Raw genomic sequence first — 56,529 nt, forward strand, 5'->3', positions numbered from 1 at the left:
TCCGCTTCTGCTGGTGGGCGGCTCGGGATGGGACGATGCGGCCGCCACCGCGATCACCCGCTTTGCCGAGGTGAACAACATCCCCGCCGCCTGCTCGTTCCGGCGGCAGGATATCATCGACAACCGTTCGCCCGCCTATGCGGGCGATTTCGGCACATCGACCGGCCCGACGCTTTATCGCCACCTGGAAGAGGCCGATCTTCTGGTGGTCATCGGCGCGAGACTGGGCGAGATGACGACCCGGACCTATACGACGCTCGATGCGCCCAATCCCGGCATCCGCCTGGTCCATATCCATCCCGATGCGAACGAGATCGGACGTGTCTATTCCCCGGATCTGGGGCTGGCCTGCACGCCTGCCGCGATTGCCGCAGCATTGCAAGGTTGCGATCTGGGCCGCGCGGATGAATGGGGGGAATGGTGCGCGTCGCTGCATGGCGATTACCTTGCCGACAGTGAAGCGCCCAATGGCGGCGAATGGTCGCTGGATATGGGGGTGGCGCTGGCGCAGATCCGTGACGGGCTGCCTGACGATATTGTCGTGACGATGGATGCGGGTAACCATAATGGCTGGGCGCAGCGCTTTCTACGCTTTGGCCGGCCGGGGCGCGTTCTGGGATCGACCTGCGGTGCCATGGGCTATTCCGTGCCCGCCGCGGTCGCGGCATCGATCGCGAATCCTGATCGGCTGGTCCTCTCTTTCGTCGGCGATGGCGGCTTCCTGATGAGTGGCAACGAACTGGCTACTGCCGCGCAATATGGGGGCAAGCCCGTGGTGCTTTTGTTCAATAACGGTATCTACGGCACGATCCGGATGCATCAGGAGCGGGAACATCCCGAGCGCGTATCAGGCACGACACTGAAACATCAGGATTTCTGCCGTATGGCCGAAGGCCTGGGCTGCCACGCCGAACGGGTGACGCGAACCGAGGATTTCGCCGCCGCCTTGACCCGCGCGCGTGAAAGCGGCAGGCCCGCCGTTCTGGAACTGGTGACCGATCCCGAACAGATCTCGACCCGCACGACAATTTCGGCATTGCGGAAAGCGGCAAAGGCAAGGCAAACGAGCTGAGCGTAACTGGCCCTTTGGAGGCCTGTTCCGGGCTCGATTAACTGGATGCGTATACATCCTCCCGTGGCGGCAAAATACACCCATGGGAGGATGAGCGTAAATCCGATTGATAATATCTGCCGTCACGATATTCTGCACCGGCATCTGCAAGAATGAATGCGCATTCATATGCGAGATATGCATATGGCAAAACTGGGAAAGGGAACAGCCTTGGCGGCAGGGGGTGACAGGGGCGGGCGAGTGACCATGGCCGCGATCGGGCGGCTGGCCGGTGTTTCGCAGGTCACGGTTTCCCGTGCGCTCAGTGATCCGTCCAAGGTTTCCACCGACACATTACGCCGTATCCATGAGGCGATCGAACAGACCGGATTTGTGCCGAACGCACTGGCCGGCGCGCTGGTCTCGCGCAAGAGCAGGCTGATTGGTGCGCTGGTGCCGTCGATCACCAGCATTGTCTATTCCGCCATGGTGCAGGCATTTGGCGAGCGGATGCGGGCCAGGGGCTATCAGATTCTGCTGTCGGAAACCGGCACCGCCCTTGAGGACGAGGAACGCGCCATCATGTTGCATCTTTCGCGACGGCCCGACGCGATGATGCTGACAGGCATCCATCATAGCCCCAAGGCCCGAAAGATCCTGCTGGGGGCGGGAATTCCAGTGGTAGAGCTGTGGGACATCACCGAGTCTCCCATCGATCTTTGCGTGGGCTTTTCCCATGGTGCGGCGGGGTTGGCTGCGGCGGATTTCGCGGCGGATACGGGTCATGATCGGGCCGCTCTCGTCCATGCCGGGGACGAGCGGGCGCTGCGCCGGAAGGACGCCTTTGCCGAAAGGTTCCGACAGCGGACTGGGGGCAATGTGGTCGAGATCAACCTGAATGCCCCGGCCAGCCTGGGACAGGGGCGGTTGGCGTTGTCGCGGTTGATCGGGGAGTTCGGCTTCGAGAAGGGCCTGATCTTTTGCAGTTCCGACCTGCTGGCCCATGGTGTCGTGACCGAGGCGCAGACGCGCGGGCTGCGCATCCCGCAACAACTCGCCGTCATGGGCTTTGGCGATCAGGAATTTGCGGCTCATGTCGAGCCGGCCCTTACAACGCTAAGCGTCGATCGCGAAGCCCTGGGCTGGCGGGCCGCCGAGGCGCTTCTGTCCCGGATCGAGGGCGGACAGGCTGACCGCTCGATCATTGATTTGGGCTTCAGTCTTGTGCGCCGTAAATCGGCATGACTTGGCGCTTGTCCGCGTCATGCCGGCCGCGCGGCAGCGGGTCATGGTGAAACCATTATCATTTCAATGCGCTGACCAGTCCGTCCATATGCCGGGCAAGCAGCCAGGCATCGCCCGCGATGGCGACGAATTCGATTCCGTCGGCTTCGAAATAGCCCCGGGCGGTTTCTTCGCCATAACCGAGGATACCGGCCGGAAGTCCCGCATCGTGAATCAGTGACACGGCCTCGACGATTCTGGCGCGAACCTCGGGTGCAGCGATATTGCCCGCATGACCCATGGAGGCGGCAAGATCTCCGGGTCCGATAAAAATCGCATCCACGCCCTCCACCGCAGCGATTTGCGGAATATTGGCAACAGCCTGAGGGGTCTCGACCTGCACGATGATGGTCATGTCCTCGGCATATGTTTGCAGGTAATCCTTTTGCCGCGCGTAGCGATTGGCCCGCACCGTCGCCGAAATCCCGCGAATGCCGTGGGGAGGATAGCGTGTCCAGCTGACCGCCTGCTGCGCGTCCTCGGCGGTCTGGATCATCGGGAACATCAGGTTGCGCACGCCGATATCGAGCAGCCGCTTGATCATCACCGGCTCGGAAAAGGGCGGACGGACGACGACCTCTGCCCCGCCACCGGTTGCGGCCCGCAGATGATCGGTGATCTGAGACAGGTCGCCAGGGGAATGCTCCATGTCCACCAGCAGCCAGTCCGCGCCGGATTGCGAGGCGATCTCGGTCACCGTGGGCGAGCAGAGCGAAAGCCAGAAACCCGGCAGTTTGCGATGTTCCTTCAACGCCGCCTTGAAAGGGTTGCGCGTCATGTCTCGGTTTTCCTTTCGCCTGTGCGGGTCCGCTCAGCGTCCCTTTTCCCGCCGCCATTTCTCGAACGCCACGCGATGTTCGTCCCGCGTGCAGGGATAGAGGCCGATGATGCCTTCGCCTTCGCGCACCCGCTCGATCACGAAATCCTCGTAGGCGCTCATTTCGACGGCTTCCTCTGCAACTTCGCCCGCCAGATGCGCCGGGATCACGATGACGCAATCGGCGTCGCCCACGATGATGTCGCCGGGAAAGACCGGCGCATCGCCGCAGCCGATGGGCACGTTCAGCTCGATGGCTTCGTGCAGCGTCAGGTTGGTCGGGCTTGAGGGCCGCTGGTGATAAACCGGCATGTCCAGCTTGCCAATGGCGTCGGCATCGCGGAACCCGCCATCGGTGACGGCCCCTGCCGCCCCGCGTTTCATCAGCCGGGTCAACAGGATATCCCCTGCCGAGGCAGCGCGGGCATCCTTGCGGCTGTCCATGACCAGCACATGGCCTTCGGGGCAGGTTTCGATGGCGACGCGCTGCGGATGCTCGGGGTTGCGGAACTCGGTCAGCTGGTTGCGGTCCTCGCGCGCGGGCATGTAGCGCAAAGTGAAGGCGGGGCCGACCATGTTGTCGCCCTTATGCGCGATGGGATGCACGCCCTGGATCACCTGCTGACGCAGCCCTCGCTTGAATAACGCGGTGGCCAGTGTCGCTACCGAGACGCTCTTCAGCTTGTCGCGAATTTCCTTGTCCATTCCGGTTTCTCCTGCGTTCAGTCGCGAGTCGTGTAATCGGGCGCGTTCATGCCAGTCCCGCGGAGGCAAGGAACTCGGACATCTTCGCTTGCTGCGCACTGGTCAGAGGCCATGCGGAAGGTGGGCGGGTCGGGCCGCAATCATGACCGGTCGCCTGGAGCGCTGCCTTGACGCCCGTCACATTGGTGCCGTTCAACTCCTCGGCGCGAATATCCTCGAAGGGTTTCATCCCGGCGATCAGGGCGTTCGCACCCGCGTAGTCGCCTGCCTCCAACGCAGCGTGGATAGCCATCGAGCGTTCGGGCCAGATATTGATCAGCCCCGATGTGAAACCCCGTGCCCCAACGGCATAAAAGGCGGGCGCCCAGATCTCGGCCAGTCCCCCGACCCATACGATCGAGGGATCGCAGGCCGCCTTGGCTGCCGCCAGTTTCAGCGGATTCGGCGTTGCCCATTTCACGCCCCTGACGCCGGGCAGGGCGCAAAGATCGGCGATTGCCTGCGTGCCGATGGCGTCGTTGCGCAGATAGAGCATGATCGGCAGCCCGTCGCCCGCATCGCTGACGGCCTTGATGTAATCCACCGTCCCGCGTGGCGAGACGAAGGGATCGGGCGGCTGATGGACCATCAGCGCCGCCGCCCCGGCCTTGCCCGACGCCCTCGCCAATGCGCAGGCGTCGCGGATGCCGCGCCCCACCCCGGCCAGAAGCGGCGCGCGCCCGGCGACCATCGTTGCCACCTCGCGGACCATAGTGATGGCCTCTTCGGTGGTCAGGGCATAGAATTCACCGGTATTGCCGTTGACCACGGGGATATGCATTCCCGCCGCAAGTGCCCGGTCGATGATCGGGGCAAGCTTGTCCGGTGCGATCTCTCCCTCCGTGTCATAGGGCGTCACGAGAATACCCGAAATGCCGGTGAGAGCCTGATCGAGATCCGCTGCTGTTCTGGCGTTCATGGTTCTTGCCTCCGGCGATGTTCAGAAAATGTCAGGCTCTGGTGCACGCTCGCCGAAATCGGCCTGCAGGAAGTCGAAATCGCAGCCCTTGTCCGCCTGCGTGACATGGCGCTGGAACATATAGCCATAGCCACGCTGATAGCGGGGTTCGGGCGGGGTCCATTCGGCGCGGCGACGGGCAAGCTCATCTTCGTCCACCAGCATGTCCAATCGGCGCGCGGGCAGATCCAGCCGCACGGTATCGCCGGTTCTCAGTAATGCCAGTGGCCCGCCGACATGGCTTTCGGGGGCGACATGCAGCACGCAGGCCCCGTAGGAGGTGCCGGACATGCGCGCATCGGAAATCCGCAGCATGTCGCGATGGCCTTGCTTGATCAGCGCCTTGGGGATAGGCAGCATTCCCCATTCCGGAAAGCCCGGTCCGCCCTGCGGTCCTGCGTTGCGCAGCACCAGCACGTGATCTGGCGTCACCTCCAGGTTCTCGTCGTCAATGGCCTTTTTCATTTCGGGGTAGCTGTCGAAAACCAGCGCCGGGCCTTCATGCACATGAAATTTCGGATCGCAGGCGGCAGGCTTGATGATCGCACCGTCGGGGCAGAGATTCCCGCGCAGAACCGCCAGCGAGCCCTCGGCATAGACCGGGTTCGACAACGGGCGGATCACGTCGTCATTATATACCTCGGCACCCCGCAGGTTTTCCGAAAGGCTCTTGCCGGTGACGGTCAGGGCGCTGCCGTCCAGCCGGTCCTCGATTTGCCGCATCAATGCGCAAAGCCCGCCCGCGTAGAAGAAATCCTCCATCAGGTAATCCTTGCCCGAAGGCCGGACATTGGCGATCAGCGGAGTCACCCGGCCCAGGGCATCCAGATCGTCCAGGGTCAGATCGATGCCCGCGCGCCGGGCCATGGCGATCAGATGGACCACGGCATTGGTCGAGCAGCCGGTGGCCATGGCGACGATGGCGGCATTGCGAACCGACGCGTCCGTGACGATCCGGTCGGGGGTCAGATCCTCCCACACCATCTCGACGATGCGCCGCCCGCAGGCCGAGCCCATGCGCTGATGGCCGCTATCCGCCGCCGGGATCGAGGAGGCGCCGGGCAGGGTCAGACCCATGGCGTCGGTGATCGCCGTCATGGTCGAGGCGGTGCCCATGGTCATGCAGGTGCCTGCCGAGCGTGCGATGCCGCCCTGCACGCCCAGCCACTCTTCGTCGCTGATATTCCCGGCGCGGCGCTCGTCCCAGTATTTCCACGCATCCGAACCCGAGCCGAGGATCCTGCCGGCGTAGTGACCGCGCAGCATCGGCCCGGCGGGCAGGTAGATCATCGGCACCCCCGCCGAGATCGCGCCCATCACCAGCCCCGGAGTGGTCTTGTCGCAGCCGCCCATCAGCACCACGCCGTCCAGCGGGTGCGAGCGGATCATTTCCTCGGTCTCCATCGCCAGCATGTTGCGATAGAGCATCGAGGTCGGCTTGGTGAAGCTTTCATCGACCGACAGCGAGGGCAGTTCGACCGCAAAGCCCCCGGCCTGAAAGACGCCGCGCTTCACGTCCTGCGCGCGTTCGCGGAAATGGGCATGGCAGCTGTTGAGTTCAGACCATGTATTAAGAATGCCGATGACGGGTTTGTCGCGGAAATCCTCTTCGGCATAGCCAAGCTGCATCAGTCGCGAGCGATGCCCGAAACTGCGCAGATCGTCGGGCGCGAACCAGCGCGCGGATCGCAGTCCCGCAGCCGATTTGACCTTGTTTCCCATGATGCCGGATCTCCCTCGCCTGTCCTGATACGCATATGTATGCGTTTTCATAAAGCAAGGGTCAAGATCGATCGGCGGAAGGTATCTTCGTTATCAATATTGCCAAACCGTGATATTTTTGTTCGACTTGCATAACTGCATGCAGGATGTATGCGCTATCATTATGCGCTTCCAATACACATCGGCTATACCATTGGCAGGGATCACCGGGTCGTTGCCTGTAGTGGCGGCAAAAAGAACCCTTGCGCCGGACAATTCGATGTCCGGCGCTTCTTTCTGGAGCGGTTGCGGGTTCGCAACTCCTGAACCAGCCCGGTTCAGTCAAGGCAGGGTGTGAAGCTTACAGGGCCCTATTGCGCTGCCGTCCAGCTGACCGACTCGTATTTGCGGGTCGTGAAATTGATCAGCAGTCCAAGCATCAGAAGGCCGATAAACACCCATATCGCATAGTGGTAGTCGGTTTTCTGTGGCGTGTAATTGACGAACAGAAAGCCCCTGGCCTGATCGATCAGGTGAAACAGGGGATTCCACGCGAACCATGGAAGCATGATATTGGGTACGGTATTGGCGACAAACATCTTGCCGGATGCGATCATATTGACGCGCTGATACGCCATGGTCAGAAGCGGCGCGATTTTGGGTATCCACGGTCGGAGTCCCAAGAATACCAGCCCCACGCAGACGCCACCGAACCAGGCCAGCAGGAACATCGCGAGAGCGCCAGGGAAAAAGTATATCGAGATCGGGTTCACTGCGATGTGGTAAACGCCCAAGATCACGATGGCGCTGATTGACTGACCGTATAACGTGGAAAGCGCCGATGCGGCGATCAGGACCGCGGGATTGAGCGGAGCGTGCTTGACCAACCCGCCGCCAGGCGAATGACTGGAGGAAACTGCCCCCACTGTCCGCACATGCGACATGAAGAGAAAGATGCCGGACATCAGGTACAGCATGAAGTCGCCGCGAATAGGAGAGCCCCGGATACCCACCAGCAGATACAGCAACATGAAAATGCTGACGAACAGCAGGGTCTGGGCAATGATCAGCAAAATTCCGATAATCGCGTTCTGGTGCGTACTGCGCAGATTATAGACCGCCTGATGATATATCAGGCTCAGCGTTGTGCCGGTTGCTTCCAGCAGATTGCGGTTTTGGCGTTGAGTAAACAATGTCAGAAATCAGCCGTATGGTGGTTCGGGTGGTCGGGGAAGCGCAAGTTCTTGCCACGTTCCGGCTGGTCCTTGCCCAACCGATGTTGCGTGATCATAAGGGGATATGTAAGTCCGCACAATCGGGACGAGGGCCGGCTGTCAGCGAAGTGAAGGGAAACTGGATGCAATTTGATCGACTTATCACCGAAATGCGCCGCCTTGCGCTGCAGGCCGGACAGAAAATCATGGAGATTTACGAAGCGGATGACTTCGATATTCGCGCGAAATCCGATGATTCGCCGGTGACAGCCGCGGATGAGGCGGCGGATGCGCTGATTTCCGCCGGGCTGCGCGAGGCATTCCCCGATATTCCGCTTGTGACCGAAGAGCAGGCGGCGACTCACGAAACCCATGAACAGACCGGCGGCACCTTCCTGATCGTCGACCCGCTGGATGGCACGAAGGAATTCGTGCAGCGCCGCGGGGATTTCACCGTCAATATCGCTTATGTCGAGAATGGCGTCCCCTTGCGCGGCGTGGTATATGCTCCGGCGAAGAACCGCCTGTTCTACACGACCGCGGATGGCCGTTCCGTCGAGGAACGGGGTCCGTTCGGGGAACAGCCCGGAGAGCAGCATTCGGTCGGCGTTAATCCGACGCCTGATAATCGCGGGCTCATGGTCGTGGCGTCGAAATCGCATCGGGATGCGGCAACCGACGACTATATTGGCCGCTACAGCGTGCGGGACATGACGAGTGCGGGCTCTTCCCTGAAATTCTGCTTGGTCGCGACGGGCGAGGCGGATCTCTATCCCCGGCTCGGACGGACGATGGAGTGGGATACGGCTGCGGGGGATGCGGTGTTGCGCGGTGCTGGCGGGGAGGTGGTGCGCTTTGACGATCACGCTCCGCTTGCCTATGGCAAGCCGGGCTTCGAAAACCCGTTCTTTATCGCCTATGCGCCCGGTGTGCTGTTAGTGAAAGACTGAAAATGTCGGTCCTGATCGTGATTCCGGCACGCTATGCCTCGACAAGATATCCGGGCAAGCCGCTGGTCGAGTTGAAGGGGGCCTCTGGTGATGCCCGCAGCCTGATTCGGCGGAGCTGGGAAGCCGCGTCGGAGGCGTCGGGCGTGGATCGTGTTGTCGTGGCGACCGAAGATGAGCGGATTCGCGATCATGCCCGATCTTTCGGGGCCGAAGTGGTCATGACGTCGGAGAACTGCCGGAACGGCACCGAGCGCTGCGCCGAGGCCGTTTCTGCCCTGGGCGCAACACCCGAGATCGTCGTGAATTTCCAGGGTGATGCTCCGCTTACGCCTGCATGGTTCATCGAGGATCTGGTCGCAGGGTTGCGTACCGATCCGAATGCGGATGTGGCGACTCCTGTTCTGCGTTGCTCCGGGCGGATGCGCGACGATCTTCTGGCGGACCGCAAGGCCGGACGTGTGGGCGGAACCACGGCGGTGTTCGGCCATGACGGGCAGGCACTGTATTTCTCGAAGGAAGTCATCCCTTATGCTGCAGGGCAATACGGACCGGACGATCTTAGTCCCGTCTATCACCATGTCGGGGTTTACGCCTATCGTCCTGATGCCTTGAATGCCTATCCCGGCTGGCCCGAAGGGGTATTGGAAAAGCTGGAAGGGCTGGAGCAGTTGCGGTTCCTGGAGCGCGGCCACAAGGTGCTGTGCGTCAGGGTCGAAGCGCGTGGCCGCCAGTTCTGGGAGTTGAACAATCCCGAGGATGTCCAGCGACTGGAAGCCATGATGAAAGCAATGGGTATCAACTGACAACATAACTTCATTTGTATGTAATATGTGTGCAATCGTTTGATGAGTAAAAACCGGCTCATGCCTGAAAATTAGCGTGAGCGTGACTTTTCTTGGTTAATTGAACGAACTATCGTGCGCGCGACGCGTTATTGCGCGATATAGGGACGATGGTCCTGAACTTTTGCCGCTATCACTTCCGTGATAAGCGACCATCAGATAAAAGGGTACAATGCATGAGCCGTAAAGTAACCAAAGCCATTTTCCCGGTGGCCGGTCTGGGGACGCGCTTTTTGCCTGCGACCAAGAGCATTCCCAAAGAGATCATGACGTTGGTCGACAGACCGCTGATCCAATATGCGATTGACGAGGCGCGGGCGGCCGGGATCAAGGAGTTCATCTTTGTCACCTCGCGGGGCAAGGGCGCGCTCGAGGATTACTTTGATCACGCCCATGAACTGGAATCCAATCTCAAGAAGGCCGGAAAGGATGCGCTGCTGAAAACATTGCGCGCGACCAACATGGAATCGGGTGCTATCGCTTATATCCGCCAGCACAAGGCACTTGGGCTGGGACATGCGGTGTGGTGTGCCCGCCGCTTGCTTGCGGATAAGGAGCCTTTCGCTGTGATCCTGACCGACGACGTCATCATGGGTGAGCCGCCCTGCCTGCAGCAGATGATCGAGGCCCATAACGAAACCGGCGGCAGCATGGTCGCCACGATGGAGGTTCCCGAAGAAAAGGCGTCGGCCTATGGTGTGCTGGACGTTGCCGAGGACATGGGGGCGATCGTGCGCGCGAAAGGCATGGTCGAAAAACCCGCGCAGGGCACTGCACCGTCGAATCTCGCGGTCATCGGGCGCTATATCCTTGCGCCGAGCGTGATGAAGAACCTGAACAGCCTCAAACAGGGCTCGGGCGGAGAGATTCAACTGACCGACGCGATCGCCGAAGAGATCGAGAATGGTCGCGACGTCTATGGCCTGCGCTTCCGGGGGCAGCGTTTCGATTGCGGTTCGAAAGCCGGGTTCCTGCAGGCGACTGTCGCCTTCGGGTTGGAGCGCGATGATCTGAGGGATGAGTTCCTCGATTATCTGAACGGAGTCTCGGCGACGCGTCGCGCGGCGGAGTGATTGCATGCCCGACAATGTATTGGTTACCGGCGGTGCCGGTTACATCGGCTCGCATGCGTGCAAGGCGCTGGCGAGGGCTGGCTATGTGCCGGTGACTCTGGACAACCTGTCGACCGGATGGGCCGATGCGGTCAAGTTTGGGCCGCTGGCCAAGGCCGATCTCATGGACCGCGCGGCGCTTGATGCTGTCTTTGCCGAGTATAAGCCGGTTGCGGTGCTGCATTTCGCGGCACTCAGCCAGGTGGGCGAGGCAATGGCGGAGCCGGGAAAATACTGGCGCAACAATGTCTGCGGCTCGCTGAATCTGATCGAGGCGACGGTGGCGGCAGGCTGCATGGATTTCGTGTTCAGTTCGACCTGCGCGACCTATGGCGATTGCGATGGCGAGGTGCTCGACGAATCTTCGGCGCAGGCACCGCTCAACGCCTATGGTGCCAGCAAGCGCGCGATCGAGGATATGCTGGTCGATTTTGGTGCGGCGCATGGGCTGCGGCATGTGATCTTTCGCTATTTCAACGTCGCGGGGGCTGACCCCGAAACCGAGATCGGCGAGTTTCATCGTCCCGAAACCCATCTGATTCCGCTGATCCTCGATGCCGTGGATGGCCGCCGCGATGCGCTGACCATCCATGGCACCGACTATCCGACTGCCGACGGCACCTGTATCCGTGACTATGTTCATGTGATGGATCTGGTGGATGCCCATGTGAAGGGGCTGGAATGGCTGCGGGCGGGCAAGGAAAGCCGGGTCTTCTGCCTGGGAACCGGCGACGGGTTCTCGGTTCGCGAAGTTGTGGATGCCACCCGTCATGTCACCAATCGCCCCGTGCCAATGGTTGACGGACCACGGCGCGGCGGTGATGCGGTCAAGCTCGTTTGCGGCAGCCAGCGAGCCAGGGAAGAGCTGGGTTGGCGCCCCGACCGCTCGACGATGAAACAGATGATCAGCGACGCCTGGCGCTGGCATCAAACCGGCAATTATCGGGCTTGAGCACGGAATCCGGTCAGACAACCAGCCGGCTGCGCCGGGCCTGGACCGCATATCGGCTGCGCTGGAAACGGCGCGAGCTGTTATGGCGGGCGATCCGGGCCGGGCGCAGGCTGTCGCCACTGTCGGACCGGACCGCCTCGATTGGCAAGGATGATATCCTTCTATTCGCCGCGATTCGCAACGAGGCCGCCCGTTTGCCCGAATTTCTGGCGCATTACCGGCGCTTGGGAGTCCAGCATTTCCTGATCGTGGACAATGACAGCGACGATGGCTCGGCCGAGCTTTTGCAGAAGCAACCCGATCTGTCGTTATGGCGCAGCCGCGACAGCTACCGGTCGACCAGGTTCGGCATGGACTGGGTGGGAGCGCTGCTGCTGCGCCATGGTCACAATCACTGGTGCGTGACTGTCGATGCCGACGAATTGCTGATCTATCCGGAATGGGAGCGTAATGATCTTTCCAGCTTGACGGCGCAACTGGACCGTCAGGGTATAGACGGCATGGGTGCCTTGATGCTGGACCTGTATCCGCGCGGCCCCCTGGGGCAGGCGGATGCTCCGGAGGGTGCAAGTCTGACAGAACGCCTGCCCTGGTTCGATGCGGGACCCTACCGAAGCAGGATCGTCGAGCCGAAAGGCAACCGGATCGTGCAGGGCGGTGTCCGTGAACGGGTCTTTTTTGCGGGGGATCCGGATCGTGCGCCGACTCTGAACAAATTGCCGCTGATCCGGTGGCACTGGCGATATGTATATGTGAACTCAACCCATTCCCTTTTGCCCGGGCGGTTGAATGACCTGTATGACGGTCCCGGCGATTCCCGGCTTTCAGGCGTCCTGATGCACAGCAAGTTCCTGCCCGAGATCGTCGAGAAATCCGCGGAGGAACTTCAGCGCCGTCAGCATTTCGTGGAACCCGAGTTGTTCGTGGACTATCATCATGCAATCACCGACACACCGACATTGTGGCATAGCGGCTCGCAACGCCTCACGGGCTGGCGCCAATTGGTCCAACTGGGGCTAATGGGAACGGGAGAGGTTCCGCTCGAAAAGCCACCTGTGCAGGAAACGGGCTTGCCTCTTGCGGCGGTGAAGTCCATTGCGGAAAATGAATAAATATTAATGCGATCGCAGTGACAGGTGCAGAACGTGCGAAGCCTTCAAAACCTGCCAGTTCCGGGCCGGCTACGTCGCCGTATAGAGCGGCAGTGGCTGATCGGCCGTGCGATCAAGCGGCGTCATGCGTTGTCGCTGATCTCGGATCGCACCGGACAGATCGGGCGGCGCGATATTCTCGCCTTCGTTACTCAACGTAACGAGCGGGTGCGGCTGCCCTATTTCCTGGATTACTACCGCGAGCTTGGCGTGCGGCATTTCCTTTTTGTCGATAACAACAGCACGGACGGCAGCACCGATTACCTGAAGGCGCAGCCGGACGTATCGCTGTGGTGGACGAAAGCCGGCTACAAGCAGTCGCGTTTCGGCATGGACTGGCTGTGCTGGCTGCTGTTTCGCTATGGGCACGGGCATTGGTGTCTGACCGTCGATCCCGACGAGTTCCTGGTTTATCCGCATTGCGACAGCCGCCCCCTGACCGCGCTGACCGACTGGCTGGGCGATTCCGGGCATCGCTCCTTTCCGGCGATGTTGCTGGACATGTATCCCAAGGGTGCGCTGGACGAGAGGATATATCAGGAAGGACAAAACCCCTTCGAGATCGCCTGCTGGTTCGATCCGGCCAATTACACGATACGGAAGAACAGCTATCTGGGGAATCTGTGGATTCAGGGAGGGCCGCGAACGCGAACCTTCTTTCCCTATGACCCGAAATCGGGACCCGCACTCAACAAGATTCCGCTGGTGAAATGGAGCCGGCGATACACCTATTACAGTTCTACCCATATGCTGCTGCCACGATCCCTGAACTGGGTGTACGACGAGGATGGCGGCGAGATGGCCTCCGGTTGCCTGCTGCATGCCAAGTTCCTGTCCACTTTCGCGGAAAAATCGACCGAGGAACTGGATCGCGGCCAGCATTATGCGAACAGCCAGGAATATCGCGCCTACCATGCCGGATTGCAGGACGGCGCACGCCTTTGGTGCAGCGAATCGCGTGAATACCGTGACTGGAGGCAGCTTGAGGATCTTGGCCTGATATCGAGTGGGAACTGGCCATGACTGAAGCGGTTAATCTGGGTGTCATATTATTGTGCCATGCGAATCTTCGCATGGCGGCGAGGATGGCTCGAATCTGGGCCGATGGCGGCGCCAGGGTGGTTATCCATATCGACGCCAAGGCTCCGGCTTCCGATGTCGCCGAGATGAAGCAAAGCCTGTCGGATCTGCCGGACATCGCGTATTCGCGGCGAATCCGTTGCAACTGGGGACGGTTCAGCCTGATCGAGGCGACCCAGCATGCCGCGAGCCAACTGCTCGAGACCTGGCCCGAAACGACGCATGTCTATCTGGCTTCGGGTTCCTGTCTGCCATTGCGGCCGATAGCTGACCTGAGGGCGTTTCTGGCTCTGGATCCCAATCGCGATTATATCGAAAGCGTCGACACCAACGAAGTCGGATGGGTTATCGGGGGCCTGAACGAGGAACGGTTTACCCTGTATTTCCCGGTTGACTGGCGCAAGCATCGAAAACTGTTCGATCGCTGTGTCGAGATACAGCGCAAGCTGGGTATCCGCCGGAAATTGCCCCGGGGGCTGACACCGCATCTTGGCTCGCAATGGTGGTGCCTTACGGCCAATACCCTGCGCGCGATCCTGAACGATCCGCGCCGCAAAGAGTATGATCGGTTTTTTCGTCGAAGCTGGATTCCCGATGAAAGCTATTTCCAGTCATTGGCCCGCCGCCACTCGGGCAGTATCGAAAGCCGTTCGCTGACATTCGCGAGATTCGATCACCGGGGTCGTCCCTATCAGGCTTATGACGATCACTTGCAAGTTCTGGAGGAAGCCAATTGCTTCGTGGCCCGCAAGATCTGGCCCGGCGCGACGCAACTGCTTGGGTATTTCCCAAGGCCGGCCGGCCCCGGGCCCGATCCGACACCACCGCAACCGGCGAATATCGAACGGCTGATCGCGCGCACTGTCAGCCGCCGCATTCTGGGGCGGCCGGGACTGTATATGCAAAGCCGATTTCCCCGCAAGGATTCCGAGAACGGCAAGACCTCCGCCCCCTATGCGGTATTCCAGGGGCTGACCGACATTTTCCCCGGTTTCGAAGACTGGCTTCGCGATTATTTGCCGGGTGATGTCCATGGACATCTGCTGGGACCAGAGATGGTGGAGTTCGCCGGACGCCCGGAGATCGGCCCCGGCGCGCTTTCATCCAGCGCCGTCCTGCGTGACTATGATCCGCAGGGTTTCCTGACCGCGTTGATCCGGATGACTGAACAGATGCAGGTATTTCAGTTCAGCCCGCGCGACAACCAGGACCTGAACTGGTTCATGGCAACCGATCCCAACGCGTATCTGTTTGTCGTTACCGGGGCCTGGAACCTGCCCCTGCTGGACATGGACATGCCCTTTGACGATATACGCCGCATCACGGCCAAGCTGCAACGCACCGAGATGGAACTGCTTGAGGTGCTCAATTCGGTTTGGGTAAAGGCCCGTGTGCAACTGTGGGAGTTCAACGACTTCATTGCCCGGCCGCAGGCGATACTGGACAAGGCACTGGGCCAGATCGACCCGGATGCCAAACCAGTGACGAAGCTGCCGCCGATGCGGGACATAACAGGGCTGCCGGAGCATTTGCAGCGCCTGCGTAACTCCGGACTGCACCCCCGCCTGACCGGCGATCAGCCGATCACGAAAGCGTCCCATATCCTGGCGAGGAACAATATTTGATGACCGAGACTTTCCGCAGCTTTGTGATTTTCGCCGAAATGCGCACCGGTTCGAACCTGCTGGAGGCGACCCTGAACGCGGTCAAGAAAGTCACCTGCTTTGGTGAGGCGTTCAATCCCTATATGATGGGCTGGCCGGACAAGGACGAATTGCAGGGCATCACGCGCAAGGAACGCGAGGCCGATCCGATGTTGCTGCTGAACGCGCTGTTCGACAAGCCCGGGCATTTGCCGGGGTTTCGCTATTTCCACGATCACGATCCGCGCGTGTTCGACGCGATCATGGATGACCGGCGCTGCGCCAAGATCATCCTGACCCGCAACCCGCTTGAAAGCTATGTCTCGACCCGGCTGGCATGGGAAACCAATCAATGGAAGCTGAACGAGACCGAAATGCCGATTCCTGCCTCGATCGACTATAATGGCGACGAGTTTCGCCGGATGCTGTCGGATATCCGCGATTTCCAGATGCGCGTCATGCATCGCCTGCAGACCAGCGGTCAAAGCGGCTTCTGGCTGGGCTACAACGATCTTCGGGACAGCAAGGTGATGACCGGCCTTCTGCACTGGCTTGGACGCACCGATATCGAACAGGTCATGCCCGCCAGTGACCAGATCCCGCAGAATCCGCGCTCGATGGAGCAGAAGGTTTCGAATTTTCAGGATATGCAGTCCGATCTGCAAAAACTGGATCCCTTCGCATTGAGCCAGGCGCCGAGTTTCGAACCACGCCGCGGTCCGGCCGTTCCCAGTTTCCTGACCAGCGAGGCGGGTTCGGGACTGATCTACATGCCCATCAAGGGCGGTCTGGCGATCCATCAGGAGGATTGGTTCAGGGATTTGGGCGAGGCAGCGGGCAGTTACACGCAAGGCAGCCTGCGCCAGTGGAAGCGCCGGCATCCGGGTCATCGCAGCTTCACCATTCTGCGCCATCCCCTGCGCCGCGCATGGGACGCGTTTCTGCATCTTTTGTCTGCCGCCCGGCCCGAGTTGCGGCAATTGATGCGCGACGTGCATCGTGTGCCTTTACCTGAGGATGCGAAACTGATCGACCTTGGCGACGATCAGGCCATGCCCCTGTTCCGCTCCTTTCTGGAATTTCTCGGCCGTAATCTGAACGCCCAGACAACCCTGCCAACTCATCCGCATTGGGCAAGTCAATCAGCCGTTATTGCCGGCTTCGGCCGCTTTTCTCAGCCCGATATGCTGATGCGAGAGGACCGGTTGGGCGAAGATATCGCTCATCTTTGCCAAAGCGCGGGCATCACCGATCCGAAAACCGAAAAGCTGGAAGCAGACAGTTACCCTGCGTTCTTGTCCGACAAGGATCTGGTTGCCGCCGCCCGATCGGCCTATATGCGCGATTACATCGCTTTCGGTTTTCCAGCCAATCCGGAATAGGCCGCGCCGGCACCGGCGCAGCCTGCGGTATTGGCCGTCAGCCCTTCAGCAATGCAGCCAACTCGGCCTGCTTCTCGGCCACCAGCGCGGCATCGCCGTCGGATTCGAGGTTCAGCCGCACGACCGGCTCGGTATTCGATTTGCGCAGGTTGAAGCGCCACTTGCCGAAATCCAGCGACACCCCGTCCAGATCGTCCCGGCTTTCGGCCTGCGCCTCGTAACGTTCGATCAGCCGGGCAATCGCGGCATCGGGGTCTTCGATCTTGTAATTCGTCTCGCCCGAGGAAGGATAAAGCGTCATCCGTTCCGACAGCAACTCGGCCAGCGTCTTGCCCTTGCGTGCGAGAAGTTCGATCATCAGCAGCCAGGGGATCATACCGCTGTCGCAATAATAGAAGTCCCGGAAATAGTGGTGCGCCGACATTTCGCCGCCGTAAATCGCGCCGACATCGCGCATCTTGCGCTTGATGAAGGCATGACCGGTCTTGCTGACCACTGCCTCGCCGCCGGCCTCCTCGATCATGGCGCGGGTGTTCATGATGACGCGGGGATCATGCACGACCTTCTCGCCGGGAAATTTCTCGAGGAACGCGGCACCCAGAAGGCCGACGATATATTCGCCGGGAATGAAGCGGCCATTTTCGTCAAAGAAGAAGCAACGGTCGAAATCGCCATCCCATGCGACACCCAGATCGGCATTCTCATCCTTGACGGCCTGAACGGTCGGGGGCTGGTTTTCGGGCAGAAGCGGGTTCGGAATGCCGTTCGGAAAACTGGAATCGACATCGTGATGCAGGCGCACGAATCTCAGCGGAGCCCCTCTGCGCTGCAGCTCTTCGGCAATGGCGTCAAAGGTCGGCCCGGCAGTGCCGTTCCCGGCATTGACCAGGATTTTCATCGGTTTCAGTGCACCGATATCCACGAAATCGGCCATCGCCCTGGCATAGTCCGCCCGCGCATGGCTGAAATCCGTGACTTCGCCCTTTTTTGCGGTTGGCGCGAAATCGCCCGAGCTTGCCAGTTCGACGATCGGCGGCAATTCGGTGGCCGGGTCCAGCGGGGCCGAACCACGTCCGACGATTTTCATTCCGTTGTAATTGATAGGGTTATGCGAGGCAGTCACCTCGATCCCGCCATCGGTGTCGTGGAAGCCGGTATGGAAATACACCTCTTCGGTCCCGGCGAGCCCGATATCCAGAACGTCGGCGCCACCATCGGTCAGTCCGCTGATCAGCGCTGCAGCAAGTTCCGGGGAACTGGCGCGGCTGTCACGCCCGACGACCACCCGCTTGGCACTTCTGGCCTCGGCGAAAGCTCGACCGATCCGGTAAGCGACATCCGGGTCCAGGTTGACACCTAACTCACCCCGCACATCATAGGCCTTGAAGCAGGTGATCTCGCGGTGGCCAAGCTTGTTTCCATCGTTCATGGGCGCGTTCCCTTTCTACGCAGCGGTTGTCAGTAGCGCTAACAGCTTGCGTGCGGAATTCAAGCCTCTCTGGTCCCTTGGGCGGAGGTGACGCGAGCGCTCGGGAAGGTTAGATCGGGTAGGAAAACACGGAGATTCGCATGGATACCAAAGCACTGATCACGGCCTATTTCGATGCCTTCAACGCGGGCCGGACCGACGGGATGCTGGAACTGCTGCATGACGAGGTCGAACATCACGTCAACGAGGGGCAGATCCGTAAGGGCAAGGAACTGTTCGCGGAATTCAACGCACATATGACCGAATGCTATCGCGAGAACCTGACCGACATGGTGATTTTCGCCAATGAAGCCGGGGACCGCGCGGCGGCGGAGTTCGTCGTGAATGGCACCTATCTCAAAACCGACGAGGGATTGCCGCCCGCAAATGGCCAGACTTACCGTCTGCCTGCCGGGTCGTTCTTTACCATCCGCGACGGCAAGATTTCGCGCGTTACGACCTATTACAATCTTGGTGAATGGACCCGGCAGGTCAGCGCATGAGCATCACGACGCGCGTTCTGACCGGCGAGGCGCTGGAGGCGGCGCTGGACGATGTCGCGCGTCTGCGCATCGCCGTGTTCCGCGCATGGCCGTATCTTTATGACGGCGATCTGGATTACGAACGGAATTACCTGACCGCGTATCAATCGCCGAGAGCGGTGGTTGTGGCGGCCATGGACGGGAGCCGGATCATCGGCGCGTCGACCGGTGCGCCGATGGCCGATCACGCCGATGATTTCGCCGCAGCGTTCAGGGACCGGCCCGAGCCGTTGGCCGATATCTTCTATTGCGCGGAGTCCGTCCTGCTGCCGGAATATCGCGGCCATGGGCTTGGTCATGCATTTTTCGATGCGCGCGAGGATCACGCCAGAGGGCTGGGCGCACGGTATTGCGCCTTTTGCAGCGTCATGCGTCCTGCGGATCATCCGGCCCGGCCCGCCGATTACCGGCCTTTGGACGGTTTCTGGCGCAAGCGTGGTTATGCGCCGTTACCGGGTGTCATCGCGCATTTTTCGTGGAAAGATACCGGAGATTCGATGCAAACCGAGAAACCGCTGCAATTCTGGATGAGGTCATTGTGAAAATCGCTGCCGCCGCCTATCCGCTCGACTGGTTCGATGATTTCAACCAATACGAGGCCAAGTTGGCATCGTGGGTCGAGGCTGCCGATGGGGCTGAATTGCTGGTCTTTCCTGAATACGGCGCGATGGAACTCGCCTCTCTTGGCGGCCGGGAGGCGGCGGGTGATCCGGAGGCGTCATTGCACGAGGTCGCGCGCCATGCGGATGCAGTTTGCGCCCTGCATGAAAAGCTGGCGGCACGGCATGGTTGCCATATCCTCGCCGCGTCAGCCCCGGTATTCGAGGCCGACAGGCCGATGAACCGCGCGGTCTTGTATGGTCCCGCTGGCCGCATCGGCCATCAGGACAAGCAGATCATGACCCGATTCGAGCGGGATGACTGGGATGTTACCGGCGGCTCGGGTTTGCGCGTCTTCGACACGGCCCTGGGGCGAATCGGGATCCTGATCTGTTATGACAGCGAGTTCCCCCTGCTGGGCCGGGTTCTGGCCGAAGCCGGAGCCGAGCTGATCCTCGTGCCAAGCTGCACCGACACGATTGCCGGGTTTCACCGGGTCCGCATCGGAGCGATGGCGCGGGCGTTGGAAAGCCAGTGCGTGGTGGTTCACTCTCCGGTTGTTGGTTCCTGCGACTGGATGCCGGCGGTGGACGAAAACCGTGGGCGTGCCGCGATTTATGGCCCGCCCGATGGCTTCTGGCCGGAAACCGGGATCATTGCCGAGGGCGAGATGGACCTGCCCGGATGGGTCACGGCCCGGATAGACCTGTCCCGGGTCAGTCAGAGTCGCAGTGATGGCGCGGTGTTGCCCTATGCGCATTGGCCTGAATCCACCGAATCCGCACTGATCCGGGATTAGCATTCCTGAACCTGCGCGCAATTCGGCTGATTCCTGTAGGACCGGCCCCGATCTTTTTTAGCGCCATCTCTACCCGGCCGGCTTAGCCGGGCTTTTTTCGCGCCCGTATCAACGTATGCTGGCTGAGGATTTCATAGCCCATACCTTCGACCAGTTCCTGCCGCAGCCGGGTGATCTCGTCGCTGCTCAGTTCGATAACCTCTCCGCTGTCGATATCGACAAGATGGTCATGCTCGGCAACGGGGGTGATCTCGAACCGGGCGGGTTCGTTCTCGAAGTTGAGCCTGCGGATCAGCCCGGCCTCCTCAAGCGCCGAGAGAGTGCGATAGACGGTGGCCAGCGACACCGAATCGTCGATGGTCTTGGCGCGGGCGTAAAGCTCGTCCGCATTGGGATGATCCACCGATTCCATCAGGATGGACAGCAGCACGGTCCGCTGCTGAGTCGCCCGCAGACCGGCATCGCGCAAAGCCTGGGCAAAATCGGTGGTGTCTGCACACATCCGCGTTCTCCTGTCTCTGACATATCCCTTACCGCGATCCTGGCAGGCGGACAACAAAATGCGAATGCGTCGCATTCTTCTTGACTATTGCGAATGCGTTGCATTTACATGGCGTCGACTCCTCGACCCGGGAAAGGACATCAGATGAAGCTCAAGGCACAACGAATCCTTGCTGCGGCGACAGCCTTGACATTGTTCGCCTCTGCGGCATCAGCGGATGACAGGATGAAGGTCGTCACGACGTTTACCGTTCTGGCCGACATGGCGCAGCATGTGGCGGGGGACACGGCCGATGTGGTGTCGATCACCAAGCCCGGCGCTGAAATCCACGGCTATCAGCCGACGCCGCAGGATATCGTCCGGGCGCAGGACGCGGATCTGATCCTGTGGAACGGGCTGAACCTTGAATTGTGGTTCGAGCAGTTCCTGTCCAATCTTGGCGATGTACCTTCAGCCACGCTGACCGATGGTATCGACCCGATCCCGATCTCGTCAGGATCCTATGAGGGCAAGGCAAATCCGCATGCCTGGATGGGGCTGGATAACGCGCTGGTCTATATCGACAATATCCAGAAGGCTTTCGCGGAACATGATCCGGACAATGCCGCCATCTATGCAAGGAATGCCGAAAGCTACAAGCAGGAGCTGCGCGCCACGCTGGAGCCTTTGCGGCAACAGATCTCCGCAGTTCCGGAGGCGCAGCGCTGGCTGGTCAGTTGCGAGGGGGCGTTCAGTTATCTCGCCCGCGATTTCGGCATGAAGGAACTCTATCTCTGGCCGATGAATTCCGATCAGATGGGCACGCCGCAACAGGTCCGGTCGGTGATCGACGGGGTGAGAGAGCATGACATTCCGGTGGTATTCTGCGAAAGCACGGTGAACACCGCACCGGCAGAGCAGGTGGCGCGGGAAACCGGGGCGCATTATGGCGGGGTCCTCTATGTCGACAGCCTGTCCGAGCCCGACGGTCCCGTGCCAAGCTACCTGGAGTTGCTGACCGTGACCTCGAAAACCATTGCCGATGGCCTGACGAATGGCATGAAGTGAACCCGGGCGACCGACCCTTCCGGCAGAAAGACCAACATGATGCGCGACAATCAGACCGTTACCAATGACGCGGGGGCCGACCCCGGCGGCGGCATCGATGCCCGCGACATTACGGTGATCTATCGCAATGGCCATACGGCGCTGCGGCAGTCCAGTTTTCAGATCCCGCGCGGGACGGTCACCGCGCTGGTCGGCGTGAACGGGGCAGGGAAATCGACACTGTTCAAGGCGATCATGGGCTTTGTCCGCGTGGCAAAGGGACAGATCAGCCTGCTGGGCATGGATGTAGCGCAGGCACTCAAGCAGAACTTGGTGGCTTATGTCCCGCAGGCCGAGGAAGTGGACTGGTCCTTTCCTGTCCTGGTCGAGGATGTGGTGATGATGGGGCGATACGGTCATATGGGCTTTCTCCGCCGCCCGTCGAAAGCGGATCGTCTGGCGGTTGACGCCGCATTGGCCCGTGTGAACATGCAGGATTATCGCCACCGCCAGATTGGCGAACTGTCGGGCGGACAGAAGAAGCGTGTCTTTCTGGCCCGTGCGCTGGCGCAGGACGGGCAGGTGATCCTGCTGGACGAGCCCTTCACCGGTGTCGATGTCAAGACCGAAGAGCAGATCATCGCCCTGCTGGGCGAGTTGCGCGACGAGGGGCGGGTGATGCTGGTTTCGACCCATAATCTGGGTTCGGTCCCGGAATTCTGCGACCGGGTGGTGCTGGTCAAGGGAACAGTGCTGGCTTATGGGCCGACGGAAACAACCTTCACCCGCGACAATCTGGAGATGGCTTTCGGTGGTGTGCTGCGTCACTTCACCCTGGGTGGAGAGGCGCTGCATGATGATGCCGATCCGCGCCATGTCACCATCCTTTCGGATGATGAGCGGCCATTGGTGCAATACGGCGACCGCACCCATACGCGGGAGGGGCCGGAATGAGCCTGCTGCTCGAACCTTTCGGTTATGGTTACATGACCAATGCGATGTGGGTCTCGGCGCTGGTGGGCGGGGTTTGCGCGTTCCTGTCCTCTTACCTGATGCTGAAAGGCTGGTCGCTGATCGGGGATGCGTTGTCCCATTCCGTCGTGCCGGGGGTGGCCGGCGCCTATATGCTGGGCCTGCCCTTTGCCTTGGGAGCGTTTCTTTCCGGGGGATTGGCGGCGGCGGCAATGCTGTTTCTGTCCGACCGGTCGGGGCTCAAGGTCGATGTGGTGATCGGGCTGATCTTCACGTCCTTCTTCGGATTGGGCCTGTTCATGGTGTCGATCAATCCCATGGCGATCTCGGTCCAGACGATCACCATGGGCAATATCCTCGCAATCACGCCCGAGGATACCCTGCAACTCGCAATCATCGGTTTCGTTTCGCTGGCCGTGTTGCTGCTGAAATGGAAGGACCTGATGGTGGTGTTCTTCGATGAAAGCCACGCCCGGTCCATCGGCCTTCGCCCCGGGCTGCTGAAAGCGGTCTTCTTCATCCTGCTTTCGGCCTGTGTTGTGGCGGCGATGCAGACCGTCGGGGCTTTCCTGGTGATCGCCATGGTGGTGACGCCGGGGGCAACGGCCTATCTGCTATGCGACCGGTTCCCGCGCCTGATCGGGGTCTCGGTGACTATTGGCACGGTATCCAGCTTTGCAGGGGCCTATTTCAGCTACTTCCTCGACGGCGCGACGGGGGGCATCATCGTCTGCCTGCAAACGCTGGTCTTCCTGGCGGCTTTCGTCTGGGCGCCGAAGCATGGGCTGCTGGCCGCGAAAGCCAAGGCTGCGGCAGAATTGCGCAGAAGCGAGCCGGTGTCATGAGCGAGACGCTGCTGATGCCACTGCAATTCGCCTTCATGCAGAAGGCTTTCCTGATCGCCGCCATGGTGGCCGTCCCGACGGCGCTGCTGTCCTGCTTCCTGGTGCTGAAAGGCTGGGCATTGATGGGTGATGCGGTCAGCCATGCGGTCCTGCCGGGGATCGTGCTGGCCTATATCATCGGCTTTCCGCTGATCCTTGGAGCATTCGGGGCTGGTATGCTGACGGCTCTGGCAACCGGCTATCTGTCGAATAACAGCAGGGTCAAGCAGGATACGGTCATGGGCGTCGTATTCTCGGGCATGTTTGGGCTCGGGATCGTCATCTATACCTCGATCACGACGGATGTGCATCTCGACCATATCCTGTTCGGCAACATGCTTGGGGTCGGGGCGGGGGATCTGTGGACCGCCGGCCTGATCGCGCTGGCCGTGTCGGCGGCGCTGCTGCTGAAATGGAAAGACCTGATGCTGCATGCCTTTGATCCGGCGCAGGCGCAGGCATCCGGATTGCCGGTAGCGGTATTGCATTACGGATTGCTGAGCATACTTTCGCTGACTATCGTTGCCACGTTGTCGGCGACTGGCCTGATCCTCGCGGTGGGACTGCTGATCGCGCCCGGTGCCATCGCTTTTCTGCTGGTGCGCAGCTTTGGCAGGATGTTGGCGGTCGCGGTGCTGGTTTGCCTGTTCGCGATGCTGAGCGGCGTTTATCTCAGCTTCTTCCTGGACAGCGCTCCGGCGGCAACCATCATCCTGATCCTGACCGTTCTTTTCATCGCGGCATTCCTGCGCAGGGGATGGCAAGCGCGTGCGCATGGCGCCGAGGCTACGGAGGGCTGAATCCCGCCGGTCGGAGTCAGGTCAGGTCGGCTCCACGCCACGAACCGCCGGGACAGCAGGTTAACGCCGGCCCCTGGGCCTACGTGGAACGGCATTGCCGCCACCAGGATGACGGGGCGCAGGGCTCTTGCCTTTGGGCTTGCTGGCCGTCCGGCTTTTGCTTTTGGGAGCGGCTGCCTTGCCGCCACGCGCCGGTGCCGCACTGACTTTACCGCCTTTGGCGGCCTTTTGCGCGGTGCTCCAGCGCGGTTTCTTGCGTGCAGTTCCCGCTGATACCGGCTCGGCGGTGGTGTCTGTCGGAGACCATGCCCGGGTGGGTGTGGCAGGGACAGCATCCACCGGTTTCGCCGCTGCCGCCTTTCGGGGTTTGGGTTGCCTGTCCCCGGCTGGTTTCGGCGCTTTCGGGGCTGGATGTTGCTCTGGCTTGCGGTCAAGCGCAGGCTCGCCCTTCAGTCGGCGCATGATCAGGTCCGGCTCGATCTCGATAGTGTCGCCAAAGCGCGGGGACTCGGGCGTGGCAATCTGGACAAAGGTTTCATGTTCGCGCACCCGGATCGCGCCTATGGAGTCGCGGGTGATATTGCCCGCCTCGCATATCTTGGGTAGCAGCCAGCGGGCTTCGGCCCGGCCAGTCTGACCGACCGAAAGTGCAAACCAGACCGAGGCACCGAATTCGCGCGGGACGCGGGGCGCGGCCTGCGAGGGTGGGGCGCTTTCGGTCAGCTCTTCGGGCGGGGGCCGGCCTTCACGCCACAATTGGACAAAGGCGGCGGCAATCTGCTCGGGTCCGACGCGCGCCAGCAGATCGCGGGCGGCGGTCATGTCCTCCAGCGTAGCAGTCAGTGCCGGATGGTCGAGCATCCGCGCATCATCCTGCGCGCTGACCTCTTCGGCCGAAGGCGCCTTGCCCCATTCGGCCACGAGCTTGGCGCCCTGTAACAAACGCTGCGCCTTCTTGTAATCCGCAGGCGCGACGATCAGCGCCGACACGCCCTTGGCACCCGCGCGCCCGGTGCGGCCCGAGCGGTGAAGCAGGGTCTCGGAGTTTGTCGGCAAATCTGCATGGATGACCAGTTCCAGCCCCGGTAGGTCAATGCCCCGTGCCGCGACATCGGTGGCAATGCAGACCCGTGCCCGCCCATCGCGCAGGGCTTGCAGGGCATGGGTGCGTTCCTGTTGGGACAGTTCGCCTGACAGTGCCGCCACGCGGAAACCGCGATTGCCCATCCGGGCCATCAGGTGGTTCACATTGGCGCGTGTCTTGCAGAATACGATGGCGGTTCGTGCCTCGTAGTATCGCAACAGGTTGAAGATCGCGTTCTCGCGGTCGCGGGCTGCAATCGACAGGGCGCGATAGGTGATATCGCCATGTTGGCGGGCTTCTCCCATGGCTGCCACGCGCAGGGCGTTCCGCTGGAAATCCCGCGCCAGTTTCTCGATAGCGGCGGGCACGGTGGCCGAGAACATCAGCGTGCGGCGGCTTTCCGGCGCGGCTTGAAGGATGAATTCCAGATCCTCGCGAAAGCCGAGATCCAGCATCTCGTCAGCTTCGTCCAGCACTGCGACACGCAGGCAGGACAGGTCAAGGCCGCCGCGTTCGATATGATCGCGCAGGCGCCCCGGAGTGCCGACCACGATCTGTGCCCCCCGGGCCAGCGCCCGGCGCTCGGTTCGGTAATCCATGCCGCCGACACAGGTCGCGATGCGTGCGCCGGTGGCGGCGTAAAGCCATGTCAGCTCTGCCGCGACCTGCAGCGCCAGTTCACGCGTCGGCGCAATGGCAAGGGCAAGCGGCGCTGTGCCCTCGGGCAGGGTGTCGTCATCGCCCAGCAAATCGGGTGCGGCGGCAATGCCGAAGGCGACGGTCTTGCCCGATCCGGTCTGAGCGGAAACCAAAAGGTCGCGCCCGCTTGCATCCGGGTTCAGAACCGCCTGTTGCACGGCGGTCAGGGTTTCATAGCCTCGTTCGGCCAGTGCTGCAGCCAATGGCGCGGCAATCGTGTTCTGGGTCATTCGTTCTGCCTGGGATTGGGGACCGTGGTCCGGGTGACGGCCCGGTCCGCCCGCGCGCGGCCCATCATCCGCGCGCATCAAGAACAGCCGATCCGTTGCCCTAACGCCCCCCCACGGCAGAGTCAAAGGCCGTTCGCTCATCTGTCGCGCAAATGACGCCCGTCAGCGGAGCGGGCAGGCGGCACGATTCTAGATGCAGCGTCCGCCATCGACCTCCATCGCGACCCCGGTGATCATCGACGCTTCGTCCGAGGCAAGGAAACAGGCGGCATTGCCCAGATCCTCGGGTGTCGAGAAACGGCCGATCGGGATCGTCGACAGGAATTTTGCCCGCATTTCGGGCGTATCCTCGCCCATGAAGCTTTTCAGCAGGGGCGTTTCGCCCGCGACCGGGTTCAGCGCATTCACGCGGATGCCAAAAGGCGCGAGTTCCACCGCCATGGCCTTGGTCGCGGTGATCAGCCAACCCTTCGAGGCATTGTACCAGTTCAGCCGTGGTCGGGGCGAAACCCCCGCAGTAGAGGCGATATTGACGATCGCGCCCCGCCCCGCCTCTTTCATGATCGGCACGATCTCTCGCGACATCAGATAGACCGACTTGCAGTTGACCGACATCACCCGGTCGAAATCCTCTTCGCTTACCTCCTCCATCGCGGCGGGAAGATGCGTTACCCCGGCATTGTTCACCACGATATCGATTCCGCCCAACCTCGCCCGCGTCTCTTGGGCCAGTTCAGCCACGCTGCCCGCATCGGCCACATCGGTGCGCAGGGCATGACCTCCAATCTCTTCCGCGATCCGTGTGGCGGCGTCGCCATTGATATCGGCAACCATCACCCGCGCGCCCTCCGCCGCGAACTTGCGCGCGATGCCCGCGCCAAAGCCCGAACCGCCCCCGGTGACGATGGCCGTCCTGTTCTGCAACCTCATGATATCCTCCACTCCTTGCCGGCATGATCGCAGAGTGAGCCGCCGCCGCAAGCTACTTTACCGTGCCGAATGCGCGGATTAACGTCCTGCCATGCTGCGTTATTCCTTCCGCCGGATATTGTCATTGGGGCTGAGCCTGCTGATCGCCTCGGCGGTGATCTTTTCGGTGGTCGAACTGGTGCCCGGAGATCCCGCAAGCTTCATGCTGGGAACCGGAGCACAACCGGAAACCATCGCCGCATTGCGCGAGCAGATGGGATTGGACCAGCCACTGCCGCTTCGTTACGCAAGCTGGCTGGGCGCGTTGCTGCAGGGTGATTTCGGGCAAAGCTTCACCTACAAGGCTCCGATCGCCGAGCTGCTCGGCGACCGGTTGCAGGTATCGCTGGCGCTCGCGATTCTGGCCTTGTGTCTGGCGGTTTTCATCGCGCTGCCGGTTGGTATCTATGCCGCCGCCCGCCGGGGACGTGCCGGGGATGCGGCAGTGATGGGAGGCACGCAACTGGGGATCGCGCTGCCGAATTTCTGGTTCGCGATGCTGCTGGTCCTGCTTTTCGCGGTCAAGCTGCAATGGCTGCCTGCTGGCGGTTTTCCCGGATGGTCCGACCCGCTGGCCGGACTGAAGGCGCTGATCCTGCCCGCCGTGGCGCTCGCTCTGCCGCAGGCGGCTATCCTTGCCCGGGTGCTGCGATCCGCGCTGATCGAGACGCAGGGGCAGGATTATATCCGCACCGCCCGCGCCAAGGGGCTGACCACCGGGCAGGTGCTGCGCCGGCACGCGCTGCGCAATGCGCTAATCCCGGTGTTGACGATCATGGGCATGCAATTTTCCTTTCTGCTGGCCGGGGCGATCATTATCGAGAATGTCTTCTACCTGCCGGGGTTGGGGCGGTTGATCTTTCAGGCGATCAACCAGCGCGACCTGATCCTCGTGCAATCCGCCGTTCTCGTGCTGGTGGCGGCGGTCATTACCGTGACCTTCATCGTCGATCTCGCCTATGCGCTGGTCGATCCGCGATTGAGGCAGCGATGAGGCCCGGCATGTTCCTTGGCACCCTGCTTGCCGGGCTGGCAGTGCTGGCGGCGGCGATCTCGTTCCTGTGGACGCCCTATGACGTGACGCAGATGGCCATCGCGGACAAGCTGATGCCACCGGGTGCCGGGCATTGGCTGGGAACCGATCATTTTGGGCGGGACATCCTGTCGATGATCATGGTCGGTGCGCGGGTGTCCATCGCCGTGGCGCTGGTCGCGGTCGGGATCGGCATGGGGTTGGGCGTGCCGTTGGGACTGATCGCAGCGGCGCGGCGCGGCAGCTGGCTGGAAGAGGCGATCATGCGGGGCAATGACCTGATCTTCGCCTTTCCCTCGCTGGTCATCGCGATCCTGATCACGGCGATTTTCGGGCCTTCGGCCATCAACGCCATCATCGCCATCGGCATCTTCAATATTCCCGTCTTCGCCCGTGTCACAAGGGGCGGAGCCCTGCCGCTGTGGACACTGGACTATATCCGCGCCGCCGAGGTCTCGGGCAAGGGGGCGGCACTGATCAGCGTGCAGCATATCCTGCCCAATATCGCCAACCTGCTGATGGTGCAGGGCACCATCCAGTTCAGCCTTGGTATTCTGGCCGAGGCGGGGTTGTCCTATGTCGGCCTTGGCGCGCAGCCGCCCACCCCAAGCTGGGGCAGGATGCTGGCCGAGGCGCAGACCATGGTGACGCTGGCCCCGCATGTCGCGATCATACCCGGGCTGTGCATCCTGCTGACGGTGCTGGGGCTGAACCTGCTGGGCGATGGGTTGCGCGATGCCCTGGACCCGCGACTGAAGGTGATGCGGTGATCGAGGCGCGCAGACTCTCTGTTTCGATCAACGGCACCGCGATCCTGCAGGAGGTCGATCTGCAGCTTACTCCCGGCTCGATTACCGGGTTGGTCGGCGAATCCGGCAGCGGCAAATCCATGACATCGCTGGCGATCATGGGGCTGCTGCCGCGCGGCGCCAAAGTGTCGGGGCAGGTCACGCTGGATGGGCGGGATCTGCTGGCCACATCCGAGGCAGAGATGTGCAGGATCCGTGGCAATCGTATCGGAATGATTTTCCAGGAACCCATGACCGCGCTGAATCCGCTGATGAATATCGGCGATCAGGTGGCCGAGGTGCTGCGCATCCATCACCGCATGGACCGGGCGGCGGCGCTGGCCCGCGCACGAGAGAAACTGGACCGCGTCGGCCTGCCGGAGCCGCGTTTTCCCCTGACCCTCTTTCCGCATGAACTGTCGGGCGGACAACGCCAGAGGGTTGCCATAGCGCTCGCCATCGCCGAGCGTCCCGACCTGCTGATCGCAGACGAGCCGACTACCGCGCTGGATGTGACCACGCAGGCACAAATCCTTGATTTGCTTGCAGGCCTGGTGCGCGACGAAGGCATGGCGTTGCTGCTGATCACCCATGATCTTGCAGTCGTCGCGGGCATTGCCGACCGGGTGGCGGTGATGAAGGCGGGCAGGATCGTCGAGGAAGGCCCGACCGAGATGCTGTTCCGCAGGCAGGCGCATCCCTATACGCGCGCACTCTTTGCCGCTTCGCGCCATGCCCCGGCAGGAACTGGCCCGGCTGGCGAAAAGGACCCGCTTCTGCAGGTGCAGGGCGCGGTGCGTGAATATCGCCTGCCGGGAAACGCGGGCGTCTTGCGGGCTGTGGATGAGGTCAGTCTGACGATCGGGCGGGGTGAAAGTGTTGGTCTGGTGGGAGAATCCGGCTGCGGGAAATCAACGCTGACACGCGCGATCCTTGGACTCGACCCGTTGCAATCGGGAAATATTCGCATATCGGGGCAAGAGGTTTCGGCAGGCCGCTCGATGCCGAGGGAATTGCGGGCGAGGGCGCAGGTGGTCTTTCAGGACCCGTTTGGCAGTTTCAACCCACGTTGGCGGGTCGAGCGGCTGGTGGCCGAGCCCTTCCACCTGACAGGCTACCCGCCCGGCTGGCGCAACCGGGTCGGCGCGGCGTTGGAAGAGGTGGGGCTGTCACCCGGCGATGCGCGCAAATACATCCATGAGTTCTCGGGCGGTCAGCGTCAGCGCATCGCCATTGCCCGGGCATTGATCATCCGCCCGGACCTGATCGTTCTGGACGAGGCAGTCAGTGCGCTGGATGTCCGCGTGCGCGCGCAAGTACTCGACTTGCTGGCGGATCTGAGGCGCAGCCATGGGCTCGCCTATCTCTTCATCAGTCATGACCTGTCGGTTGTGCGCGGTGTTACCGACAGGGTGCTGGTGATGCAGAAGGGCCGGATCGTCGAGGACGGCCTTGCCGGGCAGGTCATCGGTGCTCCCAATCACCCCTATACACAGAGCCTGATCAAGGCGATGCCGCGCATACCCGAGGGCTGGGTCGCCGCGTAACCGATTCCGGTTGCCGCCGGCAAACAGCAGATAGCAGGACGGGCCGAAATTGCGGCTCTTTGTTCCTCGCCCAGATACCTGCCGGCGACGGGACCGTTGCAGGGGAATTCCATTTGCCGCCAAATCAGTTCAATCGCGCAGAAAACGCATCATGAACCATGCAAGACCCGAGCAGATCAGCGTTGCGATGATCACAGGCAGGGCCGTGCCATTATAGAGCAGGCCGACAGGTGCGGCGATCACGGTTGCCAGAACGGTCGAAATCGCCGCAACGACAGAAGCGGCCATACCGGCGATATGCCCCATCTTTTGCAGTGCCAGCGCGTTGAGATTGCCGAAAGTAACCCCCGCCATGAAGAACACGCTGACCGCCCAGAGGAAGAAAGCCGGGAATTGCAACGCGGCAGGCAACAGGTCGGCACCGATCAACACCAGCATGACCGACGAGACACAGGTCTGCATCATATAGGCCCATTTGGCGATGCGGCGCATGCCGAAGCGAATCACGAATGTCGCGTTCAGCACCGTGCCCGAACCTGACAGCAACGCCATTGCGGCGAACCAATAGGGGAAGGCGTCCCCCTTGCCGTAAGCCTCGCCGAAAAGCTGCTGGGCCGAGGACAGCAAGGCGAACATCTGCCCGAAGCCAAGCGTCAGGATGAAGGTGCACAGCATGACATGGCGATCGGTCAGGACTTCGCGGGCCGCCTCTTTCAGCGGTGCAACTTGCAATGGGCGGCGACGTTCGGGAGGCAGGGTTTCAGCCTGGCGCAGGTTCAGCCAGCTGACGCCGACCAGCGCGAAGAACAGGAAACCCGCAAAGACCCCGTGCCAGCCTGCAAGCCAGATCATTCCAGCTCCGATCGAGGGCGCCAGTGCGGGGATGATGATGAAGACCATCATCACCAGGCTGGTGATCCGGGCCATTTCGCGGCCTTCGTAGAGGTCGCGGACCAGGGCCAGCCCGACGATGCGCGGGCCTGCCGCTCCGAGGCCCTGAATGAACCGGGCAAGCAAAAGCATTTCAATGGATTCGGCAAAGATTGCCGCCAGCGCGGCGCATGAATAGATGGCAAAGCCGATGGTGATGGCGCGTTTGCGGCCGATGGCGTCGGAAATCGGGCCCGCGAACAGGGTTCCGGTGCCCATGCCCGCCACGAAGGATGTCAGGATCAACTGTGCCCGGTTGAGATTGCCGGGCGTCAGCGACTCGGCGATCTGCGGCAGGGCAGGCAGCATCGCGTCTATGGAAAAGGCGATGGTGGCAAAGAGAAAGGCCAGCATCGCGATGAATTCCGGCATCGGCAGACGCCGCACCGGCGCATGCTGGAAACTGACAGTTTGATTCATCGGAAGATACCCATCGGTTGAAGCCAGCCCATAGCGATTTTTTGCATGATCTGCAAGTCACGCCGGGTTGCTGCAGTTATCAGCCGGTCGTGTGTTCCCGGATGGGATTTCAGGTTATCGCCATCGCGGGATTTCGTTAGGCCGCCCAGGAAATTTTTCTCCGGCTGCGGGAAGAGCGGTACAGGACAGCAATCCAGTTGCTGAATGCCGATCTGCCTCCATGGAAATTGCCCTGCATATGGGCTGGCCTGCGCGCGAAGCGGCAGCAGTCATCGGGCATTATGCCTGTGTTTTCCCGACGAATCCGACACCGCTTTCCTGATCAAACAAGCGTTCGCAAAAACGGGAACAACGCGAACCGAACCGTAAGCCACGCAATGCGCAGAACGGAGAATGTCATGCAAGTCATTGAAAATATTGGAGGTGGGTACCGGAATCGAACCGGTCTTCACGGATTTGCAATCCGGTGCGTAACCTCTCCGCCAACCCACCATAGACCTGCGTTCATTAGGTTTTATGCCATGCATCGTCAAGGGTGTTTTCCTTTCCCGCCCTGGCTCTGCCGCCCGATTTTCGCCCGCATCACTTTGTAGCAGGCACTGGGGACAAACCACGTTCCGGCAAAAAAAGTAAACGAATTGGGAATACTTCGAATGCTGCCGCGTAATCGATGCGGAACACGGCTCAAGGAGAACCGCCATGGAACGTGAATTCGAGACCCCTACCGCCGACAGTATCGTCGAGCGCATCAGTATCGCAACGCAGGCCGGGCCGCTTGCTGCATTTGTCATAAGGCCCCGTCGGATGGCCCCGTCGCGCCCGCTCGTCGTTTTGCACGGAATTTCACGTAACGCCCGAGCGCTGGTACGGCATTTCCGCGCCGAGGCCGAGCATAGCGGCCGCCTGATCGTTCTGCCGCATTTTACTATGGCGCACTGGCCGCATTTCCAGCGCCCCGGACATCCGGCACGTGCAGATCAGGCCCTTGTAGAGCTTTTGAACAGGCTGGCCGTTCGTTTTCCGGATTGCGCGGGCCGTGTGGACCTTGTCGGCCATTCCGGCGGGGCGCAACTTGCCCACCGCACCGCGATGCTTTACCCGCAACGCATTGCGCGGCTGAGCCTGGTCGCCGCCGGTTGGTATTGCCTGCCCGACATGTCCATGCCCTATCCTTACGGGCTGGGCGAAAGCGATGCCCGTGGTGCGGCACTCTGGATCCGGCGCAAGCAAGCCTGTCTTGCAGCCTATCTCGGGTTGGAAATCCGCGTCTACGTGGGCACCCGTGACACGCTGCGCGATCCCGCATTGCGCGTTTCCCCTGCCCTGGATGAACGGCAGGGCCGCAATCGTCATGACCGGGCCCGGAGCTATGTCGAAGCCGTGCGCGCAGCCGCCTTCAGTCAGGGGAAAGTCGCGGACATCGCCCTGATAGAGCTACCGGGCTGCGGCCATGATTTCGAGCAGGCTATCACCGAGGTCGGGCTGGCGCGGATAGTGACCGAAACCCCAGACATGACGCTGGTTCTTGCTGCAGCCGGATGAGACCGGCGCATCCCATCTTTCAAGGAGAAACCACATGACGATTTCATTCGAAGCCCAGCTTGCGAGTGCCAAATGGACCTTTTCCACGCGCCGGGTAGATCGCACAATGGCAGCTGGCATGGATACGGCATTCGCGAAAGCCCGGCCCGGTGACCTGATACTGGCGCATGTTTCCGAGATCGGGCAGCACAGGCGGGTGCAGCTTTCATCGGGACGTCATTCGGACATTTATCCCGGCGACGCAGTCGTCCTTGCCTGCGGTGCCCGCTATGCACCCGATCAATTCGAAGGATTTGCCGAAATCCTGCCCGAAGGTGCCGATCTTCTGGCAGGCGGCGGCTGCATCGGGCGGATGGTGGCGCGAAACGAGCGCATCAAGTCCGCGACACGCCTCATCCCGGCGGGGCGGCTCTTGCGGGCGGATGGCGCGGCCCTGAACCTGGATGAGTTTTCAGTGCGGGTATCGGCGCGTGGCGATCGGATCCCGGTGATCGCCGTGTTTGGCACCGCAATGAACTCGGGCAAGACGGTGGCGACGGCACAGCTTGCCCTGGGATTGCGGCGCGCGGGATGGCGGGTGGCCGCGCTCAAGGGCACCGGCACGGGCGCATTCGGGGATTTCAACGAATATCAGGATACCGGCGCGCATGTGGTCGCCGATTTCACCGATGCCGGCATGGTTTCCACCTATCGCGAGCCGCTCGAACGCATCCGCGCCGGGATAGACAGGTTGCTGGCGCATGCTGAGGATGCGGGCTGCGAGATTGCCGTACTCGAAATAGCCGATGGTCTGTTTCAGCGCGAAACGGCGCAGCTTTTGGCTGACCCGGCTTTTCAGCGGCGCATTTCCGGGCTTGTCTTTGCCTGTGGCGATGCGGTCGCCGCTGCGGGCGGTGTCGCCGAAATGCGGCGCCGTGGCGTCGTGCCGGATGCCCTGACCGGTATGCTGAGCTGCTCTCCGATGGCTTCAGCCGAGGCGCGCGAGGCGACCGGTATTCCGGTGCTTGGAAAGAACGATCTCTCCGATCCGGCGGAGGCCAACGCCTTCGCTCTCCGGGCCGGGGCGGAATGGTGGAGCGCGGCCTGATGGCACTGCCTGGATTGCTGTCGAATGGTCGCCGGAGGGGGTTGCTGACCGTCAGCGCGCTGACGCTTGCCCAAGGCGCCGCCGCCGGTGCCGCCGCCTTTGCCACGCGCGGGCTGTTCGAGGCATTGCACGGTGCCGCGCCTCTTCCGGCAGCCTTGCTGGTCACGCTGGCGGCTTCCGGCCTGGTGATAGCTGTGACGCGTGTTTCGGCACGCGTCACGGGTGAGTGGCTGGGACAGTCCTATGCGCGCGATATCCGCCTTGCGCTGTTCGAACATACGGCGGGAATGGCGGCAAGCGATGTCGCCAGGCGTCGCAACGGTTATATGAGCCTGCGTTTCGTGGGGGATATGACGGCGTTTCGCAACTGGATCGGGCTGGGGCTTCCCCGACTTGTGGCAGGCGCGATCCTTATCCCGCTGACGCTTGCTGTGCTCTGGTCGCTGGCTCCGGTCTTCGCGTGGCTGACATTGCCGCTGGTTATTCTGGCGCTTGTTTCGATCGGTCTTGGCGGATTGCGCTTGCAACCGTTGCACCGGCGGTTGCGCGCGCGCCGCGCCCGGATCGCGGTCGACATGGCCGAGCGCATGCCGCTTGCGCCTGAACTCGACAGGCTGGGGAGACGGCGCATAGAGATGGGGCAGCTCGATCACCGGATCGGCCGCATGGTCCGGGCCGCCGTCGCGCGGCTCCGGCTGGCCGAGGCGCTGAAGGCGATTCCCGACGCGATCGCGGGTTTGGCCGCGATGCTCATCATCCTCGGCGGGTTTCGCACCGGAGCGAGCCCCGGCGTGATTGCGGGCGGGCTTGCGGCGTTCGGGCTGCTGATCTCGCCCATGCGCGACCTGGCGACGGTGTGGAACCTGCACTCGGCCTGGCGCTCGGCCGCGATCAAGGCGGATGCGGCGCTGTCCCGACAGCAGCGCGAGGCCTATACGGACAGGTGTTCGCTTCCCAAAGGGGCGGCGGCAATCGCCATCTCGGATCTCGCCTTGCCTTCGGGCGGGCGGCTCAACCTCGAGCTGGCGGCGGCAAGCGTCGTCGGGACAGAACTGAACGAGAGAGATTCAACATTTCTTTTCAGTGTATTGAATGGCCTTGAAAAGGTGCCGGAAGATGCTGTCACTCTCTCGGGTATATGTCTTAGACGGCTTAGCCGCGGCAGCTTGCGGCGAAGCGTCGTGACCATCGGTGCCAGACCCCCGATCCTTCTGGGGTCGTTCCGCCGGGCTTTGACCCTGGGCGTGTCGCAGCGCATGGACGATGCGGATCTAGAGGCGCTCGCCAGGGAATCCGGGCTGACGGATGCGCTGTCCCGTCTAGGGGGGCTGGACGGCAAGCTGTCCGAGGGGGGACGGAACCTGTTGTTTTCCGAGCGTGCGCTGGTCAGCCTGGTGCGGGCGAAACAGTTGAAACCCCGACTGATCCTGGTGGAAAGCCAGATCGCCGCGTTGGAGGTCGAGGCGCGCAACCGCATCATGGACTGGACTGCTCGCAGCGGCGCGACGGTTCTTTTCCAGCGGGGCGTTATGCCTGGCCTCTCACAGGCAGCATAGCGCCGGGTCACGTGGGCAGAGTGTGATCAGCTCACGCCCCGCCGCGGATCTCCGGTTCCAGTTCTTGTTCACGCAAAGCTGCTTGCTGTCGGTCGAAGCACCGCTGTTCGAACAGGTCCGCCGGCGCCGGGCAGCGTTTCCGACCGCTGCGGGACGCAGATCGTTTCAGCAACCAATAGCGCTTATTCACCCAGGGAACTGAGCGCCGCACGTTCCGACTCTTCCGACATCGGCGCGCTGGCCCCTGAACTGCTCAGATAGGCATCGAGTATCTCAAGTGACGACGCCGGAACATATTCCCCGCCGCTGGCCGCGCCTGCATCCATCGCGAAACGCAACTTCCAGTTTCCGGCTTCGTTGCAGGCGACGGATACGGTCCGGCTACCGCTTGTGCCGATCAGTTCGTATTCGCGGCAGAACTCACCCGAGGCAAGCTCGAAGGAGGCCACCGGGGTCATTGAAACCTCTCCCGGGATGCTCGCGGTCTCGCCCGAGGGCAGGGAGGACAGCTTCTCGGCAATCGCGGGATCAAGCTGCGTCACCTGAACCGGGCCGGTTGATCCGGATCCCGGCTGCTGACCCAGCCAGTAACCGCCGCCGATCCCGATCGCGAGCGCGATACTGGCCGCGATCGCACCGGACCAGATAGCGGAACGCCGTGGCCTGTTGCGGCGCGCTTGCAGATCCACGACCTGCCCGCCATTCCCGCTGGAACGCGCAAGCTGAGCCCGGATACGGGCATGCGATTCCACAGGCGGCGCCATGCGGTTTCGCTCGGCAGCCGCCATCGACAGGACCTCGCCCGTCCGCCTGAAAACCGAGATACGTGCGGCAATATCGGGATCGGACTCGGCCTTCGCCGCGATCCTGGCAGCCTCGTCAGGTGCGAGTTCGCCATCCGAATAAGCCATCAGGATCTCGTCGGAATACTCCTCGGTCGTCATCTTTGTTTCTCCGCTTCCGAGACGTATAACGATTCACGCATCACTTTATTCCAAGTTTTTTCGCCAGCCCCAAACGTGCCCTGGCAAGACGACTCATCACAGTGCCGCGCGGGACATCAAGTATTTCCGCGATCTCGGCGTAGGACATTTCTTCATAGCAAAAAAGGATCAGGACCTCGCGCTGCTCCTCGGGCATTTCCTCCAATACGCGTTCGACCGCGTTCAGCATCAGCCGAGCCTCGGTGACTTTTTCGCCATCCGCCCCGGCAGGATCGATATCCGAACCGATTTCGATCTCGGTGCCTCGCGTGGCGCCGCGGCGCGTCATGTCGATCCAGGCATTGCGCAGGATCCGGAAGACCCAGGGTTCGATCCGTGTCTCCGGATCGAAGCGGTTTCGGGCTTCGAGCGCCCGGATTACCGATACTTGCACAAGATCCTCTGCGATATCATGCTTGCGGCAGAGCGACAGCGCAAAGCGATGAAGATTCGGCAGGATCGCGATCAGGCGATCCTCGAACCGATCAATGGGCGGCATGAGCGGCTCTCCGGTGAGGCGAAAGGCTGCATGATTTTTGAATGGCTGGAATATTTCCCCGCTTGTTACGTAAACCACAGAGCAAGTGCACCCGAAAGGAGTCAACCATGACCATACGCGATATCCTGCTGATCTCTGTGGCTTCCGTAGGGCTGCTGATGCTCCCGCCTGTCTTTTCCGGGCCGGGTGGCCTGGCCGGCTTTGCCTGGGCCGACGATGATGGCGGCGACGGTGACGGAGGGGATGGGGGCGACAGCGACGGCGGAGATGATGGCGGTGACGACGACGGGGGCGACGACGATGGAGGCGACGCGGACGGGGCGGATAACGATGACGGGGACGACGGTGACAGTGACGATGATGACGGCCCGGATAATGATTTCAGCAGGGATGATGACGACGACGACGACGATGACGATTCCGTTGGCCGGTCGCAAGGCCGAACCGGTGGAAACGGCGGCGATGACAACGGGGATGACGATCGGGAGGAAAGGCGGGCAGGCTCGCTCAGAACCGCATCGCCACCGCCTACGCCACGCTTGTTGGCGGCGCGTGACGAAATCGTTGCGCTCGCTCTGAGTGACGCCGATCTCGCTGCCCTGCGGGCGCAGGGTTATGACGTGATCGAGGAATACAGGATCGGTGCCGTGGACGAGACCGCCCGCCGGCTTGCCGTTCCAAGAGGGACCACGCTTGAACAGGCGCGTGACGCGGTGCGGGCGCTCGATACGGGTGCGGATGCCGATCTCAATCACTATTACCGCACCAATACCGGCTTTCCCGAGGATTGCAGCGGGCTCGAATGCCCCGCGCGCACGAAATTCGGTTGGACACTCCCGGAAAACCGGCAGGGCTCCTGCGGCGACGGCATAACGGTCGGCATGGTCGATACCGGTATCAATATTGATCATCCGACTTTCCGGGACGCGAATCTGGTGATCGAAAGGCTTTCCGACAGCACGCCGCCCAAGGAGGGGCTTCAGCATGGAACGGCAATCGCCTCCTTGCTTGTCGGTGCTCCGGGGACGCGGTCGCCGGGACTTGTGCCAGGGGCGAAACTGGTCGCTGTCGATGCCTTCCATCAACGCCATGGCGATGAGCGCGCCGATGTCTTCTCGCTGATCGAGGCGCTCGACCTGCTTGTCGCTGACGGGGTTCAAGTCATCAACCTGAGTCTCGCGGGGCCACGGAATACCGCGCTTGAGGAGTTTGTTTCCTATCTTGTCAACGAACGCGACATCGTGCTGGTGGCTGCTGCCGGCAATGCCGGGCCACGGTCCGATCCTCTTTACCCGGCAGCGTTCGAGGATGTCATCGCCGTGACCGCGATTGACCGCGAGCATCAGGTTTACCGGCGGGCCGTTCAGGGAGAGCATATAGATCTGGCCGCACCGGGAGTTGCGATATGGGCGGCCGCTTCGGTGGACGGCGCGCGGTGGCAGACCGGGACTTCATTCGCGGTGCCCTTCGTCAGCGCTGCCGCCGCCATGTTGCGCGAGGCACGGCCGGAACTGACTGCGACTGAAATACGCGAAACACTTACGGAAACCGCCGAGGATCTCGGAGAGGCCGGAACTGATCCGGTTTATGGCGCGGGACTGGTTTCGCCGGAGAATCCCTGCATCGCCGTCCGGCAGGACATCTCGAGGAAAAGTGCCGGTGATGGCCCTGCCGACAGCGTCGCGCCTCATCCCGACGTCATGCAAAGATGAAATGGGATGAGACCTTTGGCAGATGCCCTGTCACAGTGGAAATGATTGCGGAACCGCGGTTCCGGACTGCCCGGCCCTATGAAGGGGCGGGCAATGCTTTCGATTTCCGGAACAGGATCATGTAGATTGCGAACACCGTCAATCCCAGAAAAAACAGGCTGTCGAGATTGGTCAGGAAAACCATCGGATTACCATCATTCAGTGACAGGGATCGGCGCAGATACTGTTCCAGATCGGGGCCCAGAATGAACCCGAGCAGCAAGGACACAGTCGAATAGTTCTGCTTGCGCATCACGAATGCCAGCACCCCGAAGATCAGCGCCAGGAACATCTGAAAGGTTGAATAGGTCGCGACATAACTGCCGACCAGCGCCACGACGGCAATGGAGCTGTAAAGCAAGCCCTTGGGAATCGAGACGATGCGCACGAAATAGGGGCCGAGCAGGTAAAGCGTAAGCGGGATCAGGACGAGGGCGCTGATGAATAGCGACGCAAGCATCGGTGCCAGCAGATCCGCCTGGTTTTCCAGAAGCCGTGGTCCCGGCTGCAGCCCGTTGATGACCAGCACGCCCAGCACGATTGCGGTGGTTGGGTCGCCCGGGATCCCGAACATCAGCATGGGTACGAAAGCGCCACCACACATGGAGTTATTGGCGGTTTCTGCTGCTGCGATTCCTTCGCGCGAGCCTTTGCCGTATTCCTTGGCTTTCTTCGATCCGCTGCGAGCAACCGCGTAGGATACGAAGGCCGCCATCGAGCCTCCGGCTCCGGGCAGTATGCCGATGCCATAGCCGATCAGGGCGCTGCGAATATAGGCGAACAGGCCAATTTCGCGGATTTCCGAGAGAGGGGGCATAAAATCGCGGCGGCGGATTTTCACATCTTTCACCTGCGCCAGGTTCTGTTCGAGCGAACTGTTCCAGTTCTGTGCCTGGATCAGCACTTCACTGACGGCGAATGCACCGATCACCAGCGGCATGATGTCGATACCTTCGACCAGCGTTTCGGTGCCGAAGTTGAAGCGGGGGATAGGTTGCAGCACATCGATCCCGACGGTGGCCAGCATGATGCCAAGGCAGGTTGCCGCCAGGCCCTTCGGGATGTTCTGCTTGTCGACGATGACGATTACAACCAGCGCGAATAGTACCAGCGAAAACTTCCCCGGTGTCCGTATCAGCAGCGACAGTTCCGCCGCCAGCGGCATGAATGCCATCAGCAGGACTGCTCCGATGCTGCCGCCGATCATGGAGCCAAGTGCCGCATGACCAAGGGCATTCGCGCCGAAGCCCTTTTTCATCAGCTTGTTGCCCTCGATCGCCGTCATCATCGAGGATGGGGCACCGGGAATGTTGATGGTCGTCGCGGTAATCGAGCCGGCATACATTCCGGCCATGAAGATCGACGCACACATGACCAGCGCCGGAACCACGTCGATCGTATAGGTGATCGGCAACAGAAGCGCGATGGCCAGGACCGAGGTCAGCCCGGGCATGGCGCCGAAAAACGTGCCGATCAGAAAACCCGAGATCATGAAGGCAAGGACCTTCCAATCGGCCAATGCGGCGAAGCCGCCGGATAATGTCAGGAACATTTCCATCAGATCACGTCTCCGATCAGGGCGGGCAGGCGCACTCCGAAAATGCCGGCGAACAGGCCGTAAAAGATCGCGGTGACGATTACCGCCTGAAGGATGAATATCAGCGGCTTGCGGGTGTTGAACTCGAAGATCCGAAACAGCACCATGACGAATAGAAGTGTCGACAGGGAATAGCCGACCGGCCGGAACATGACGATATATGCAGCGGTCGCGGCGATGACCAGCAAGGGTCGCAAAAGGCCGCTTTCGGGCTCATCCTCTTCATGGGGGTGACGCATTTCCTGAAAGATCACGATCAACAGGGTGAAATACATGCAGGCCGCGGCCAGCAGCGGCACGGTCCTGGGGCTGACCTCTCCATCACCCGTGAATTGGGTGCGGATGTCAAAGGCTGCCGCCGTATAGATGACAGTCAACAGGACGAGGAATAAGGGAAACAGTATTCCCGGCCGGAAAAATCTCCGCGATCCGCTCATGGCTTGCTCCTGAAGCTTCGGAATCTGAGGTCCTTCGGGCAAGTGCGGGGTTATACCGGACACTCGCCCGTGGCCGTCCCCGCTTATTTGGACAGAATGCCGGCCTCGACCAGTGCATCCATCTTGGTGAACAACGCCTGAGCGGTTTCATCGGACCATTGCGTTACCTCGTTCGCGCCAAGCCAGTCCGGCGTCACGCCAACTTCCTTGACCCAGCCCTGAAACTCTTCGCTGTCAAAGGCAGCCTTATAAGCGGTTTCAAGGGAGGTGATGGCATCATCCGGGGTGCCGGCAGGCGCGGCGAATACGATGAAACTGCCATTTTGCAGGTCGACCCCCTCCTCGGCGGCGGTTGGCACGTCATAGGTCGGGTTGCGGCTATTCGAGAATTCGACCACGCCACGCACCGTGCCATCCTCGATCAGATTGGCGAAATCACCCAGGCTGGTAAGGGCGATATCCACCTCATCGGACAGGATCGCCTCTTTCTGTGGTGCCGCACCGCCGGGATAGGAGACGATCTTGAACTCGGTGCCGGTCAGATCCTGTAACTGCAAAAGTGTCAGATGGACACGCCCGCCAAGATTCTGGACCGCAACCCGGACCTGCCCGGGTTCCGCCTTGGCAGCATCAACGATATCCTGCAGCGAATTGTAGTCGCTGGTCGCATCGACGATCAGTGCGTCGGGCTCGCTGGTGATGCGGGCGAAGAGCCTCAGTTTGTCCATCTTGTAGCTGGGCAACATGTTCTGCCAGGGCACGGTGACGATGCTGTCATAGGTAAGCGCGCCGATCGTGTAGCCGTCGGGCTTTGCGCTCATCACATCACCGACTCCGGTGGCGCTGACACCGCCTTCGATATTTTCCACATAGAGTGATGCGCCGTCGAGCTGCTGTTCCGCCAGGCTGGTAATCTTGCGCACGATGCCGTCGGTGCCTCCTCCGGCACCCCAAGGCACGACGACGCGGATATCACGCTCGGGAAAATCAGCCAATCCAGCTATCGGGGCGATGGCACCGGCCAGTATGGCAGCCGCAGCGATCAGGGTTCGTCCATGCATGTCGTGAGTCTCCTCCTATGGCGACGATTTGCCGCCCAAAAAATGCGCCACAAGAACCCCCCTTGTATGATCAGGCGCTTGTGCCGGCTCCTCATCCGGCGGCACGCAAGAAGCGGAAACGGGGAAGGCATCCTGTTGCGCTATGATCAACTAATACATTACTATATCAACCATGTCTACAACAACGAGCAGCCGGATTGCCGCAGAAGGTGCCGGCCAAGGAAAAACCCGGAGAGATTTCAGTGATATACGATCATCGCACCTATATTTGTCGGCCAGGCACGATCAGAAAACACATGAAACTGTATGAGGAACACGGCTGGAGCATTCAGCGCCGCCATCTTGGCGACCCCGTCCTATACGGTGCTGTCGAAACCGGTGATGTGAACTCTTATGTTCATATCTGGGTTTTCGAAAGTGCCGCCGATCGCACAGCGAAGCGTGCCGCGTTACAGGCAGATCCGGATTGGCAGGCCTATCTCGCCAAAAGCGCCGAGGCAGGCTATCTGATTAAACAGGAAAACAAAATCCTCGTCCCGGCACCGTTTTTCCAGAGTTGATTCCAAGCCCCGATTGCGGAAGGCGGCTATAACGCAGTGACTGGGGCGAAATATTCCTCATGGGCTGTGCGGAATTCCTCGACCCAGTCTGGCGGTTTGTAGAGGTGGTCGCGCATGGCGCCCATCGCTGCCAATTCGTCCTGCGTTTCGATTCCGCGCAGGATTGCCTCGTGACCGCTGATGATGCTCCGCAGTTTTTCGTCCGAGTGAACTTGCAGGCGTCTGACGCGATCGAGATGGCCCGAGCGGGAACGGATCAGGCCCCGTAGATTGTCATGTCCAAGGCTGGTGAACAGGAGGCTGTGGAAATGCTCGTCAAGTTCTTGAAACAGCCTGAGCTGGGTCCGATCCCTGGCCACCGCATCCTGCAGCTCGATAACCGACCGGCCCTGTTCCACCACATCTTTCGCGCCTTGCCGGGCCAGTTGACGAACCACCTCGGTTTCGAGCGCCACACGAAGCAGGGATGCTTCATGTATCTTTGGAATGTCGATCAAGGTCACCATCGTGCGCGATTGCGGAACGATCCGGACAAGATCGTCCTGCTCCAGTCGCTGCAGCGCATCGCGTAGCGGAGTTTGACTGACCTCGTATTTCGCCGCCAGCTCCGCACGAAGCAATCCTGTCCCGGGCGGAAGCTCAAGCGACAGGATACGCTGGCGAAGATCACCGTAGATCCGGGCAGATGCCGACGACCAGTCGCGTGGTAAGTTGAGCCGAACCAGATCCAGAGCTGCCTTCACCGAGGTATTCATTCCCGTTTCCCTGTCCCCTTCCACGCAACATGATTTGGACCTTACGATGATTGACCCGGGTGATAAACTAAAATATTAGTGTATATCGTGCCGATCATCTATCGGGCGATACTTGAACCAGGCGGCATGAATGTGAATGCCGTTTGTTTCACACCGCATGGCAAAGGAAGAATCCGCGCTGCGCATCTCTGACGCTCGACTGCAAAGCAGGTGCCGCAATTTGTACCAGACTCTCACGCTTACCCAATTCAAAGGAGTAACCTTCGATGCTTCACCCCACCGATCTTCAGAATCTCATTCGCAACGGCCTGCTTTCCTTCCCGGTCACACCGTTTGATGACGATGACCGCTTTGCCGCCGCGCCGTTCAAGGCGCATCTGGAGTGGCTGGGACAGTATGAGATCGCGGGGCTGATCGTCGCAGGCGGCACGGGCGAGATGTTCTCGCTCAGCCCCTCCGAGATCGTCGAGGTGGTGAGGGCCGCGCGCGAGGTTGCAGGCGACCGGCCGGTACTGGCCGGTTGCGGATATGGTGTGCGTATGGCGTGCGACCTGGCCCGCGAAATCGAGGCGGCTGGTGGCGACGGCATCCTTTTGCTGCCGCATTACCTGACGGAGGGCCCGCAGGAAGGTGTAGCCAACCGCGTCCGGGCAGTCTGCAAGTCCACCAATATGGGGGTCATCTTCTATAATCGCGGCCAGTCCCGGATCTCGGCGGCAACGCTCGCGCAACTGGCCGATGAGTGTCCGAACCTGATCGGCTTCAAAGACGGCACCGGCGATATCGACACTGTGCGCCGGGTCACCGCGATGCTGGGCGAGCGATTGTCCTATATCGGCGGCATGCCGACACATGAACTGTTCGCACAGGCTTACAAGGGTGCGGGCATGCCGACCTATTCCTCGGCAGTGTTCAACTTTGTGCCGGAAACTGCATTGGCCTTTCACAAGGCCCTGTCAGGCGGCGACGACGCGGCCTGCGAAAGAATACTGCGTGACTTTTATTACCCTTTCGCCGAAATTCGCGACCGCCAGCCGGGATATGCGGTTTCGGCGATCAAGGCTGGGGTGGCGCTGCGCGGATTCCAGTCCGGCCATGTGCGTGCGCCCCTGACCGACCTGACAGGAGAAGAACGCGAGATGCTACGGGCACTGATCGACGGGCGCAGGTGATCGCCATCGGATAGACGTTGCTTCCGGGCTGGTCAGGGGCGAGACCCAAGTGGGGTCTGGCCGGCCTGTGAAGGTATCGGGGCAGGTTCCCCTTATTCATCCGTCCCGTTGACAGCCTGACCTATCCGGATGGTTCCGACCTTACGGGGCGCGGCCGGCCTCGATCATGAGCTTACCCAGAGACGGCCGCCCGAGCGATGACGCATAGCCGCCGCGATTGTCGTGGCGGCATGAGTAATCCATTCGAATGCCCGCGCCTACGACTGGAACAGGAAAGCGCCCTCCTTTGCCTTATGCGGCGACGGGGTCGCTCTGATTTGCTCGTCCCGTTGACGAATTGCAGCATTCTTCGGGTCTTTCACTCATCTTTTCTCAATGACTGGCTCGTCAAGGCGGGCTGTATCAGTGAGCGCACAATCACCGCATTCTTCGGCGCCGTTTTGCCGGTGCAGGAATTCCGTGTGTGATTACTACTAATATATTTATTGAATGTTAGTTGTGGATTTGTTTATGTGTGCGGGCGAAATGGGAGGAACCTCACGTGTCAGAAACAGCTACTGATATCGGGCCCGCTGCAATGCCGGCGCGGCCTGCGACGCACACCGCTTCCGATGTCATGATCGCCGCTCGCCTGGAACGGCTGCCGATGACAGGGTATCAGCGGATGATATTCATGATCATCGCAACAGCCTGGCTATTCGATTCGATTGATCTGGGATCGCTTACCTTTCTTCTGGGATCGATCCGCACCGAGTTCGGCCTGACGACGGCGCAGGCTGGCCTGCTGTCCAGCATGAGTTTCATCGGCATGTTCCTGGGGGCCGCAATCGCGGGGATGGCTGCGGACCGTCTTGGACGAAAGCTGGTCTTCCAGATCAGCATGATATTCTGGGGGCTCGGCAGTGTCTGGTGTGCCTATGCGCCAACCGCAGAGATCCTCGGCTATGCCCGGTTTCTGCTGGGTTTCGGCATGGGTATGGAGTTTCCGGTGGCGCTGGCCATCGTATCGGAGTTCCTGCCAGCTTTGAAACGGGGGCGCTATCTCGCAATTCTGGAAGGGTTTTGGCCAATCGGATTCATTGTCGCGGGCCTGCTCAGCTTCTTCTTCCTGACATATTTCGACTGGCGCACGATGTTTCTCTTTCAGGCGGTGCCTGCCGTCTTCCTGTTCGTCATTCGGATCTTCGTACCCGAATCCCCGCGATGGCTGGCTGATCGCGGTAAACTGGACGAGGCAGAGAAGGTCATGGGCCAGATAGAGGCCAATGTCGCCAAGCGCCTGCCATCTGGCCAGAAACTCGCGGATCCCAAGCCGCTGCCCGCGCGAGCCCGCGGTGAGCGGAGGTTTTCGTTCCTTGAATTGTGGTCCAATGGCTATGCGGCCCGCACGATGATGATCTGGACAGTGTGGTTCTTTGCCTTGCTTGGCTATTACGGCCTGACGACATGGCTGAGCGCCCTGCTTCAGGAAGCGGGTCATAGCGTCAGCAAATCGGTGGTCTATACGATCACCATCTCTCTCGCCGGGGTTCCCGGTTTCATTGCAGCTGCGATTCTGCTTGACAGATGGGGGCGGAAACCGACCGCAGTTCTTATGCTGATCGGCTCGGCGGTTGCCGCCTATGCCTACGGAAACGCCGCCTCGACCACGATGCTGATCACCTGCGGATTGATCATGCAGTTCTTTCTGTTCGGGATGTGGTCCGTTCTTTACGCCTACACGCCCGAGCTTTATCCGACCCGCTCGCGTGCGACCGGGGCGGGATGTGCCTCCGCTATCGGCAGGGTGGGCTCATTGCTTGGACCCTATGTGATCGGGGTCGTCCTTCCTGTGCTGGGCAATAGCGGTGTCTTTGCGCTTGGGGCGGGTTCCTTTGTTCTCGCGGCTTTGGCCATCGGCCTGTTCGGCATCGAGACAAAAGGCAAATCACTGGAAGCGATTTCACATTAACCCGGGCCTGAATGCCTGTTCGCCAAGAGTTGGAACCTTGCCAGCAGGCGGGATCCGGGGATTGCCGAGCAATCAACCGGGAGCAAGATCGCTCGGCAATATCTCTTGCCCTGAAACCATGCATCCGAAGACAGCAGATCGCTCATATCTGCCGCTGTTGCGCTTGCATTAGAAATATTACTGATATATTAAAAATATGGAATCACTCGAGGAGGTCATCATGGAACTGCAAGACACGAGAATGACGGACCGTCAGCGGCAGTATCGCGCCAACTACAGGCAGCGGGTGGCAGGTTGGTACAACGGGTTCCTGCATATCGTGATCATCTACGCGATCGGCCTTACGGCGTTTTACATCTATGTCTCGAATCTCGATCAGGTGACGCTGCTTGAATGGCTGACCGTTCCGGTGGTCTTCCTGTTCTGCAATTTCTTCGAGTGGTGGCTGCATCTCTATGTCATGCACAGACCATCGAAGAATCCTATCGCGCGGGCCGTCTACAACCGGCATACGCTTCAGCATCATCAGTTCTTTACCGAAGCGGAAATGCGCTTCGCGGACCACAAGGACTATCGCGTCACCTTCTTTCCCCCTTACGCGCTGGCGGCTTTCACGCTGATGTCGATTCCGGGGGCCATCGTGCTGGGGAACCTGATCACGCCCAATGTCGGCTGGCTGTTCATCACCACGACCACCAGCATCTACATGATCTACGAGTTCATGCATTTCTGCTGCCATGTGGAAGAGAACTGGTTCGTCCGGAACATGCCCTTCATCAATACCAACCGTCGCCATCACACCGCCCATCACGACCAGTCCCTGATGATGGAGCGAAACATGAATCTGACCTTCCCGATCATGGACTGGCTGTTCGGCACATCCGATCTGGATCGCGGCCTGCTGGGGCATCTCTTCAATGGTTACGACACCAGTCATGTCCGGAAGGACATGCGCAAGACCTCGCGCAAGCCGGTGCAGGCGGCGGTGAGCCATCCGGGCGAATAACCTGCCCGGAACCCGATCCGGAAACATGAATGGGATGTCGGTGCGCCAAAGGGCCCGCTGAAACCCGGAAAGGATATCACCATGGACATGATCGAACCAAATCTCGCCGCTCTGTGCATTTTTGTGTTTCTCGCCAGCGCCGGAAGTCTGGGCATTTTCGTGCTGAGCGGCGTCTTTCCACTTTCCACGCGACCGGAACTGACACGCCCGCTCGGGCTGGGGCTGATCGGTGTCAATACCACGCTTCTGCTGCTGGTTCTTGGCGGCACCGTAGCATTCGGACTCGGCCATCTTCGCTGGACCAGCATGGTTATCGCTGGTGGGATGGCCTTTCTGTTCACTCCGGGACTGTTCAACATCTGGCCCGGGAAATGGCGCGACGGGCTGGCCGGGTTGGCCATTGTGACGTTTGGTTTGGGCGTATCCGCCCTGATCCTCGGGGCATCCTTCTGATTGCCCCAGCCTGTAGTTGCCCGTTCTTTCCAGCACATAAAACCAGGAGAAACCCTCATGCCTTTCACGATAAAACTGGGCTTGTCGGTCATGGTGGCTGTCGCCGCCATCGCCGGATGGGTCTTCATGCGCCATCTCGGCCAAACCGGCCCGCAATGGGCCTTGGCTTTTCTTGGCCCGTTCAGTGTGTTTTCGCTTTGGATCTTCCCAGAGGTGATGCGCAGCAAGAGTGGCGGCGGGAGAAAAGCATGAAGATCTATATGGGTGACCGCACTATCGATGGTGTCGTCGTAACGGTCGATGAGCAGGATTTGCCCGCACATACCGAAGCAGTGAAATTCACCGATGCGGATTTCGAATGGGGATTTGAGGGGGCGGCGGCGGTGCAGCTCGCCTTCGCGATCCTTTACGATCACACGGGTGACTTGGACAAATCCCGCCGGCTTTCGGAAGATTTCATGAAACAGGCTACCGCCAATTTCGGCAATGAATGGGAAATGACATCCGCGGATGTCGACATGTTCATAGAACGAAATGAAGCAGCCGCAGGATGAGATGTGATGATGCCAAGCGCTCGCCCGGTGAAAATGACCGTCCAGCCGGAGGAGGAATATCGTGAGCATGACATTCAATGCCTCGGTTCTGCACTCGGTAAAAACGCCGCTGAAAACCGAAACGGTGATGCTGAACGATCTGGCTGCGAGGGATGTCCTTGTCAGGATATGTGCCGCAGGGCTTTGCCATACGGATCTTGAAGTCATCGAAGGGTCGCTTCGGCTGCCCTTTCCCGTTGTTCTGGGCCACGAGGCCGCGGGAATAGTCGAGGCGACTGGCCCCGAGGCACGAGGGGTGCAGGTCGGTGATCATGTTATCCTGTCCTGGAATCCCCATTGTGGCAGCTGCTTTTACTGCAATGACAACCTGCCAATCCTGTGTGAGACCTATCAGGCCAATACACCTGCCGGATTCGCCTTTGACAGATCGCCCAGGATACGGCTGACCGATGGGCGTGACCTGCATCAGTTGATGTATCTTGGCGCCTTTGCCGAATATTGTGTCGTGCAGGATCAGCAGGCTGTTCCGATCCCCCGTGAAATGCCTTTCGAGCAAGCCGCCCTGATTGGCTGCGGTGTCATGACCGGGGTTGGCGCAGCGCTCAACGTCGCGCAAATTCGTCCAGGTATGTCGGTCATGGTCATTGGCTGCGGAGCGGTCGGCCTGGCTGCCATTCAGGGCGCTGTCCTTGCCGGGGCGAAAACGATAATCGCCGTCGACCTGCGGGAAAACCGCCTTGAGGCTGCGGGTCAAATGGGCGCCAACCTGCTGGTCAATTCCGGCATCGACGACGCAGTGACCGTGGCGAAAGCGCAGACTGGCGGACGCGGGGTCGACGTGGTGCTGGAATCGGCCGGCAATGAATCCGCCTTTCGCCTGACGATGGAGGCTGTGCGCCCCGGTGGGCAGGTCATCTGGCTGGGCAAGACAGATATAGACAGGGATGTATCCTTTCGCTGGGGCTCGCTCATGCAGGAAAAGCGGATCCGCCGTTCCAGTTATGGGGGCGCACGGCCACATCGCGATTTTCCCTATCTTTGTCAGGCCTATCTGGATGGCCAATTGCAACTGGACGGATTGATTTCGCAGCGCATCGGACTTGATGACATCAATCGGGGGCTCGAGGCGCTGAAAGCCGGAAATACCATCCGGACGGTGCTTACCTTCGGTGGCTGATATCCATTCCGGGGGCCGCCCATCGCTGCCCATCGCAAGAACAGCGGAGAAACCTGCCGATGATCGTGACAATTCCTGGCGGTGTATTGAATTGCCTGACTGCGGGCCCGGTGGGCAAAGGCACGGCAACCCTGCTGATGATACACGGCATCCAGGGAACAGCATCGGTATGGGTGCCTGTCATGCAGCCTCTGGCAAGCGAGCGGCACGTATTGGCACCCCATCTGAGGGGGCGCGCGGGGTCATTCTCACCGGACGATCCGGCAGCCTATAGCATGGCGGCCTTTGCCGGTGACCTGCATGCGGTGCTTTGCGCCGTAAGAGGGCCGGTCGTTCTGGTCGGCTGGAGCATGGGATGTCTTGTGGCTCTTGAATATCTCCGGACATATGGGACCGGCGGATTGATCGGCTTGGCCCTGATCAGCGGCAGCCCCTATCTGATGGCAACAGGCGGCAATGACGCAACCTGGTTCAGCGGCGATACATATGGGGCAGTGATGGCGAGTGCTGCGGCACGGGCCGAACGGTTGCAACTGTCCGAAACAGCAACAGATATAGCGGTGGCCGGATCGTGGATGGATGCGCGGAACGCGGACTATCGCGATGATCTCGGCGCTATCGACCTCCCGGTGCTGGTGCTTCACGGAGCGGAGGATCCCGAATGCCCGGTAAGTCATGCCCGAATGATGGCCGAAGCTATCCCCGAGGCGCAGCTCGAAATCTGGAATGGTTGCGGGCATGTTCCGATGGCTTATGCGCCTGAACGCCTTGCTGCCGAACTCCGCCGCTTCGCGCATTCCTGCGAAAGCTCTGTCTGAGCGAAGAGTGAGTACCTGCTGCCGGGCTGTAAATAAAAATATTATTAACATATCATAGGAACTTATCTTGAATACTTGGCGCCGCTGACACAAGATCCGAACAGATGCACTATCCGGGAAGGTCATCGACAGGATGAATACGATCGACTCCATGAGCTCAGAAAAAAAAGCCACGGGCCGGCGTCGGAAAGGCGGCGATACCCTCACCGACCGTGCCTACAAACAGATCGAGGAGATGATTGTTTCCCTGCATCTCAGCCCGGGGCAGGTGCTGTCGGAGGCTCAACTTGCCGAAGAGCTGGGGATCGGCCGCACCCCGGTCCGTGAGGCCCTGCAGCGGTTGTCCAGCGAGGGATTGATCAATGTTCTGCCCCGGCGCGGTATCCTGGTTTCCGAAATCAATCCGTCGAGGCAGTTGCTCTTGCTGGAGTTGCGGCGCGAGGTGGAAAGGCTTTGCACCCGCAAGGCCGCCATGCGTGCGCTTCCTGCAGAGCGTGAAGCCTTTGCAAAGCTTGCGGATCAACTGGCGGAAACCGCCCGAACCCGCGACGATGCTGCCTTCATGCGTCTCGATCTCGAGTTCAATCAGGCAATATTGAAGACCTGCCGTAACGAGTTCGCCGAAAAGGCGATGCGGCGTATACAAGGCATGTCAAGGCGGTTCTGGTTCCAGCACTATCGCGAAGCCCTGGATCTGGAACGTTGCGCCCATCTGCATGCGCGGGTCGCACGAGCGATCGCGCAGGGCGATAGCGATCTGGCGGCAGCGGAATCGGATGCGTTGATCGATTACATCGTTGAATTCACCCGCTCTACCGTCTGAAGGGGCGCCAGAAAAGGCAGTTGAACGGGTATAGTGGATTTTGATCCGCGCTGTCCACAGCCGGAAGGCAAGTCTTGCGGCCGGGGTAATGGCTGACAGGCAGGCCTTTGGGCAGCTATACCAATATGGCCGAATGAGACGGGCGGGCTTCCCGCGCAGGACCGGATAACATTTCTATACAGGAGAACGACCGAGTATGGCCGAGCAACGATACATTACCATTGATGCGCTCCTTGAACGGGTCCGGAAGATCTTCGAGAATTGCGGGGTGAGCCCGGAAAATGCCGAGGCTGTGGCCCGGGTGATCGTCGCCGGTGAGCGGGACAACTGCAAATCGCATGGCATTTACCGGATCGAGGGCTGCCTGCGTGCGCTTGCGGCGGGGAAGGCCGAACCGAAAGCGGTGCCGGAAATCCATGACGGGGGTCGATCCGTGATCGAGGTAGACGCGGGGGGAGGGTTCTCGAATCCTGCCTTCAATGCGGCCAAGCCGGCGTTGGTCGCAAGGGCGAAGGAGACCGGGCTTGCGGCCCTTGTAATCCGCGATTGCCTGCATTTCTCGGCATTGTGGCATGAGGTGGAAGCATTGGCGGAAGAGGGGCTGGCCGCAGTCTCCATGTGCCCGAGCTATGCTTTCGTGGCGCCTGCGGGTGGCAAGGAGCCTGTTCTGGGCACCAACCCCTTCGCATTCGGCTGGCCGCGGCCGGGCGAACATCCCTATGTGTTCGATTTCGCCACCAGTGTCGCGGCACGGGGCGAGATCGAGCTGCACCGCCGCGCGGGAACGCCGATTCCCGAAGGCTGGGCCGTTGACCGTGACGGGAACCCGACGACTGATCCCGATGAGGCGCTCGATGGTGCGATGCTGACCTTCGGAGGTCACAAGGGATCGGCGCTTTCGACCATGATCGAGCTATTATCCGGTGCAATGCTCGGCGAATTCATGAGTCGCGAGGCACTTGAGTTTACGGGTGGGGGCGCCTTGCTGCCGCGTCATGGTGCGTTGATCCTTGCGCTTGATCCGCAGGTATTTGCGGCACGCAGCGGGCGCGATCCGATTGCCGAGGGAGAGAAGCTTCTGACTGCGATCTCCGGACAGGGCGCGCGCCTGCCCTCGCAACGCCGTTTTGCCGCGCGCGAGAAGGCGCTGCGCGAAGGTGTGGTGTTGAACGAGGCGGAGTTCGCGCAACTCGACCGGTTCGAGGCATTGGGGCTTGAGGCGGTGAAGATGTGAAAACAGCACTTGCACCGGCTCCCCATTAACCGTGAGGCCGTCGAGAGGGTCCTCTGTCCGGCAGCGGATGGTTCCGGCGTCGTGACCGGGCATGCTATCGTGACAGACGACAGAGAGACTTTTGGGCGGCCATCATCATCGCAAAGCTGATAAGCAGCAGGAAACCAGAGATCGGCATTTCCCCGGGACAAGGTGCTTATGTCACGTTTTCGATTCAACCTGAAACATGTCGAAGCCTTCGTCGAAGTTGCCGATCAGGGCACGTTTCGGCGGGCAGCCGAACGGTTGCACACCACGCAGCCGAATATTTCCAATCGCATCGCCCAGCTTGAGGAGCATATCGGTCAGCGCCTGATGGAGCGTGACGCAGGTTCGGTTCGCTTGACGCCGCGTGGCGCAGTGCTTTTGAAGCCCGCACGGGAAATTCTCGAATCCGTCGATAGATTTCTTGCCGCTGTCGGGGACGAGACCAAGTTCGAAGGGGTGCTTCGTCTCGGGGTCAGCGAGATGATTGCCCATTCCTGGCTGCCGCAATTCCTGCTGGAGATGCGGGAACGCTTTCCCGGGGTCGATATCGACCTGACCGTCGACATGAGCGCGAATCTGAGCGAGAGCCTGTTCGACAGGGCACTGGATCTGACCATTCAGAATGCTCCTTTCGATCGTGTCGCGGGGCGGACGGTGCAACTGGGGCAAACCGCGCATTACTGGGTTGCGGCCCCAAGCCTGGGATTGCCCGAGCGAAATATCGGCTATGCGGAGCTTGCCCGGCATCCGATCCTGGCACATTCCCGCAGTTCTCTGGCCTACAAGCAGATCGACGACCATTTTCGCCGGACAGGACAATCGGTCCGGCTTATCTCATCGTCTTATATGGGAAGCTGCCTCCAGATGGCGCTGGATGGGCTGGGGATCGCCTGTCTGCCAGCGGCGATGTTGGGAGGTGTTCTCGATGATGGCCGGTTGCGGCGGGTCAATTACAGTTGGGTTCCAGATGATCTTGTGTTTTCAGCGCGCTACATGTCAGACCCCGCCCCGACCTATCTGCGCGAGGCGGTCGGTATCGCGCGACGGATATTTCCGCCCGATACGGGTAAAGGATAAGAATTCATAATCCTGATAATCAAAATAAAGAATTTTCCATGATCATTTCATCACACTAAGCTTGCCGCAAAGCTGACATGCGAGGAAACGATGACAAGCATCACCACACGTTTGGGGGTCGATATTGGCGGCACCTTCACGGATATCGTGCTGGAGATCGGTGCGACGCGTTATTCGACGAAGGTGCTGACCACCTATGCCGCTCCGGAAGATGCAATCGTGGAAGGGATGCACCGTGTCTGTGCCAAGGCGCAGATCGCGCCGGCTCAGATAGGCCAGATCATTCATGGCACGACACTGGCGACGAACGCGCTGATCGAGCGGCGGGGAGCAAAAACCGCCCTGATCACCACGCGAGGGTTTCGCGACGTGATCGAGATGCGGACCGAGAGCCGGTTCGAACAATACGATCTCAACCTCGTTCTGCCCGAACCGTTGCTACCGCGAAACCGCCGTCATGTCGTGACCGAGCGACTGGATGCAGCGGGCAATATACTGATTCCGCTGGACGATTCCGAGGTCGAGGCATTGGCAGAGGAGTTGAAGGCCGGTGAATACCAAAGCATCGCGGTCGGTTTGCTGCATTCCTATGTCAACGGAGTGCATGAACGCCGTATAGCGGAGATCCTTTCGGAACGGCTGCCGGGTGCGATGATCTCGCTGTCCTCGGAGGTCTCGCCGCAGATGCGGGAATACGAGCGTTTCAATACGACGATCGCGAACGCCTATATCAAGCCGCTGATGAAATCCTATCTCGGGCGGCTGGCCGAACGTCTGCGCAAGGAAGGCGCCGATTGCCCGGTATTCCTCATGCATTCCGGCGGTGGGATCATGGATATCGAGACGGCGGCCGAGTTCCCGGTGCGGTTGGTCGAATCCGGCCCGGCGGGCGGCGCGGTGTTTGCTGCCGACATCGCGGCGCGTCACGGAATCGACAAGGTGCTGAGCTTCGATATGGGGGGGACGACCGCCAAGATTTGCCTGATCAAGAATCAGGCGCCAAAAACCGCCCGGGTCTTCGAGGTGGCGCGGACCTATCGGTTCAAGAAAGGCTCGGGCATGCCCATCTCGATCCCGGTGATCGATATGGTCGAAATCGGAGCGGGAGGCGGCAGTCTGGCCCATGTGGACTCGATGGACCAAATCCGCGTCGGACCGGAAAGCGCGGGTTCCGAGCCGGGTCCGGCCTGCTATGGCCGTGGCGGGACGCGTCCCGCCGTCACCGATGCCGACCTGGTTCTGGGAAAGCTGGATCCTGCGAATTTTGCCGCAGGAACGATCCCGCTTTATCCTGAAAGATCGGAAGCGGCGCTGTCCGGAGAACTTGGCAGCCGCCTGTCGATGCCGGTCATCGAAGCGGCCTGGGGGCTGGCCGAGGTCGTAGATGAAAACATGGCCAATGCCGCCCGCGTTCATGCCGTGGAGAACGGAGAGGACATAAGCGAATATACGATGATCGCCTTCGGGGGCGCGGCACCGCTTCATGCCGGGCGGTTATGCGAGAAGCTTGGCATCCGGCGTTGCCTGGTTCCGCAGGGAGCCGGCGTCGGATCGGCCATCGGTTTCCTGCGCGCCCCCTTCAGCTTCGAGGCGAACCGCTCGGTCTTCATGAAGATAAGCCATTTCGATGCCGAGGCGGTCACCGCCCTGTTCGACGAGATGGAGGGCGAGGCGATGCGCTTTGTCCAAAGCTGCGACGCGGAGGCCGAGATCAGGACCGAGCACAGGATATACATGCGTTATTCCGGGCAAGGCTGGGAAATCCCCATCGTGCTGAACCAGAAGGATGTGACGAGGCCGGAGGCCGGCAACTACCTGTCGTTGTTCGAGGAAGAATACACCAAGCTGTTCGGTCGTCCGGTCGAGGGCCTGGAGGCAGAGATTACCGTTTGGTCCGTCAATGCCTTTACCGAACCCGCCCCGAGCGAACCGGTTGCGGGTATGGAGGAAAAGGGCGCGGCGCAAATCAGCGGGTGTCGCAGCCTGTTCGACGCCGCGTTGGGAGAAATGACCGAAGCGGCTGTCATCCGGCGCGACGGACTTGCCGCTGGTGAGCGTGTCGAAGGCCCGGCTGTGGTGATCGAAGATGAGACCACGCTGGTACTGCCCGCCAGCCGGGAACTTGTCGCGCAGCCGGACGGCTGCCTGGATATCCGTGTCAAATCCTCCGCCGCCGTGTCGCGGGTCAGCGAAAGGGAATCCGCCAATGTCTGAGACAGGAAAAGTGGCCCGTCA

The 56,529-nt window shown here is 60.8% G+C and carries 54 protein-coding genes and 1 tRNA gene (2 of these 55 running past the window's edge); 38 read left to right on the forward strand and 17 right to left on the reverse strand.

All coding sequences use genetic code 11. The annotated features are described in order from the left end of the window. Both C9E81_RS10630 and C9E81_RS10635 read left to right on the forward strand, forming a co-directional pair. Positions 1-1,072, forward strand: partial view of a thiamine pyrophosphate-binding protein gene (locus C9E81_RS10630; RefSeq protein WP_122112288.1) — the 3' portion only. 626 nt of this gene lie to the left of the window's left edge; the window shows 1,072 of its 1,698 coding nt (coding positions 627-1,698); its start codon lies off the left edge, out of view; its stop codon occupies positions 1,070-1,072. Between the two features lie 183 nt (positions 1,073-1,255). Continuing rightward, entirely contained in the window at positions 1,256-2,296 is a 1,041-nt protein-coding gene (locus C9E81_RS10635; RefSeq protein WP_243698604.1) for a LacI family DNA-binding transcriptional regulator, read from the forward strand. Between the two features lie 58 nt (positions 2,297-2,354). Here C9E81_RS10635 and C9E81_RS10640 read toward each other — a convergent pair whose 3' ends face one another. The 5 genes from C9E81_RS10640 to C9E81_RS10660 all read right to left on the reverse strand — a co-directional run bounded on the left by C9E81_RS10640 (position 2,355) and on the right by C9E81_RS10660 (position 7,748). After that, positions 2,355-3,113 (reverse strand): HpcH/HpaI aldolase family protein, encoded by a 759-nt coding sequence (locus C9E81_RS10640; protein WP_122112289.1) that lies wholly within the window; start codon positions 3,111-3,113, stop codon positions 2,355-2,357. Between the two features lie 33 nt (positions 3,114-3,146). After that, a complete protein-coding gene (locus C9E81_RS10645) occupies positions 3,147-3,857 on the reverse strand; it encodes a ribonuclease activity regulator RraA (protein WP_122112290.1) in 711 nt (236 codons plus the stop codon). 46 nt (positions 3,858-3,903) lie between these two features. Continuing rightward, the gene (locus C9E81_RS10650) at positions 3,904-4,815 is read right to left on the reverse strand and encodes a dihydrodipicolinate synthase family protein (RefSeq protein ID WP_122112291.1); all 912 of its coding nucleotides are present in this window, start codon (positions 4,813-4,815) and stop codon (positions 3,904-3,906) included. Positions 4,816-4,836: 21 nt separating this feature from the next. After that, positions 4,837-6,576, reverse strand: coding sequence for an L-arabinonate dehydratase (araD, locus tag C9E81_RS10655; RefSeq protein ID WP_122112292.1), 1,740 nt, complete (start codon positions 6,574-6,576; stop codon positions 4,837-4,839). A 350-nt stretch (positions 6,577-6,926) separates the two neighbouring features. Then, entirely contained in the window at positions 6,927-7,748 is an 822-nt protein-coding gene (locus C9E81_RS10660) for an ABC transporter permease (protein ID WP_122112293.1), read from the reverse strand. Positions 7,749-7,912: 164 nt separating this feature from the next. Here C9E81_RS10660 and cysQ point away from each other — a divergent pair, with 164 nt between their 5' ends. From cysQ to C9E81_RS10700, 8 genes are all read left to right on the forward strand, one after another. Next, entirely contained in the window at positions 7,913-8,719 is an 807-nt protein-coding gene (gene cysQ, locus C9E81_RS10665) for a 3'(2'),5'-bisphosphate nucleotidase CysQ (RefSeq protein ID WP_122112294.1), read from the forward strand. A gap of 2 nt (positions 8,720-8,721) precedes the next feature. Then, entirely contained in the window at positions 8,722-9,522 is an 801-nt protein-coding gene (locus tag C9E81_RS10670) for a 3-deoxy-manno-octulosonate cytidylyltransferase (protein ID WP_122112295.1), read from the forward strand. Between the two features lie 215 nt (positions 9,523-9,737). Beyond that, positions 9,738-10,634 (forward strand): UTP--glucose-1-phosphate uridylyltransferase, encoded by an 897-nt coding sequence (locus C9E81_RS10675; protein ID WP_122112296.1) that lies wholly within the window; start codon positions 9,738-9,740, stop codon positions 10,632-10,634. A gap of 4 nt (positions 10,635-10,638) precedes the next feature. Continuing rightward, a complete protein-coding gene (gene galE, locus C9E81_RS10680; RefSeq protein WP_122112297.1) occupies positions 10,639-11,625 on the forward strand; it encodes a UDP-glucose 4-epimerase GalE in 987 nt (328 codons plus the stop codon). Then, complete coding sequence (locus tag C9E81_RS10685) at positions 11,622-12,737, forward strand: glycosyltransferase family 2 protein (RefSeq protein WP_243698605.1); 1,116 nt, start codon at positions 11,622-11,624, stop codon at positions 12,735-12,737. Before galE ends, C9E81_RS10685 begins: the two co-directional genes overlap by 4 nt. Positions 12,738-12,770: 33 nt before the next feature. After that, on the forward strand, positions 12,771-13,799 hold the full coding sequence (locus tag C9E81_RS10690; RefSeq protein WP_243698606.1) for a glycosyltransferase family 2 protein: 1,029 nt from the start codon (positions 12,771-12,773) through the stop codon (positions 13,797-13,799). Beyond that, positions 13,796-15,481, forward strand: a complete 1,686-nt coding sequence (locus tag C9E81_RS10695) for a DUF5927 domain-containing protein (protein WP_122112298.1) — start codon at positions 13,796-13,798, stop codon at positions 15,479-15,481. Before C9E81_RS10690 ends, C9E81_RS10695 begins: the two co-directional genes overlap by 4 nt. Continuing rightward, positions 15,481-16,881: a sulfotransferase family 2 domain-containing protein gene (locus tag C9E81_RS10700; RefSeq protein ID WP_122112299.1), complete on the forward strand. Its 1,401-nt coding sequence runs from the start codon at positions 15,481-15,483 to the stop codon at positions 16,879-16,881. The genes C9E81_RS10695 and C9E81_RS10700 overlap by 1 nt, the downstream gene beginning before the upstream one ends. A gap of 37 nt (positions 16,882-16,918) precedes the next feature. Here the strand turns inward: C9E81_RS10700 and C9E81_RS10705 are convergent, their stop codons facing one another. Further along, a complete protein-coding gene (locus tag C9E81_RS10705) occupies positions 16,919-18,310 on the reverse strand; it encodes a phosphohexomutase domain-containing protein (RefSeq protein WP_122112300.1) in 1,392 nt (463 codons plus the stop codon). 140 nt (positions 18,311-18,450) lie between these two features. Here C9E81_RS10705 and C9E81_RS10710 point away from each other — a divergent pair, with 140 nt between their 5' ends. From C9E81_RS10710 to C9E81_RS10720, 3 genes are read left to right on the forward strand one after another with little or no spacing between them, the layout of a single operon-like run. After that, a complete protein-coding gene (locus C9E81_RS10710) occupies positions 18,451-18,852 on the forward strand; it encodes a ketosteroid isomerase-related protein (RefSeq protein WP_122112301.1) in 402 nt (133 codons plus the stop codon). Further along, on the forward strand, positions 18,849-19,433 hold the full coding sequence (locus C9E81_RS10715) for a GNAT family N-acetyltransferase (protein WP_122112302.1): 585 nt from the start codon (positions 18,849-18,851) through the stop codon (positions 19,431-19,433). The genes C9E81_RS10710 and C9E81_RS10715 overlap by 4 nt, the downstream gene beginning before the upstream one ends. Then, positions 19,430-20,290 carry a carbon-nitrogen hydrolase family protein gene (locus tag C9E81_RS10720; protein ID WP_122112303.1) on the forward strand — a complete coding sequence of 287 codons (861 nt, stop codon included), beginning with the start codon at positions 19,430-19,432 and terminating at the stop codon, positions 20,288-20,290. The genes C9E81_RS10715 and C9E81_RS10720 overlap by 4 nt, the downstream gene beginning before the upstream one ends. A gap of 82 nt (positions 20,291-20,372) precedes the next feature. On the opposite strand, the gene C9E81_RS10725 is transcribed toward C9E81_RS10720, so the two are convergent. Further along, on the reverse strand, positions 20,373-20,792 hold the full coding sequence (locus C9E81_RS10725; RefSeq protein ID WP_122112304.1) for a Fur family transcriptional regulator: 420 nt from the start codon (positions 20,790-20,792) through the stop codon (positions 20,373-20,375). Between the two features lie 144 nt (positions 20,793-20,936). Between C9E81_RS10725 and C9E81_RS10730 the strand changes: the two genes are divergently transcribed. Genes C9E81_RS10730 through C9E81_RS10745 form a run of 4 tightly spaced genes read left to right on the forward strand, consistent with a single transcriptional unit; the run spans position 20,937 to position 24,474 of the window. Next, positions 20,937-21,839: a metal ABC transporter substrate-binding protein gene (locus C9E81_RS10730; RefSeq protein WP_122112305.1), complete on the forward strand. Its 903-nt coding sequence runs from the start codon at positions 20,937-20,939 to the stop codon at positions 21,837-21,839. Between the two features lie 39 nt (positions 21,840-21,878). After that, positions 21,879-22,772: a manganese/iron ABC transporter ATP-binding protein gene (locus tag C9E81_RS10735; protein WP_166461884.1), complete on the forward strand. Its 894-nt coding sequence runs from the start codon at positions 21,879-21,881 to the stop codon at positions 22,770-22,772. Next, entirely contained in the window at positions 22,769-23,635 is an 867-nt protein-coding gene (locus C9E81_RS10740; RefSeq protein ID WP_122112307.1) for a metal ABC transporter permease, read from the forward strand. The genes C9E81_RS10735 and C9E81_RS10740 overlap by 4 nt, the downstream gene beginning before the upstream one ends. Next, positions 23,632-24,474 carry a metal ABC transporter permease gene (locus C9E81_RS10745; RefSeq protein ID WP_122112308.1) on the forward strand — a complete coding sequence of 281 codons (843 nt, stop codon included), beginning with the start codon at positions 23,632-23,634 and terminating at the stop codon, positions 24,472-24,474. The genes C9E81_RS10740 and C9E81_RS10745 overlap by 4 nt, the downstream gene beginning before the upstream one ends. A gap of 60 nt (positions 24,475-24,534) precedes the next feature. On the opposite strand, the gene C9E81_RS10750 is transcribed toward C9E81_RS10745, so the two are convergent. Next, complete coding sequence (locus tag C9E81_RS10750; protein ID WP_122112309.1) at positions 24,535-26,487, reverse strand: DEAD/DEAH box helicase; 1,953 nt, start codon at positions 26,485-26,487, stop codon at positions 24,535-24,537. Positions 26,488-26,676: 189 nt separating this feature from the next. Next, on the reverse strand, positions 26,677-27,417 hold the full coding sequence (locus C9E81_RS10755; RefSeq protein ID WP_122112310.1) for a glucose 1-dehydrogenase: 741 nt from the start codon (positions 27,415-27,417) through the stop codon (positions 26,677-26,679). Positions 27,418-27,508: 91 nt separating this feature from the next. Here C9E81_RS10755 and C9E81_RS10760 point away from each other — a divergent pair, with 91 nt between their 5' ends. The 3 genes from C9E81_RS10760 to C9E81_RS10770 are packed head-to-tail and all read left to right on the forward strand — an operon-like array spanning position 27,509 to position 30,824. Then, positions 27,509-28,450 carry an ABC transporter permease gene (locus C9E81_RS10760; protein ID WP_122112311.1) on the forward strand — a complete coding sequence of 314 codons (942 nt, stop codon included), beginning with the start codon at positions 27,509-27,511 and terminating at the stop codon, positions 28,448-28,450. After that, entirely contained in the window at positions 28,447-29,259 is an 813-nt protein-coding gene (locus C9E81_RS10765; protein WP_122112312.1) for an ABC transporter permease, read from the forward strand. The genes C9E81_RS10760 and C9E81_RS10765 overlap by 4 nt, the downstream gene beginning before the upstream one ends. Beyond that, positions 29,256-30,824 carry an ABC transporter ATP-binding protein gene (locus C9E81_RS10770; RefSeq protein WP_122112313.1) on the forward strand — a complete coding sequence of 523 codons (1,569 nt, stop codon included), beginning with the start codon at positions 29,256-29,258 and terminating at the stop codon, positions 30,822-30,824. The genes C9E81_RS10765 and C9E81_RS10770 overlap by 4 nt, the downstream gene beginning before the upstream one ends. Positions 30,825-30,953: 129 nt before the next feature. On the opposite strand, the gene C9E81_RS10775 is transcribed toward C9E81_RS10770, so the two are convergent. Continuing rightward, positions 30,954-32,174, reverse strand: coding sequence for a multidrug effflux MFS transporter (locus tag C9E81_RS10775; RefSeq protein ID WP_243698607.1), 1,221 nt, complete (start codon positions 32,172-32,174; stop codon positions 30,954-30,956). A 418-nt stretch (positions 32,175-32,592) separates the two neighbouring features. Continuing rightward, positions 32,593-32,666: transfer RNA gene (locus C9E81_RS10780), tRNA-Cys, on the reverse strand. Positions 32,667-32,873: 207 nt separating this feature from the next. Between C9E81_RS10780 and C9E81_RS10785 the strand changes: the two genes are divergently transcribed. From C9E81_RS10785 to C9E81_RS10795, 3 genes are read left to right on the forward strand one after another with little or no spacing between them, the layout of a single operon-like run. Beyond that, positions 32,874-33,716 carry an alpha/beta hydrolase gene (locus tag C9E81_RS10785; RefSeq protein ID WP_122112314.1) on the forward strand — a complete coding sequence of 281 codons (843 nt, stop codon included), beginning with the start codon at positions 32,874-32,876 and terminating at the stop codon, positions 33,714-33,716. A 34-nt stretch (positions 33,717-33,750) separates the two neighbouring features. Next, entirely contained in the window at positions 33,751-34,803 is a 1,053-nt protein-coding gene (locus tag C9E81_RS10790) for a P-loop NTPase family protein (RefSeq protein WP_122112315.1), read from the forward strand. Continuing rightward, positions 34,803-36,359 carry an ABC transporter ATP-binding protein gene (locus C9E81_RS10795; protein ID WP_166461877.1) on the forward strand — a complete coding sequence of 519 codons (1,557 nt, stop codon included), beginning with the start codon at positions 34,803-34,805 and terminating at the stop codon, positions 36,357-36,359. The genes C9E81_RS10790 and C9E81_RS10795 overlap by 1 nt, the downstream gene beginning before the upstream one ends. A gap of 182 nt (positions 36,360-36,541) precedes the next feature. On the opposite strand, the gene C9E81_RS10800 is transcribed toward C9E81_RS10795, so the two are convergent. Together C9E81_RS10800 and C9E81_RS10805 are read right to left on the reverse strand one after the other, a co-directional pair. Beyond that, complete coding sequence (locus C9E81_RS10800) at positions 36,542-37,303, reverse strand: anti-sigma factor family protein (protein ID WP_122112317.1); 762 nt, start codon at positions 37,301-37,303, stop codon at positions 36,542-36,544. A 40-nt stretch (positions 37,304-37,343) separates the two neighbouring features. Beyond that, positions 37,344-37,841 carry an RNA polymerase sigma factor gene (locus C9E81_RS10805; RefSeq protein ID WP_122112318.1) on the reverse strand — a complete coding sequence of 166 codons (498 nt, stop codon included), beginning with the start codon at positions 37,839-37,841 and terminating at the stop codon, positions 37,344-37,346. 107 nt (positions 37,842-37,948) lie between these two features. Here C9E81_RS10805 and C9E81_RS10810 point away from each other — a divergent pair, with 107 nt between their 5' ends. Beyond that, positions 37,949-39,553 carry a S8 family serine peptidase gene (locus C9E81_RS10810; RefSeq protein ID WP_122112319.1) on the forward strand — a complete coding sequence of 535 codons (1,605 nt, stop codon included), beginning with the start codon at positions 37,949-37,951 and terminating at the stop codon, positions 39,551-39,553. Positions 39,554-39,629: 76 nt separating this feature from the next. Here the strand turns inward: C9E81_RS10810 and C9E81_RS10815 are convergent, their stop codons facing one another. The 3 genes from C9E81_RS10815 to C9E81_RS10825 all read right to left on the reverse strand — a co-directional run bounded on the left by C9E81_RS10815 (position 39,630) and on the right by C9E81_RS10825 (position 42,687). Then, the gene (locus tag C9E81_RS10815; RefSeq protein ID WP_122112320.1) at positions 39,630-41,150 is read right to left on the reverse strand and encodes a tripartite tricarboxylate transporter permease; all 1,521 of its coding nucleotides are present in this window, start codon (positions 41,148-41,150) and stop codon (positions 39,630-39,632) included. Beyond that, positions 41,150-41,626: a tripartite tricarboxylate transporter TctB family protein gene (locus tag C9E81_RS10820; protein ID WP_122112321.1), complete on the reverse strand. Its 477-nt coding sequence runs from the start codon at positions 41,624-41,626 to the stop codon at positions 41,150-41,152. The genes C9E81_RS10815 and C9E81_RS10820 overlap by 1 nt, the downstream gene beginning before the upstream one ends. 83 nt (positions 41,627-41,709) lie before the next feature. After that, positions 41,710-42,687 carry a Bug family tripartite tricarboxylate transporter substrate binding protein gene (locus C9E81_RS10825; protein WP_122112322.1) on the reverse strand — a complete coding sequence of 326 codons (978 nt, stop codon included), beginning with the start codon at positions 42,685-42,687 and terminating at the stop codon, positions 41,710-41,712. Positions 42,688-42,884: 197 nt separating this feature from the next. Between C9E81_RS10825 and C9E81_RS10830 the strand changes: the two genes are divergently transcribed. Further along, a complete protein-coding gene (locus C9E81_RS10830) occupies positions 42,885-43,247 on the forward strand; it encodes an NIPSNAP family protein (RefSeq protein WP_243698608.1) in 363 nt (120 codons plus the stop codon). Between the two features lie 26 nt (positions 43,248-43,273). Here C9E81_RS10830 and C9E81_RS10835 read toward each other — a convergent pair whose 3' ends face one another. Beyond that, positions 43,274-44,002 carry a GntR family transcriptional regulator gene (locus C9E81_RS10835; RefSeq protein WP_122112323.1) on the reverse strand — a complete coding sequence of 243 codons (729 nt, stop codon included), beginning with the start codon at positions 44,000-44,002 and terminating at the stop codon, positions 43,274-43,276. 266 nt (positions 44,003-44,268) lie between these two features. Here C9E81_RS10835 and C9E81_RS10840 point away from each other — a divergent pair, with 266 nt between their 5' ends. The 13 genes from C9E81_RS10840 to C9E81_RS10900 all read left to right on the forward strand — a co-directional run. Beyond that, a complete protein-coding gene (locus C9E81_RS10840; RefSeq protein WP_122112324.1) occupies positions 44,269-45,174 on the forward strand; it encodes a 5-dehydro-4-deoxyglucarate dehydratase in 906 nt (301 codons plus the stop codon). Positions 45,175-45,847: 673 nt separating this feature from the next. Beyond that, positions 45,848-47,125, forward strand: coding sequence for an MFS transporter (locus C9E81_RS10845; protein WP_208021150.1), 1,278 nt, complete (start codon positions 45,848-45,850; stop codon positions 47,123-47,125). Positions 47,126-47,345: 220 nt separating this feature from the next. Next, the gene (locus C9E81_RS10850) at positions 47,346-48,131 is read left to right on the forward strand and encodes a sterol desaturase family protein (RefSeq protein WP_122112433.1); all 786 of its coding nucleotides are present in this window, start codon (positions 47,346-47,348) and stop codon (positions 48,129-48,131) included. Between the two features lie 81 nt (positions 48,132-48,212). Beyond that, positions 48,213-48,584 carry a hypothetical protein gene (locus C9E81_RS10855; RefSeq protein ID WP_122112326.1) on the forward strand — a complete coding sequence of 124 codons (372 nt, stop codon included), beginning with the start codon at positions 48,213-48,215 and terminating at the stop codon, positions 48,582-48,584. A 57-nt stretch (positions 48,585-48,641) separates the two neighbouring features. Then, positions 48,642-48,836 carry a hypothetical protein gene (locus C9E81_RS10860; RefSeq protein ID WP_122112327.1) on the forward strand — a complete coding sequence of 65 codons (195 nt, stop codon included), beginning with the start codon at positions 48,642-48,644 and terminating at the stop codon, positions 48,834-48,836. Continuing rightward, on the forward strand, positions 48,833-49,138 hold the full coding sequence (locus C9E81_RS10865; RefSeq protein ID WP_122112328.1) for a DUF6166 domain-containing protein: 306 nt from the start codon (positions 48,833-48,835) through the stop codon (positions 49,136-49,138). The genes C9E81_RS10860 and C9E81_RS10865 overlap by 4 nt, the downstream gene beginning before the upstream one ends. A 67-nt stretch (positions 49,139-49,205) precedes the next feature. Continuing rightward, on the forward strand, positions 49,206-50,315 hold the full coding sequence (locus C9E81_RS10870; RefSeq protein WP_243698622.1) for a Zn-dependent alcohol dehydrogenase: 1,110 nt from the start codon (positions 49,206-49,208) through the stop codon (positions 50,313-50,315). Between the two features lie 59 nt (positions 50,316-50,374). Continuing rightward, entirely contained in the window at positions 50,375-51,133 is a 759-nt protein-coding gene (locus C9E81_RS10875; protein WP_122112330.1) for an alpha/beta fold hydrolase, read from the forward strand. Positions 51,134-51,284: 151 nt separating this feature from the next. Beyond that, entirely contained in the window at positions 51,285-51,956 is a 672-nt protein-coding gene (locus C9E81_RS10880) for a GntR family transcriptional regulator (protein WP_122112434.1), read from the forward strand. A 196-nt stretch (positions 51,957-52,152) separates the two neighbouring features. Next, positions 52,153-53,190, forward strand: a complete 1,038-nt coding sequence (locus C9E81_RS10885) for an Ldh family oxidoreductase (RefSeq protein ID WP_122112331.1) — start codon at positions 52,153-52,155, stop codon at positions 53,188-53,190. A 198-nt stretch (positions 53,191-53,388) separates the two neighbouring features. Beyond that, a complete protein-coding gene (locus C9E81_RS10890) occupies positions 53,389-54,294 on the forward strand; it encodes a LysR family transcriptional regulator (RefSeq protein WP_122112332.1) in 906 nt (301 codons plus the stop codon). Between the two features lie 90 nt (positions 54,295-54,384). Continuing rightward, entirely contained in the window at positions 54,385-56,508 is a 2,124-nt protein-coding gene (locus C9E81_RS10895) for a hydantoinase/oxoprolinase family protein (RefSeq protein WP_122112333.1), read from the forward strand. Continuing rightward, on the forward strand, positions 56,501-56,529 hold the 5' portion of the coding sequence (locus C9E81_RS10900; RefSeq protein WP_122112334.1) for a hydantoinase B/oxoprolinase family protein. 1,678 nt of this gene lie beyond the right edge of the window; only the first 29 of its 1,707 coding nucleotides appear in the window; it begins with the start codon at positions 56,501-56,503; its stop codon lies beyond the right edge, outside the window. Before C9E81_RS10895 ends, C9E81_RS10900 begins: the two co-directional genes overlap by 8 nt.

The sequence above is a fragment of the Paracoccus alkanivorans genome (genome assembly GCF_003697785.1).
Lineage (GTDB): Bacteria > Pseudomonadota > Alphaproteobacteria > Rhodobacterales > Rhodobacteraceae > Paracoccus > Paracoccus alkanivorans.

Excerpts from the sequence above, each read along its gene's own strand:
- C9E81_RS10755 (WP_122112310.1), bottom strand. The coding sequence starts at position 27,417 with ATGAGGTTGCAGAACAGGACGGCCATCGTCACCGGGGGCGGTTCGGGC.
- C9E81_RS10650 (WP_122112291.1), bottom strand. The coding sequence starts at position 4,815 with ATGAACGCCAGAACAGCAGCGGATCTCGATCAGGCTCTCACCGGCATT.
- C9E81_RS10895 (WP_122112333.1), top strand. The coding sequence starts at position 54,385 with ATGACAAGCATCACCACACGTTTGGGGGTCGATATTGGCGGCACCTTC.
- C9E81_RS10815 (WP_122112320.1), bottom strand. The coding sequence starts at position 41,150 with ATGGAAATGTTCCTGACATTATCCGGCGGCTTCGCCGCATTGGCCGAT.
- C9E81_RS10775 (WP_243698607.1), bottom strand. The coding sequence starts at position 32,174 with ATGAATCAAACTGTCAGTTTCCAGCATGCGCCGGTGCGGCGTCTGCCG.
- cysQ (WP_122112294.1), top strand. The coding sequence starts at position 7,913 with ATGCAATTTGATCGACTTATCACCGAAATGCGCCGCCTTGCGCTGCAG.
- C9E81_RS10795 (WP_166461877.1), top strand. The coding sequence starts at position 34,803 with ATGGCACTGCCTGGATTGCTGTCGAATGGTCGCCGGAGGGGGTTGCTG.
- C9E81_RS10800 (WP_122112317.1), bottom strand. The coding sequence starts at position 37,303 with ATGACGACCGAGGAGTATTCCGACGAGATCCTGATGGCTTATTCGGAT.
- C9E81_RS10740 (WP_122112307.1), top strand. The coding sequence starts at position 22,769 with ATGAGCCTGCTGCTCGAACCTTTCGGTTATGGTTACATGACCAATGCG.
- C9E81_RS10700 (WP_122112299.1), top strand. The coding sequence starts at position 15,481 with ATGACCGAGACTTTCCGCAGCTTTGTGATTTTCGCCGAAATGCGCACC.
- C9E81_RS10635 (WP_243698604.1), top strand. The coding sequence starts at position 1,256 with ATGGCAAAACTGGGAAAGGGAACAGCCTTGGCGGCAGGGGGTGACAGG.
- C9E81_RS10885 (WP_122112331.1), top strand. The coding sequence starts at position 52,153 with ATGGCCGAGCAACGATACATTACCATTGATGCGCTCCTTGAACGGGTC.
- C9E81_RS10805 (WP_122112318.1), bottom strand. The coding sequence starts at position 37,841 with ATGCCGCCCATTGATCGGTTCGAGGATCGCCTGATCGCGATCCTGCCG.
- C9E81_RS10730 (WP_122112305.1), top strand. The coding sequence starts at position 20,937 with ATGAAGCTCAAGGCACAACGAATCCTTGCTGCGGCGACAGCCTTGACA.
- C9E81_RS10715 (WP_122112302.1), top strand. The coding sequence starts at position 18,849 with ATGAGCATCACGACGCGCGTTCTGACCGGCGAGGCGCTGGAGGCGGCG.
- C9E81_RS10840 (WP_122112324.1), top strand. The coding sequence starts at position 44,269 with ATGCTTCACCCCACCGATCTTCAGAATCTCATTCGCAACGGCCTGCTT.
- C9E81_RS10675 (WP_122112296.1), top strand. The coding sequence starts at position 9,738 with ATGAGCCGTAAAGTAACCAAAGCCATTTTCCCGGTGGCCGGTCTGGGG.
- C9E81_RS10835 (WP_122112323.1), bottom strand. The coding sequence starts at position 44,002 with ATGAATACCTCGGTGAAGGCAGCTCTGGATCTGGTTCGGCTCAACTTA.
- C9E81_RS10760 (WP_122112311.1), top strand. The coding sequence starts at position 27,509 with ATGCTGCGTTATTCCTTCCGCCGGATATTGTCATTGGGGCTGAGCCTG.
- C9E81_RS10735 (WP_166461884.1), top strand. The coding sequence starts at position 21,879 with ATGCGCGACAATCAGACCGTTACCAATGACGCGGGGGCCGACCCCGGC.
- C9E81_RS10810 (WP_122112319.1), top strand. The coding sequence starts at position 37,949 with ATGACCATACGCGATATCCTGCTGATCTCTGTGGCTTCCGTAGGGCTG.
- C9E81_RS10670 (WP_122112295.1), top strand. The coding sequence starts at position 8,722 with ATGTCGGTCCTGATCGTGATTCCGGCACGCTATGCCTCGACAAGATAT.
- C9E81_RS10855 (WP_122112326.1), top strand. The coding sequence starts at position 48,213 with ATGGACATGATCGAACCAAATCTCGCCGCTCTGTGCATTTTTGTGTTT.
- C9E81_RS10875 (WP_122112330.1), top strand. The coding sequence starts at position 50,375 with ATGATCGTGACAATTCCTGGCGGTGTATTGAATTGCCTGACTGCGGGC.
- C9E81_RS10845 (WP_208021150.1), top strand. The coding sequence starts at position 45,848 with ATGATCATCGCAACAGCCTGGCTATTCGATTCGATTGATCTGGGATCG.
- C9E81_RS10765 (WP_122112312.1), top strand. The coding sequence starts at position 28,447 with ATGAGGCCCGGCATGTTCCTTGGCACCCTGCTTGCCGGGCTGGCAGTG.
- C9E81_RS10820 (WP_122112321.1), bottom strand. The coding sequence starts at position 41,626 with ATGAGCGGATCGCGGAGATTTTTCCGGCCGGGAATACTGTTTCCCTTA.
- C9E81_RS10645 (WP_122112290.1), bottom strand. The coding sequence starts at position 3,857 with ATGGACAAGGAAATTCGCGACAAGCTGAAGAGCGTCTCGGTAGCGACA.
- C9E81_RS10710 (WP_122112301.1), top strand. The coding sequence starts at position 18,451 with ATGGATACCAAAGCACTGATCACGGCCTATTTCGATGCCTTCAACGCG.
- C9E81_RS10870 (WP_243698622.1), top strand. The coding sequence starts at position 49,206 with ATGACATTCAATGCCTCGGTTCTGCACTCGGTAAAAACGCCGCTGAAA.
- C9E81_RS10880 (WP_122112434.1), top strand. The coding sequence starts at position 51,285 with ATGAGCTCAGAAAAAAAAGCCACGGGCCGGCGTCGGAAAGGCGGCGAT.
- araD (WP_122112292.1), bottom strand. The coding sequence starts at position 6,576 with ATGGGAAACAAGGTCAAATCGGCTGCGGGACTGCGATCCGCGCGCTGG.
- C9E81_RS10790 (WP_122112315.1), top strand. The coding sequence starts at position 33,751 with ATGACGATTTCATTCGAAGCCCAGCTTGCGAGTGCCAAATGGACCTTT.
- C9E81_RS10785 (WP_122112314.1), top strand. The coding sequence starts at position 32,874 with ATGGAACGTGAATTCGAGACCCCTACCGCCGACAGTATCGTCGAGCGC.
- C9E81_RS10890 (WP_122112332.1), top strand. The coding sequence starts at position 53,389 with ATGTCACGTTTTCGATTCAACCTGAAACATGTCGAAGCCTTCGTCGAA.
- C9E81_RS10850 (WP_122112433.1), top strand. The coding sequence starts at position 47,346 with ATGGAACTGCAAGACACGAGAATGACGGACCGTCAGCGGCAGTATCGC.
- C9E81_RS10825 (WP_122112322.1), bottom strand. The coding sequence starts at position 42,687 with ATGCATGGACGAACCCTGATCGCTGCGGCTGCCATACTGGCCGGTGCC.
- C9E81_RS10745 (WP_122112308.1), top strand. The coding sequence starts at position 23,632 with ATGAGCGAGACGCTGCTGATGCCACTGCAATTCGCCTTCATGCAGAAG.
- galE (WP_122112297.1), top strand. The coding sequence starts at position 10,639 with ATGCCCGACAATGTATTGGTTACCGGCGGTGCCGGTTACATCGGCTCG.
- C9E81_RS10860 (WP_122112327.1), top strand. The coding sequence starts at position 48,642 with ATGCCTTTCACGATAAAACTGGGCTTGTCGGTCATGGTGGCTGTCGCC.
- C9E81_RS10725 (WP_122112304.1), bottom strand. The coding sequence starts at position 20,792 with ATGTGTGCAGACACCACCGATTTTGCCCAGGCTTTGCGCGATGCCGGT.
- C9E81_RS10640 (WP_122112289.1), bottom strand. The coding sequence starts at position 3,113 with ATGACGCGCAACCCTTTCAAGGCGGCGTTGAAGGAACATCGCAAACTG.
- C9E81_RS10865 (WP_122112328.1), top strand. The coding sequence starts at position 48,833 with ATGAAGATCTATATGGGTGACCGCACTATCGATGGTGTCGTCGTAACG.
- C9E81_RS10750 (WP_122112309.1), bottom strand. The coding sequence starts at position 26,487 with ATGACCCAGAACACGATTGCCGCGCCATTGGCTGCAGCACTGGCCGAA.
- C9E81_RS10695 (WP_122112298.1), top strand. The coding sequence starts at position 13,796 with ATGACTGAAGCGGTTAATCTGGGTGTCATATTATTGTGCCATGCGAAT.
- C9E81_RS10705 (WP_122112300.1), bottom strand. The coding sequence starts at position 18,310 with ATGAACGATGGAAACAAGCTTGGCCACCGCGAGATCACCTGCTTCAAG.